Here is a 42,200-nt window from a genome sequence, read left to right on the forward strand (position 1 = left end):
AGGTGAAGAACACGGCCGTGTCGTCGTTCAGGCCGAGGCGCCGCATGGCGTCCATGACCCGGCCGATCTCCATGTCGATCAGCGCGACGTAGCCCCAGTAGACCGCGATGAGCTTGCGCGTCACCTCCAGCGGCATGGTGTCGAACGTCCAGTGCGCGCTGTAGTTGGCCTGCACCGGCGGCTTGCCGGCGAAGGTCTCGGCGATCGACTTGGGCAGCTCGACCAGCTCGGGGTCGAACATGTCGAAGTACTCGTCCGGCACGATGTAGGGCAGGTGCGGGCCGAAGAAGTTGAGCTGCAGGAAGAACGGCTTCGGCTCGGCGGCGTACCGCTCCAGCATCTCGATCGTCCGGGTGGCGAGGTAGTGCTCGAACGTCGCCTCGACCGGCTGGCGCAGCCGCGCGGCGAGCAGGTTGCCCGGCCCGCCGTTCGGCAGCGTCCCGCGGATGCGGTCGTGGATCTCGTACGGCGGCAGGTCGTTCGCCTTGAGGTAGTCGAGGTAGTCGGGGTGGTCCACGGGGTTGTGCCACCCCGGCAGGTCCGGCCCGTCGAACCCGAAGTCGGCGGCCCGCCGGTGGTGCCCGACGTGCCACTTGCCGATGAGCCCGCAGTTGTACCCGGCGTCCCGCAGGGCCGTGGAGAAGGCCCACTGGTCGTCGGGGAGGTCCTCGATGTAGCCGACGTTCCTCTCGTGGTTGGCGAGCAGCTTGTGCCGGAACGGCGCCTGCCCGGTGAGCAGGCTCGCCCGCGCCGGCGTGCAGATCGCGGTGGGGGTGTACCAGCGGTCGAACCGCGTCCCGGTCCGGGCCAGCTCGTCCAGCACCGGGGTGGCCGCGAGGCGGTTGCCGTACGCGCCCAGGGTGTCGGCCCGGTGCTGGTCGGTCATCAGGAACAGAACGTTCACTTGGCCGCGCCCGTGAACAGATCGCCGGTGTAGTACGTCTTCGGGTCCACGGCCGAGGTCAGCTTGCCCGCGCCCACGAAGTAGTCGTTCATCCCGCTCAGCCACTTGTCGATGGTCCCGTCCTTGGTGTAGCCGTCCAGGTCGGACAGCGACAGCACCTTGGAGTTGGCGGCGTCGGCCTTGACCTGGTCGGCCGGCAGCTTGAGCATCTCGGCGGTCGCGGCCACGGTCTCGTCGAGGTGCTCGCTGCGGTACTGGATGGCGTCGCGCAGCACGCCGATGACCTTCTCGGTCTTGTCCTTCTCCTTGGCGACGACGTCGTTGCCGGCGACGAACGCGGTCGGGAACGACACGGTGTCGGAGAAGTCCTCGTTCTTGGCCAGCTCGACCAGGTCGGGGACGGTCTTCTTGATCGTGGCGATGGCCGGATACCAGAAGCCTGCCGCGTCGACCTGCTTGGAGGTGAACGCCGACACGATGGTGGAGGCGTCCATCGGGACGATCTTCACGTCGTCCTTGGTCAGCCCGGCCTTCTTCAGCGCGAGCGTGAGGATCATGTCGCCGGAGGTGCCCTCGGGCACGCCGATCGTCTTGCCCTTCAGCTGGTCGAGGGACGTGATGCCGGCCTGGGCGATGACGCGGTCGGCGTTGCCGAGCGTGTTCAGCGCGACGACCTTGGCCTTGCCGGAGGCGGGCAGCCACATGGCGCCGGGGCCGATGTAGCCGAAGTCGAGGTCGCCGGTGCCCAGCGCCTGGATCTGCAGCGGGCCGTTGGTGAACACGCTGACCTTGGCGTCGAGGCCGTGCTTCTTCCACAGGCCCTGCTTGTCGGCCACGGCGAGCAGGCTCGCGCCGTTGAAGTCGGCGATGTAGCCGAAGTTCACGTGGGTCGTGCCGCCGCCCGAGCCACCCGGCCCGGCGGAGTCGTCCGACCCGCAGGCCGCCGCCGACAGTGCCACGACGACCGCCGCGGCGGCCAGGAGTGTCTTCTTCATTTCGCGGGCTCCTTGATCTGCCGCTGGTGGTACACCGCGTGCCAGACGCGATTGCGCAGGGCCCCGAACTCGGGGCTCAGCCTCATGTCCTCGTCGCGCGGGTAGGGGAGGTCGACGTCGATGATCTCGGCGATGCGGCCCGGCCTGGCGGCCATGACGACCACCCGGTTGGCGAGGAACACCGCCTCGTCGACGTCGTGGGTGATGAACATGACCGTCCGGCGGTCCTTGCTCCAGGTGTCCAGGAGCTGCTCCTGCAGCCGCACCCGGGTCAGCGCGTCGAGGGCGCCGAAGGGCTCGTCCATGAGCAGGATCGACGGGTTCACCGCGTACGCGCGGGCGATCGCGCAGCGCTGCTTCATGCCGCCCGACAGCGTCTTGGGCAGCGCGTCGGCGAACTGCTCGAGGCCGACCAGGCGGATGAAGTGCTCGGCCCGCTCCCGCCGCTCCTCCTTGGGGACCTTCGCGGTACGCATGCCGAACTCGACGTTCTCGCGGACGGTCAGCCACGGGAACAGCGCGTACTGCTGGAAGATGACGCCGCGCTCGGGGCCGGGGCCGGTGACCGGCTTGCCGTCCACCAGCGCGGTGCCGCCGGTGGGCTGCTCCAGCCCGGCGAGGATGTTGAGCAGCGTGCTCTTGCCGCAGCCGGAGGGGCCGACCACGGTCACGAACTCGTTGTCGGCGATGTCGAGCGAGACGCCGCCGAGCGCGACGAACGGGTCCTTCCCGACCGGGAAGACCTTCTGGACGTCGCGTACGGAGATCTTGGGGGTGATCTCGGGAGTGCTCATCGGTTCTCCTGCCAGGCCGTCAGCTTGTTGCCGGCGATCATGAGCAGCCGGTCCATGATCAGGCCGAGGACCCCGATCGCGATGATGCCGACGAAGATCGTCGGCAGGTCGTAGTAGAGCTGCGCGCTCTGCATCCGGTGGCCGAGCCCGGCCTGCGCGGCCAGGAGTTCGGCGGCCACCAGCGTGCCCCACGCCGAGCCGAGCCCGACCCGCATGCCCACGAGGATGAACGGCGTCGAGGCCGGCACCACGACGCGGCCGAAGATGGTCCCGTCGCCCGCGCCGAGCACCCGCGCGGCGTTGATGAGCGTCCTGTCCACGTTCACCACGCCCTGGTAGGTGGAGATGACGCAGGACAGGAACGCCGCCAGGAAGATGACGAAGATCTTCGGGCTCTCCCCGATGCCCATCAGGACGAGCACCAGGGGCAGCATCGCCAGCGGCGGGATCGTGCGGAAGAACTGGATCCACGGCTCGAACAGGCCGCGGGCCACCGTGTACCACCCCATGACGAAGCCGACGATCACCGCCGCGATCGAGCCGAGGGCGAACCCGGCCAGCACGCGCCCGAGTGAGGCGCCGACGTCGGTGGCCAGCGTGCCGTCCTGGATCATCTTCCAGGCGGCCGAGACGACCTCGGCCGGAGTGGGGAACTGGAGTCCGGCCAGGGACAGCCCCCACCAGATCGCGATTCCGGCCACGATCGAGATGATGTTGAGGACCAGGAAGGTCCTGTTCTTGCGCGGCCGGGCGGGGGCGTTGTCGGCCCTCGTGGCGCCCGCACTGGTCACGGCCACTATCGGCCTCCGTCCGTCGTGACGTTCGCTTCGTATCCGGCGAGCAGGGGGGACTCGTGGAACAGGGCCGCGATGGCCCCGCGCGCGCCGCCGTCGTCCGAGAGCAGGGCGGGGCGGATCACCGGCGCCGCGTCGGTACGCCACGACAGCTCGTAGGTGACCGTGTCCGCGACCTGGCGCAGCAGGGCCGGAGCGATCTCGATGATCTCGCCGCCGAGCACGATCTCGTCCGGGTTGAGTGTCATGGCCGCCGTGCCGAGCACCTGGCCGACCGCCGTGCCCGCCTCGCGGAGCACCTGGTCCACGATCGGGTGGGCGATCTCCACCGCGGCCTTCAGATCCTCCAGCGTGTCCGCGGGCACGCCGAGCTCGCGGCACCTTCCGAGGATCGCCGGGACCGACGCCACGGTCTCGACGCAGCCGCGCTTGCCGCAACGGCACCGCGCGCCGCCGGGGACGGCGGTCACGTGCCCCAGCTCGCCCGCGTACCCCTTCGAGCCCCGCACGAGCTGGCCGCCCACCACCAGCCCACCGCCGACCCCGACGGACAGGCGCAGGTAGATGAGGTTTCGTACAGTGTCCGACTGGGCGTGCAGCGCCTCGGCCAGCCCGGCGAAGCGCACGTTGTTGTCCACGATCACGGCGGCGTGGAAACGCTCGGCGAACACCTCCGCGACGCCGTCGGCCCGCGAGCGGTCGCCCCACCCCGGCACGCCGATCCCGATCGCCTGGAGCGCGCCGTAGTGGACGCCGGTCTCCGCGCTCAGCCGGTCGATCAGCGCGAGCCCGGCGTCGAGACGCTCGGGCCACTGCGCCGACTCCTCGTAGCGAGCCGTCCCGGACGCGATGATGTCGTGCGCGGCGTCGGCCACCAGGACGTTCACCCGGCGGTGGCCGAAGTCGACGCCCATGTACTGCCCGGAGGCGGGGTCGAGCGCGAGCCGCTCGGCCGGCCGGCCGCTGCCCACGCGCTCCACCGCGTCGGTGTCGACGACGCGGATGGCGCCGCGGCCGAGGAGATCGCTGGTGATCTCGGAGACCGTGGTGCGTGACAGGCCGACCCGGGCCGCGATCTCGTTACGGCTCTGCGCGCCGTTCTGGCGGAGCACGCGCAGCACCCGCTCCTCATGGGAGCGGCGCACGAGGGCATGCACGCCGTTGGGGGTCGTTGACACGCTGGAAACCTAAGGTTCGTCTGTTTTTTACGTCAACCATCCGACAAAAAGAATCCGGAAATCTGTTCAGGATCTTGACGAAAACCTATGACCAGCGCGGACACCTCCCCGACAACCTCCATGGCATCCTGCCGCATCCGCCGGGGGCCGCTGGGACGCCTGGGACACCGGATTCTGACGGCGTCTCGACGGAAAAATTTGCCCTGTCTACGGTGCTCGCCGTGAGACAACTGGTGATCGGAGCCTTACTCCTCGCGTCCTCCGTGGTCCCGGCGACGCTGCCCGCCCAAGCATCGACAGCGCAGGCATCAGCAGCGCAGGCGGCGAGCGGACCCACCTACACCAACCCCGTGAGCGCCGGGGCGGTGCAGACCTTCCCCGACCCCACGATGATCCGCGGCAAAGACGGCCGCTGGTACGCCTACGGCACCACGAACCCGATCGACGGGAAGAACGAGCACATCCTGCCGATGCTCACGTCCCCCGACATGGTGCACTGGACGTACGCGGGGGACGTCTACACGGGAGACAACCACCCGTCGTGGTGGCCGAACGGCACGCGTCCCTGGGCGCCGGACATCCGGTACGTGAACGGGACCTACCACCTGACGTACGCGCTCTCCACCGGCGGCGTGGCGCTCGCGACCAGCCCGCACCCGACCGGGCCCTGGACCGATCACGGGCTGATCGTCCCGGCGGGCGGCAGCGGCTGCCCGACCGGCAACATCGACCAGGCCATGTACACCGACGTGAACGGTGACAACTACCTCTACTGGGGCAGCTACGACACGATCTGCGGCGCGAAGATGAACGCCGAGGCGACCGAGGTCACCGGCCCGGTCACGCAGATCGCCCGCGGGCGCCGCATGGAGGGTGGCTTCGTCGTCCGGCGCGACGACAAGTACTACCTGTTCTACTCCGACGCCGGATGCTGCGACGGCGCGTTCAGCGGCTACACCGTCAAGGTCGGCCGCTCCGACAGCCCGCTCGGGCCGTTCACCACCCCGACCGGCGTCGACCTGATGGACCTGACCAGCAAGGACGGCATCGTCCTCGCGGCCAACGGCAACGGCTGGGTCGGCCCCGGCCACAACGCCATCCAGACCGACCTCAGCGGGCAGGACTGGCTGGTCTACCACGCGATCCCCTCGTCGGCCCCCGAGTTCGGGCAGGCTACGACGACCTGGGGCACGACGATCACCAACCTGAGCCGGCGGCCCCTCATGATCGACCGGCTCGACTGGATCGACGGCTGGCCGGTCGTACGGGCCGGGGCCGGGCCGTCCACCGGCGAGCAGCCGGCGCCGGTCACCACGTGGACCGTGGGCGGCACGTTCAACGAGGGCAAGGACGGGTGGACCGGGCCGTGGAAGCTCGCCTCCGACCCCGACTCGCTCGGCTACCTCACCGGCAAGGGCTCGACCAGCGAGCTCGGCGACGGCACGGTCGAGGGCGACGTGCGGGTCGAGGCCGACCTGCGGCTGGGCGAGGGCGGCACCGCCGCCGGGCTCTTCGTGACCCGCGAGAACGGCGCGAGGAACATCACCGCGTGGCTCGACCGGGAGCAGGGCGCGCTCGTGGTGACGACCAAGGTGAACGGGAAGACGACGACGGTTTCCAGCCCGCTGCCGGCCTCGTTCGACTACGGCTCCTGGCACAACGTGGCCGCCGAGCGGCGCGGGAACGCGCTGGTCGTGTCGGTGTCGGCCGACCGGCTCGGGGACCCGGTGGCGACGGTCGCCACGACGCTGCCCGACGGCGCGCCCACCTCGGGCGCCATCGGCGTGACGACCCGGGGAGCGGCCGACGCCGACAACGTGGGGGCCGCTCCGCTGTACCGGCCGTGACCGAGCGGGTGCCCGACCCCGTCCTGGGCAAGCAGCTTCCCGCGTACTCCGACGAGTTCGACGGCACCGGCTCGCCCACCGGCTGGACGAAGGTCCGCAACCCGTCGGCCACCCTGTCGAACGGCTCCCTGGTCTGGCCGACGCAGAACGCCGAGCTCTACCTGGGCAACAACACCGCGTCGATCCTGCTCCGCGACGCGCCGCAGGGTGACTTCGCCGTGGAGACGAAGCTCACCTTCAACGGCACGAAGGGCAACCAGCAGGCAGGTCTGCTGCTGTACGAGAACGACGACCGGTGGCTGAAGCTGACCCACTCGATCCTGCCGCTGAACAACGGTGGCGGCGCGGTGCTGCACCAGACCGAGTTCGGCAAGGAGGGCCCGCGCCCGGGCACCACCCCGCCCACCGCGATCGCCAACGCGCCGATGTTCGGCGGCCCGGCCGCGCAGACCACCTGGCTGCGGCTGCTCTACCACTACGACGAGGAGAACGGCGAGCACGACGTCCGGATGGCGTCGAGCACCGACGGCACCCACTGGATCTGGGGCGGCACCTGGTCGCTCCCGCGCACCGGGCCGGTGCGGATCGGCCTGATCTCGATGAACACGGCGGGCGCCACGGCGACGTTCGACTACCTGCGGACGTACGAGGTGACCAGCCGATAACCGGCGACCGGCCGCCCCTTCACCCGAGGGGCGGCGATCCATGCGCGGGGAATGATCCGCTGCGGTTTCCGCCGGGGCCGGGGCGCGGGCCCGCGCGCGGGGTAGAGGCACTTCGATGCCGATCATCCACACCCTCACGGGAGCCCCTGACTCCCTTCCGCGACGGCCCGCGACGGCGGCGGTGACGCTCGCCGTCGCGCTGGCCCTGGCCGTGGCGCGCCCGTGACCGCGGGCGCGGCGGCGGCCGGTGACGGCAACGGGAACCACTCCGCCGTACGCGTGGGTAACGGCTCGTCCAACCGCAACCTGGTGGCGATGGGCAGCACGCGCCTGCGCGGCGACCTCCACCAGTTCTCGGTGGGTGTGGGCGGGGTCAGCAGCGTGCAGGGCGGCCTGTGCAGGCCGCACGGCCGGCTCTGCGCGCTGTCGCAGGACATCCGCACCACCAGAGCCAGGGCCACCCGGCGGTGACCCGTTGATGCGCGGCGGTCTCGCCCTGGCGGCGGCCACGGTCGCGACGGCGGCGCTCGCCGCGTTGCCGCCTGCCGCCACGCACGCGGCGGGCACCCGTACGGCCGGGAACGGCGACCGCAACGGCAACAGCACCACCGTCCGCCTGGGCAACGGAATACGCAACGTCAGCCAACTGACGGTGGGCAGCGCCCGAAACGGAACCGGCATCCAGCAGAGGACGGTCGGCGTCGGCGGCCTGGCGAACGCGCAGAGCGGCGTCTGCCGCCGGTGGTCCCGCCTCTGCGAGCTGACGCAGCGGATGCACGCGTCAGACCGGCAGAGCGACATGGTCAGCCTCCCGGAGGCGCGGACCCGGCGAGGCACCGAGCCGGCCGGGCGCCGGGCCTCTACGGCCAGCCCGCGCCGGGCACCGTGACCTGGGTCGAGAGCACCTGCCCGGTGCCGGGTGGCACCATCTCGGGCATGCGCCACTCGGCCGCCACGATGAACAGCGTCTTCCCGTCCCGGCCGCCGAGCGTGCAGGCGAAGCATCCCCGGTCGGCCTCGACGGTCTGAAGAACCTCACCGCCCTCCCGGATCCGGACACAGTGCTTGTTGCCGACGTCGGCGTACCAGACGGCGCCCTCGGCGTCGATGCAGATGCCGTCGGGGTGGTCCGCGCCGGTGCCGGCCCAAACCCGGCGATTGGACAGGCCGCCGTCCGCCTCGATGTCGAAGGCGATGAGCCTGTTGCCGTAGGAGTCGGCGACGATCAGCGTCGTGTTGTCCTGCGTCACGGCCATGCCGTTGGGAAAGGCGATGTCGTCCGCCACCTGACGTGCCGCGCCGTCGGGGCCGACGTGCACGACGTATCCGGGGGCGAACGGCTCACCGGTGAGCATGTCGAAGCCGATGCGGTTGACGTAGACGTTGCCGCGGCCGTCGATGACGATGTCGTTCCAGCCGCGCCCGAGACCGGTGAGGTCGGCCAGGGTCGCAAGCGAGCCGTCGGGTTCCAGTCGCACCAGCAGCCCCCGCGCGGAGTCGACGATCACCAGCCGTCCGTCGGCCTGCCAAGCCGTGCAGAGCGGGAGCGAGTCCACCCGCGCCACCACATCGTGCTTGCCGTCCAGGTCGAGCGCGATCACCTCGTGCGCCGTCCAGTCGGAGAAGTACAGGCGGCCGTCGTGCCAGCGTGGCGACTCGACCAGCCCCAGACCGGTGAGCCATGTGCGCACTTCCGACATCGAAGACTCCCTTCGCCACGTCGAATGGACAGTACGCCGCCGCTACGACAGTTTCCGGGTGCTTCCCGGCCGCTACCGCGAGGGATCGGAGCACAACGGAGATCGTTCCGCTGGGAGGTCCTAATCCTCGTTCAGCGGCCGTGACCGGCGCGCCTGCCCGGGGTAGATGCCCGGAAGGTCCGTGCGAGCGGATCTCGTTGACGGACGACGGGGAAGGCGCAGGGGAACATGGCTCGTCACAGGGCTCACAACAGGGGGCGGCACGCGCTCACCGGCCCAGCGGTGCGACTGCTGGCGCTGACCGCGCTGACGCTCACGGGCGCGGGCGTCGCGCTCTCCCCCGTGAGCGCGGACGCGGCGACGGGCCGGGGCCAGGGATGGAGATGGGGATCGGGCGGTGGCGACGGAAACGGCGCCAACTCCAGGTACGTCATCAACAACGGGCAGAACAACCTGAACTCCCTGCTCGTCGGCAGTCAGCGGAACATGACGGGCGCTCAGCAGGTCATCACGGGAGTGGACGCGTCGGTGAACACCCAGGCCGCCAACTGCCGGCGCCGCCCCGGCTGCCGGGGCTCCCAGAACCTCTGGGGCCGTAACCAGAGCTCCCCCAGGACGAGCGGCACCGTGATCAACGGACGCGGACGCTGACGCGCCGCGAAACAGCGGAGAACTTGGCGGGACACGCACGCCGGGGAACACCGGCAGGACCGACGCGGAAGCTACGGTGTGATCGAATCTCGGCGGGCGGACGGGCGGTGGCGGATGCTTCATTCATGCGGCGCATCTCGGCGTGTCCCGCTGTTCGCCGTCGTCCTCGTCGCGGCCGCCGCCGCGCAGGTCCTCCTCACCGCTCCCGCGAACGCGCGGGCCGGGCGGGGGGACGGGGACGGCCCGGTCTCCGTCGGCAACGGCGCCCGCAACCGCACCATCCTCTATCTGGACAGCCCCACGCGGAATCGGGGCCACCAGCACACCGCGGCCAGCACCGCGGGCGGAGCGACCAGCGTGGCGGACGGTTTCTGCCGCCGGTCCAGGCACTGCGACATCAGGCAGAACATCACGGTCGCCGTCGCCGCCGCGCCCCTCTGAGAGAGGTCACCGGCCCCTGCTCATTTGCTCAGCGCGCGTACGGCCTCTTCCGGGCTGTCGTAGAAGGAGAGCAACTGGTCGAGGCCCATGATCTGGAAGACGCGGGCGATGTCGGGGTCCAGCCCCGCGAGGAGCAGGGCGGCGCCCGCGTCCTGGGCGCGCTGGTGGGCCGCGACCAGCGTGGCGATGCCGGTGGAGTCGCAGAAGGTCAGGCCGGACAGGTCGATCACCAGGTCGGCGTCCGGGCCGAACTCGACCCCCTCCAGGGCCGCCCGCAGGCGTGGAGTGGTGTGATGATCCAGTTCACCGGCCACGACCAGCAGGCGCGGCCCGGAGGTGTGCGGCTGGAGGCTGACGGTCAGTCCGTTGTCATGCTGCACCGAGACTCCCGGATGACGGTGTACGAGTGGCGGGCGGGACGGACAGGGCGAGGATCGCGGTGTCGTCTGACACCCCCTTGCCCAGGGCCGTGATCAGGTCGTGCACGGTGGTCAGGAGGGCGTCGGCGCTCGTGGGCCCGGCGGCGGCGAGATACGCGGTCAGCCCGTCCTCGTCGAGCATCGAGCCGGACGGCGTCCGCGCCTCGGTGAGGCCGTCGGTGTAGAGCAACAACGCGTCACCGGCGTTCAGGCGGGCGCTCACCTGGGCGAAGTGGGGATCGCGCAGGATGCCGATCAACTGCCCGCCGGCCGGGTGGATGGGCTCGACGGCGCCGTTCGCCCGCACCGCCAGCGCCGGGGGATGACCCCCCGGTGGCGAGCGTGACGCCGAAACCGTCACCGTCGGGCTGCAGGACGCCGAAGACCGCCGTGCAGTACGGCGCCGGGGCCTCGCCGCCCGCGTGCTCCTGTTGCAGGACCGCGTCGAGGTTGGCCAGCACCGCGTGCGGGTCGGCGTCGTAGACGGCCGCGGCGCGCAGGGTGTAGCGGATGACGTACGTGCCGCCGTACCGTACGGCCGCGGCGCACAGGCTCTCGACGAGCCCGCGGCGCGGTGGCAGCCCGTGCGCGGCGATGACGCGGACCGTGTCGTCGCGACGATCGTCACGGTGGCGAAGGGAGCGTGGAAGATCCGCGCGGCCAGGGCGGCCACCCGGTCGAACGCGGCGCCGGAGGCGGTCTCCAGTGCGGCGTAGCGGCGCACGGCCGCGAGGCGGCGCGCCTCCCCGGCGGAGGCGAGCGGCATCGGTCTGCCGGGCGCTACGTCGACGGTGCTGACCTCGGGCTCCTTCCGTCTCACCGGGCCCGGGGCCTGCGACTCGCCTGGCCGGTGAATGGTTTGCCCTATCCTACGAAACCGTCGAACTGTTGCTTCCCTGACCTGCCGGACTCGCCGGCCCGGTACGGCCGGTGTGCAGCACCTCGCGCTCCCACTGCCGGCGTGGCTGTGTGTGCAGGCGCCAGTAGTGCTCGGCGATGTCGTCCGGGTCGAAGTCCGTCCCGGGGGCGACCGGGCCGGCCACCGTGACGCTCGCCACGTGTACCCCGGAGGGACCGTACCGCTGATCCAGCAGCGTCACCAGGGTGCGGACCCCGGCCTTGCCCAGGGACAGGCTCACGTACTGCGGCTTGGGCTCGGGCATGCCCCCGGTGACGAGGAAGGAGCCGCTGCCGCGAGCCGCCATGGCGGGGGCGACGTGTGCGGCGGCGGTCAGCGCGCCGACCACGTTGACCGCCCAGGCATCCAGATGGCCGCGCAGCGGTAGATCTCCCGGCCCGTCGGCCTGGATGATCGCCGCGTTGTACACCACCACATCCGGCAGGCCGTGCCGGTCGGTGGCCTCGTCGAGCGCGCTCCGCAGCGCGTGCTCGTCGGTGCTGTCGGCCGCCAGGGCGAGCACGGGGACGTCGCCGAGCGCGACGGCCTCGGCGCCGGCGCGCAACGTCGAGTCACTCCGCGCGATCAGCGTGATCGCGAACCCCTCCCGGGCGAACCGGCGGGCCACCGCCTGGCCGATCCCCGGCCCCGCCCCGATGATCACTGCTCCAGGCACCGCGTCCCCCTTCTCATGTGTCGATGACAATGGGCGACGGTAGGGGGTCACATCCATGTGATGGTCAAGCGGAGGGAGTCGCATGCGCATCGGCGAACTGGCCCGGGAGACCGGAGTGAACCGCCGGCTGCTGCGCTACTACGAGGAGCAGGGCCTGCTCACGCCATCGCGACTGGCCAACGGTTATCGGGAGTACGCCGAGACGGACGTCGTGGCGGTGCGCCACATCCGCATGCTGCTCGCCGCCGGGCTGCCGACGGCGGTCATCGCCCGGCTGCTGCACTGCATCCACGACGAGGGCGACGTGGCGACGCCGTCCGGCTGCCCGACGCTCGTCGACAGCCTGCGGCGCGAGCGTGCTCGCATCACCAAGACGATCGACGAGCTGCGGAACTCCCAGCAGGCGCTGGACGCCATGCTGCACATGGCGCTGCAGCAGGCCGCGAACGCGGCGCAGGGCGAGGCCCGGCGCCGGTCACCGCACTATTCGCCGGGCGGCGGCCAGGCGTCGCCCCAGACGACGTCGCGCGCCTCGCGGTAGGTCTCGCCCTGCCGCTTGGAGACCGCGCGGTCGGCCAGCCCGTCCTCGGCCGTGCACAGGCGCAGCGTCACCAGCCCCTTGCGCTTGAGGGGATGTCGCAGGATGCGGCTCTCGGCCCGCGGCCACGGCCGGGCCGACGCCGCGACGTAGGAGTACTTCTCGTCCTCGAAGCTCAGCGTGCCGTCCTTGACCCGCCGATGCAGGGCGGTGCGGTTGAGGCGCACCGCGAAGTGACACCAGTCCTGGTCCGGGCGGATCGGGCACTCGCCGTCGTGCGGGCAGGGCGCGACCACGTGCAGGCCCGACTCCGCCAGCAGCCGCCGGGCCGCCGCGATCCGGGCGTACCCGGCGGGTGTGCCGGGCTCGACGATCACCAGCATGGCCGCGTCTCCGGCCCCTCCCCGTGCCAGCGACCGGACCACGTCGTCCTGGACGGCGGGCGACAGCTCGCCGAGCACGTAGGACATCGTGACCAGGTCGGCCGCGGGCGCGGGCACGCTCCGGTCGACGACCGCCTGCTGCCAGCGCGCCTCGCGTACGGCCGCCGCGGGGGCGCGGCCCGCAAGCCGCCGCCCGAAGGCGATGGCGGAGGGCGACTGCTCCAGGACGGTGACCGTGCGCAGCGTCGGCCAGACCGCGCTCGCGGCCCACAGCGCGCTGCCCGTGCCGCCGCCCACGTCCACCTGGGTCTCCGGCGCGAAACCGGGGGCCAGCAGGGCGACCTGGCGCAGCGCCGCGCGCACGGCGCTGTAGGTCGCCGGCATGCGATATCCGGCGTACGCCGCGACCGCGACCTCCGAGTTCAGCGCGGGCACGCTCCGGTCGAAGCCCTCCCGGTACTGCCGGATGAGCGTCTGCACGCTCCGCGTCAGCTCGGCCACCGGGAAGCGTCCGAGCGACGCTTCCAGCGCGTCGTCGAGGTCGTCAGGCAGGGTGGACACGGCGTTCATGATGCCCGGCCCCGCTCAGGCTGTCGAAGCGCCCAGCCGTACGGTCACCGTGCAGGAGGCGCCCTCGTGACCGGCCAGGCCACCGAACGTGAGCGTGAGCCGGGCGCCGGTCTCCGCGTGCTCCAGGAGCGGGTGGCCGCGCGTGACCCCGGCCACCGGGCGGTCCCACGTCACCGTCAGCCCGTCGAGGGCGCGCCGGGGGTCGGCCACCGTCACCGTGGCCGTGCCGTCGCCGAGGTCGCGTACGAGGACCGCGCACGGATCGGAGGCCGTCAGGCCGCCCGCGCGTCCCCCGACCCGTCCGCCCGTCCAGAAGTTGACCGCGGTGACGCCCAGCGACGGGACCTCGATCCCCTGCCGCGCGGAGGTGTTGGCGAGCACCCGGGCCCAGCCGGGGTCGGCGGCGCGGGCGGCGGTCTCGGCCGGGCCCGCCCCCGGCATGAGGTGGTAGACGTAACCGGCCGCGTCCGGGTCCACGCCGTGGTCGAGCCACAGTGTCGCGTAGGCCCGGGTGACCCCCGCGGCCGTGCGGTCCTCGCGCAGCGTGCGCAGCCGCTGCCGGGCGGGCACGACGTAGCCGCCGTGGCCGTCCAGATGAGCCCATCCGGTGTCCACGGTGAGCCGGGCGCCGGTCCTGCGGTTGTCCACGACGGTCTCGACCGGCACGCCGTCGCGGCAGGTGATGCCGGCGCCGAGGCAGACCACGGCGTCGTCGAGGAAGAACCACGACGTGAACGCCTCCAGCGTGCTCTCCAGGCCGTACAGGTGCTGGCCCACCGCGGCGTACACGCCGTCGGTCGCGCCGCCCACCCACTCGGCCGATGTGCGGGTGTCGCCCCACTCGCCGCCCGCGCCGTCCGGCAGCCGCCGCGTGGAGACCGTCGTGCCCGGCAGCCGGTAGGGGTCCACGGTGGGCCAGAAGGCGTCGGAGTACTGGTCCCCCTGGCCGGTGGTCCACCAATAGAGCATCCCTGAACCGGTGTGCCAGCCGCGCAGGTTCTCGCCGTTGCCGTACTCGTAGTGCGCGACGCGGGAGGAGGCCATGCTGACCGCCGCACACCACCCGGGCCTGCGGTGCACGGCGCGGGCGCTCATGGGGAACAGGCGGTGCCCGGTGGGCTCGGCGGCGGCCGGGACGCTCGCGTCGCCCAGCACGGCCGACAGGCGCGCGTGGAACGCCAGGTCGCCTGCCTCGGCCGCACCCTCGGCCACATGGAGCATCCGCTTCGCGGTGTCGCGCACGGCCCAGCCCTTGACCATGGCCCGCCAGCGGGCCGCTCGGCGTCGGGAGCGGTCTCGGCCAGCAGCAGGACCGCCGCGGCGATCTCCCTGCCCCTCCTGTGGTCGCCGTACGGCCGCCTGTCGATGCCCCGTCCGCGTACGAGGTCCATGCACGCGCCGTCGTGGACGAAGGGCGCGAACGACCGGTCCACGGCGTCGAGGACGGTGCGCGCCGCGGGGTCGGTGATCTCCCACGGCGTGCCGCGCAGCACCGCGAACAGCGTCGCGAGGCCGGTCAGCAGCACCGCGCCGTACCCGCCCTGGTAGGGGACGGAACCATGCTGGATGAACGAGCCGTCGCGGTAGAAGCCGTCGCCCTCGGTGACGTAGGGGAACACCGGGGAGAGCGCGGAGGCCGCGAGCGCGGCACGGGCGGGGTCGGCGCCGGCGATCGCCCGCAGCAGCGTCACCGTGCATAGATCGACCCGGTTCGCCCCGGTGCTGTTGCCCGCGTAGTCGTCCAGGCGGCTTTCCGGGACGAAGGTGTCCACCGCCGCGCACAGCGCCGCGACCTGGGTGTCCGTCAGGTGCGGAGCCGCCAGCACGGCCGCGTCGAGCAGCGCCCTGGGCGTCCCGATCTGCCAGTCCCACCAGTTGCCGGTCTGCTCGGCGTCCGCGGCGTAGACGTGCCGCACGTAGTGCTCGATGCCCTCGGCGACAGCACTGCCGAGGCCCGGCTCGGCGGTCAGGCCGGTGCCCGGCAGCGCGTACGCCTGGGCCATCGCCCGCAGCCGGGCCGGCGTGGCGTCGAGGGAGGGGAAGGGCAGGTCGGGCCAGAGCGACCGGCGCGTGGGCGTCATCGCATCGCGGTGCCCGGCGGCCTCCGCGCCCAGCCGCGCCAGCCGGGCCCGGTACGGCTCCCGCTCCGGGTCGAACGTCCCCGGGTAGCCGAGCGTGACCTCCCGCCATCGGCGGCGCAGCAGGGGGAAGGCTCCGGCGCCGGTTCTCTCGCCGGGAGCACAGGCCGCGGTCAGCACGGCGAGCCCGCCGAGCTGGAGAAATAATCGCCGGGAAGGTCCCTTCACGCGTAGATTATCCGCGCGATCCCTCCCTTTCATCGATCTTCCACGCACATCTATGGGAGCGCTCCCAAATGTCGTACCTTACTTCTGCCCTTGTCGCCGGGAAAAGGAGCGCGTCGTGCGACGACTGTTACCCGTGGTGTCGTCCTGTCTGGCCCTGCTGCTGCCGCTGACGGCGACGTCGGCCGCCTCCGCGTCCGAGTCCGCGTCGCACGGGCCGGGGACCTGCGCGAAGGGCGGAATGCTGTTCTGCGAGGACTTCCAGTCGCTTCCGGTCGGCGGCGCGGCGAGCCTCGACTGGGGTGTCGACACCAAGCACGGCACGCTCACGGTGGAGCGCGGCGACCGCGGCCAGAAGGTGCTGCACGTCCACACCGAGGGCAACGGCCGGGCGTTCCTCAAGGTGGACGACTTCGCCCCGCCCGGCAACGGCTTCTACGGCCGCCTGCGGCTGCGCGTCAAGGCGTTCCCCACCGCGCCCGACTGGGCCCACTACACGCTGGTCGAGGCCACCGGCGCGGGTCCGGAGATCGTCCGGCCGCTCGGCGGCCAGTACGTCCCCACACTGGGCAAGGACCTGTGGGGCGTCGGCGCGGACGGCGGCCCGACCGGCGACTGGACCAACTGGCGCGAGTCGGCCCCGTCGCAGGCGGACGTGTGGCAGTGCGTCGAGTGGCGGATGGACCCCGCCGACAACACGATCTCGCTCTGGTTCGACGGCGTGGCCAAGCCCGACCTCACCGTGTCCACCCGTGGCCACGGGGGCAACGACGTCGACTTCGTCTTCCCCCGCTTCGACACCGTGAAGATCGGCTGGCAGCTCTACCAGCCGAACCCCTCCCCCGCGGCGTACGACCTCTGGGTGGACGACATCGCCCTGAGCACCCGGCGCGTCGGCTGCGCCTGACGTCTCACGCGCCCCTCACGCGGCCTCCGCGCGGCTGTCCCGCGCGCCGGTCAGCAGGCGCAGCGAGCCGGCCGCCAGACCAGTGACGAGCACCACGTGGACGACCAGGTGGACGGCCATGAAGTAGGCGGCGAAGACCGGCCCCCGCTGCCGGCGGACGAACCCGACCAGCTCGGGATCGGCGAGGACGAACCCCGCCAGGAACACGGCGGGAACGGCGAGCAGAAGGGGATGGAACAGCCCGAACGCAGGCTCAGCAGCACCAGCCCCAGCCCGGCCAGGGCGAGCCCGCAGGACAGGATGCCCGCCGGGCTGTTGGCGTGCTCCGGCTTGGCCGCGCCGCGCCGGGTGGTGGTCAGCGCGAGCGGGATCAGCGGCAGGGCCCGCCGCCACTGCTCGCTCAGGATCGGCAGCAGGCGGCTGCCGTCGTCGTGACGGCCCACGACCGTGTCGGTCAGCACGATCCGGCTGCGTACGGCGAGCCTGCTGCTGTATTCGACGTCCTCGCAGTCGCGCAGCCGCTCGTCGAGCCTGCCCACGGCGAGCAGCACGTCGCGGCGGACGGCGGCGAGGGCGAACACCACGCTGTTGACCTCCCCCAGGTGGCGGCGGCGCCAGTGCACCGCGTGGAGGATGCGATACCACTCGACCGGCCCGTCGTCGATGAGCGGCACGGTGTCGTAGACCCCGTGGACGCAGCCGACCTCGGGATCGTGCTCCAGGATCTCCATCGCGTTCGCGACCGCGTCGGACCGCAGCGCCACGTCGGAGTCGAGGAAGAAGATCACATCGCCCGTGGTGGCGTCGATCCCGGCGTTCCTGGCCGCGGACACGCCCCGGTTCTCCGGCAGCCGCACGACCCGGCAGCCCAGCTCCTCGGCGATCTGCGCCGAGCCGTCGGTGCTCGCGTCGTCCACCACGACGATCTCGCCGGGCACGCGGGTCTGCGCCAGCACCGACTCCAGGCACAGCCGCAGCGTCCTGGCCGCGTTGTAGCACGGCACGACCAGCGAGATCATCGCGTCGCCCCCGAGAGCACCCCCGCGTAGACGGCCAGCGTCTCCTCGGCGGCGCGGCTCCAGCTCAGCGTCTCCCGCACCAGCCGCTCGCCCCGCTCGGCCAGGGCGCGGCGCAGCCCTGGATCGGTCATGACCTCGATCACCCCGTCGGCGATGTCGCGGGGATCGGCCGCCCGCACGAACCGTACGGCGGGCCGCGCGGGGTCGCCGAGGAAGATCCGGGAGAAGCCGTCACCCAGGACGACCGGCCGGGCCAGGGCCATCGCCTCGGTCGCCACCAGCCCGAACGGCTCGAAGAGCGAGGGGAAGACGCAGGCGTCGGCCATCGCGTAGTACTCCAGCAGCGCCTGCCCGTCCACGAAACCGCCGGAGGTCAGCACCCGGCCGTCGAGCCCCGTCTCGCTGACGATCCGCGCGACGCCCGCCTCGTCGCCCTCCCCCACGAGGACCAGACGCAGCCCCGGCACGGCGGGCGCGATGTCGCGCATGGCGTCGAGCAGCGGGTAGATCCCCTTCTGGCGTTCGAGGCGGCCGACGAACAGCAGCACCGGGTCCTCCTCGGCGATGCCGAGCCGGGCGCGCAGGTCCGCCGCGCCGAGGCGCAGCTTCTCGCGGTCGAACGCGGGGTCGGCGACCACCCGCTCGTACGTGCCGCCGAGGCGGACGACGTCGATCGGCGAGCGGTCCCAGCCCGCCTCAAGCAGTTGCTCGCGCACCTCCGGAGTGGCGACCACGACCCGCCGGGAGATCCGCGCCAGCCACCGCTCCAGCGCGGCGAACAGGTTGAGCGGGTCGGCGATGCTGCGCTGCGGGGCGACGCCGTACTCGGTGGTGTGGACGTGGAACACCACCGGGAGCCGCAGCACGTAGTGGCACAGCAGGCCGCACAGGAAGTTCGTCGAGTCGTGCACGGCGACGAGGTCGGGCCGCCGGCCGGGGCGCAGCCGCCGCAGGAGCAGGAAGTAACGCCAGTTGCTCACCACGACGGTCAGCGCGAGCAGGAGGAACTCCACGCCGCGCGTGCGGTTGAGCCGCCTGCGGCGGGCGACGGCGCCGAGGACGCGTCCGCGCGGCCGGTAGACGGTCACGTTCTTCGAACGCTCCCACACGGGCAGGCGGCCGTCGTTCAGGGTGAGGACCGCCATCTCGTGGTCGCGTGCCAGATGCGGCGCGATCAGCTCGGCATACCGGCCGAGCCCCGCCGTGATGTTGGGCGGGAACTGGTTGATGACGTGGGCGATCCTCACCCGCGCACCTCCAATGCGGGCCGGTAGAGCCGGGCGGAGACGGCCGTCACGACGGCCACGAGGACGAGGTTGCTCAGGGCGAAGGCCACCAGCCCGCCGGCGAGCCCCTGCCAGGCGATGAGCGCCGCCTGGCAGGCGAGCGCGAGCGGCGTACCGGCCAGCAGGCAGCCGATGAGCACCTTCGCCCCCCGCACCCCGTCCATGGTCAGGGCGACCTGCTGGAGGTTGAAGACCGTGTGCACGCCGATCCCGAGCGCCGACAGCGCCATCAGGCCGAGCGAGTACGGATACTCGCCCCCCATGAGCAGGAAGAACACCGTGCTCGCCGCGAACGCGAACACGGCGGTCGCCGCGAACACCACCGGGGCGAGCCGGGCGATCCGCCGCATCACGGCGGGCTTGTCCGACGTCGCCAGCGTGGGCAGCAGCACCAGGCCGACGCCGTCGGTGAACACCACGCCGAGCAGCCGTTTGGGGAAGCCGTTGTACACGGAGTAGACGCCGACGTCGGCCCGGGGCGCCCAGTGGTTGAGGAAGATGACGTCCACCCCGAACACCACCGCCGTGAGCGCGGCGATGGCGGTGACGTACGCGCCGTGCCGGTACAGCGAGCGGGCCAGCGCCCACGACCAGGACCGGGGCGCGACCTCGAACCCGGCGAAGGAGAGCAGGGCGAAGGCCAGGTTGGTGCCGATCAGCGCGACCAGGTAGGGCTCCGCGTCGCGCACGCCGAAGACCAGCAGGCAGCACGCGGCGGCGCCCATGTAGACGACGGCCACGGCGAGCTTCAGCCGGGCGACGAGGCGGAACCTCTTCAGCCCGCGCAGGAAGCTCTCGGTGAGCTGGTTGAGCGTCATCGCCAGCGCCAGCGCGAGCGCGAAGGCGAGCGTGCGGGTGTCCACGCCGAGCGCGGCGGTCAGCAGCGGAGCGGCCGTAAGGCCCGCGGCGAACCCCGCCCCGCCCAGCACGAGCGTGGCCAGCAGCGCCGTCGTCACCAGGGCGGGCCGCGCCCCCGGCTCGGCCCGCGGCAACTCCTGGAACATGACGTAGTTGAGGCTCGTCAGCATGCCGACGGTGACGATCAGCGCGATCGACAGGACGACGGTGAAGTGGCCGAACGCGGCGGCGCCGGTGCCCCTGGCGATGACGAGCGTGGTCGCGGCGGCCGTGCCGCTGGCCACCGTGCTCACCAGTGTGGGCCCGGCGGCCCAGCGGTGGGCGGCCAGGAGCCCGGCCGCCCGATCCGTCAGCGCGCCCACCGCAGGTGTGCCCGCCGGGCGTACTCGAGGTCGTCGGCCGTGTTGACGCCGCGCGCCTCGTCGGGGTCGGTCACCGGCACCACCGTCACCGGCCAGTTCCGCTCGCGCGACAGACAGGGCAGGAACGGCAGGAAGTTCACCTCTCCGGTGCGGGCGCCCAGAGCCGCCTCGTCCAGGTAGCGCGTCCACTCCTCGCGGAGCCCTTCTGTGCTCAGGCAGAAGACGCCCACGTCGCTGAGCCCGCCGGGGCGGCACTCGTCGCCCTCCCGCGACTGGCGCACCCGCACCAGCGTCCCGTCGCCGTCCAGTTCGTACTCGACGTACGGGTCGGGCATCGGCACCAGCGGGAGCGTGAGCCCCTTCCCGTGCGCCCGGACGACGCGATCGACCGTCACCGGGGACAGGCCCGCCTGGTCGCCCCAGACCACGAGGATCGTGCCGTAGGCCTCCCAGTGCGGCGCGGCGCCGAAGATCGCGCCGCCCATGCCGGTGGGCTCGTCCTGCACGCTCACCGAGACCTCGCCGCCCGCGATCTGTTCCGCCGCCAGCGCGCGGAACGGCCCCTCACCCTCCGGGGACATCACGACGTGGACGTGCTCGACGTACGGCCGCAGCCGCTGGTGGAGCACGTGCCACACGGTGACGCCGTCGGCGATCTCCACCATGATCTTGGGGATGCCCAGGCCCAGGCGGGTTCCCCGCCCGGCCGCCGGGATCACCGCGCACAACCGTTCAGCAGGCACCGCCCACCTCCGCGAACAGGAGAGACACGATCTGTTCCAGGTCGCGTACGGCGACCGCCCCGGGAGCGGGCTCGGCCACGTGGACGTGCAGGGTCGCCAAGCCCGCGCCGACCGCCGACGCCACCCCGTGCGCGGAGTCCTCAAGCACCACCGCCGCGCCGGGGTCGAGCCCCCAGTGCTCGCAGGCGTACGCGTAGAAGGCCGGGTCGGGTTTGCTCGCCGGGACGTCGTCGCTGGTGAGCACGCCCCGGAAGTACGCGCCCAGGGAGCAGGCCGCCAGCACCCGTGCGACCGACGCCCGGCTGCCGCTGGTGACGAGGTAGGCGTCGCGGCCCCCGGCGACCAGGCGGCCGAGCAGCCGCCGCGCGCCGGGGAACACGGCCACCGCGCCGGCCCGCTCGCGATACAGCCGCTGCTTCAGCCGGGCCAGCCGGTCCGCCTCATCGGTGTCGCCCAGCAGGCGCAGCGCCACCTCGCGGGTGCTCGCGCCCGCGTGGTCGGCGTACCGGAAGGACGCGAGCCGATCGGGCGCGACCTCGGCGAGGGCCTGCCGGAAGGCCGCCTCGTGGGCCGGGCAGGAGTCCACGAGCGTGCCGTCGAGGTCGAAGAGCCAGACGCGGCGGGCACACGCCTCCGCCAGGAGCGCCGTCATCGGGCCCGCGCCAAGGCCGCCTCGTTCCTGATCGCGAGCAGGGCCTCGGCCGTACGCTCCGGATGGTGCAGGCCCGGGCTGCCCGGATGTCGCAGGTCGGCGGTGACCCAGCGGGCCCCCGCCCACTCTCCCCGGTCGAGCACGCCGTACGGCACCGCCGGGGCGTCCGGCGCGGACGTGCGATGACTCAGCACGTGGGTCACCAGCCGCCGCCCGTTGCGGGGGTCGCCGAGGTAGGCCAGCGTGCGGTCCACCAAGTCGGGCGCGCTCAGCCCCCGGATGTCGTGGTCGCCCCGGATGTTGACGACGAACACCTTGGCCGCCGCCCGGCTCCGCGCGATCGCGTCCGCCACGCCGGGCGTGAGATAGCTGGGCAGGAGCGAGGAGTGCGGGGTGCCGGGGCCGTAGACGACGAGGTCGGCATCGCGGATCGCCTCAAGCGCCCGCGGGTTCGGCGTCACCTCGGCGCGCTCGCGGCCGAGGACCTCCCTGGTCCACGCGGGCGGCAGCGCCTCCAGTTCGGCCCGCCGCGCGCCGAGCGGCTCGCGCAGCAGGAACAGGTCGGTGATCGCTCCGGGGCCCTGCGGCGCGACGATGTCGGCCTCGTCGGCCAGCAGGCTGCCGTCCCGCCTGAGCGCGGTCAGGAAGGCGTTCTCCCCGTTGGTCACGTTGAGCAGCCGTACGGGCGAGCCGAACGTGCGGGCGCAGGCGTCGACGGCGGCGTTGAAGTCCCGGCCGAGCCGCAGGTAGGCCCCGGCGAACACGAGGTTGCCGAGCGCGCAGTCGGCGAGGTCGAGCCCGTGCGGGTACGCGGCGAGCCGCCGGGCGAACACGCGCAGGTCCGCCGTGACGGCCTCGCGGGCCGCCTCCGGCAGCGCGGCGAACGGGCCGCGCCGCGTGGCGATCGACTCGATGACGGCGGCGAGCCCGGCGGGCGTCGTCCCGCCCGGCAGGCGGTGTTCGAGCACGGTCGCCAGCGCGGCCCGCGCCGGATCGGCGGGGTCGAGGTGGAGCAGAAGGTTCTTGCGGAAGTCCGACGGCCCGAGCATCCCGGGCAGATAGCGCCGCAGCGCGCCGGTGGACAGGCCGTTGTCGTAGCCGTTGACGACCAGCGACAGGGTGACGCCCGGGGTGCCCAGCATGCCCCTCGCGATGCCGGCCGCCCCGCGCCCGCCGCTGAACATCGTCACCGCGACGTTCATCGGACCCCCTCGCGAGAGATCTCCTCACGAGCGGCCGGCCGGCGCAGGACGCCCCGGCGCAGCAGCCAGTGGCGGTAGCCGAGATAGGCGACGAACAGGGCCCGGTCGCGGGCGCCGCGCCAGTATCGCCAGCCACGGCTGCCGCCCCCGCGCTCCCGGTGCTCGATCGGGACCTCCACCCACTCGTGGCCCATCTCGGCGACCCGCGCGGTGATCTCGGTCGAGCAGTTCATCCCGGCAGACTCCAGCGGCAGCGACCGGAAGAGCGGGCCGTGCACCACCTTGAAGATCGAGTTGAAGTCGCGGTAGCGCGTGCGGTGGAGCAGGTTGCTGACCGCGCCGCTGGCCGCCGACCCCCACCGGTACGCCACGCCGTCGGCCTTCCTGATCCGGGCGCCGGAGAACGCCAGGGCCTCCCCGGCCTGGACGCGCGGCAGGACGCGGTCGAGGTTGGCGATCGGGAACTGGCCGTCGGAGTCGAGCAGCACCACCCAGTCGAGCCGGGTGTGGGCGATCGCGGCGGCGATGGCCGCGCCCGCGCCGCGGTTGCGTTCGAACGTGACGACGACGAGCCGCGGGCACCGGGCCCGCAGGCCGGCCAGGATCTCGCCGGTCGCGTCACCGCTCCCGTCGTCGCAGACGACGATCTCCCAGTCGCCCACGGCCGGGGTGTTCTCCAGGTAGTCCTGCCATTCGCCCACCACCGCCGCGATGGTGTCCGCCTCGTTGTACGCGGGCGCGGCCACGGAGATGTTCACGGGCATTTTCACGGCGACGCTCATGGGTGACCCGCGCCCAGCAGGCGGCCGATCCAGCGGTCGAGGGGAAGCAGGTTGACCCCGACGATGATCGGGACGTGTACGAGCGCGAACACGATCGTCGCGCCGAAGGAGATCGGCCCCCCGGTGAACAGGTTGATGTGCGGCGCGTCGATGACCTCGGGGATGCCGACCGGGTTGACGACGAACCACATGAGGTCGAGGAAGCCCGAGAACACGATGAGGACCCCGCTCACCATGATCTTCAGGCAGCGGCCCGGGGTGCCCCCGCCGATGCGGTAGGCGGCCGCGACCGTGAGCACGATGCCCGGATAGAGCAGCAGATAGAGGTGCGTGTAGAAGCTGTCGCCCTGGGCCCGCGCGCCGTCGCCGTAGTAGAACCAGCTGATCCGCGGGATGAGATAGCCGGTGAAGAAGACGAACGGGACGTAGAGCAGCCAGTTCAGCCGCGGCGACACCCAGGGGAAGACCGCGATCGCCACGCACAGGCAGGCGAACGCGACGAGCTTGGCCACCAGTTCCCAGGGCGAGCCGATCTCCCTGGCGTGCGGCGTGGCCAGCCACACGAAGACGAAGCCGAGCGCCCCGACGGCCAGGGCCATCCACCACAGGTGGGGCGCCCAGGGGCGGGAGCCGGCGCGGACGACGTCCGCCGGAACATTTCCGTCGAGACGCGGCCGAGACGGAGGACTTTTGCCGAATGCCGTCATGAAGACGCGGCACCTTCCTTCCAACGTGCCCTTCGGGCAGGCGTGCCGGATGGCGCTGCGGAGAATGCAGCCGGAAGCGCGGGAGCGCTCCCACGCATTATGTCACTCCCATTCGGAAATTCGTCCGCAATATCAAATATTGGGCATCAGATACCGCCATTTGCGGCATATGCGCTGGTCACGGGCACTGCAGGGCGAGGAAATTGTACTGGCGGGTAGTTGAATTCCGCGCTATCGCCGCCGATTCATCGCATTACGGACAATGTCAATCGCGTTTGCGGGCCTCTGTCAATTTTGGACCGGTCCTATTCCGCCGGACACGATCACATGACAGGCTCAGCGCTTGTAGCCGTAGAGAAAGGCCCGCACCCCCGCGGTGACCATCGCTCTGAGCGCGTCCTCGTCGTGCAGGGCGGCTCGGTCGGTCAGATTGTCGGCAGAGATGAGCAGCATCAGGTGCCCTGCGGCGCGTACGGGGTCATCGATCACGAGGTCGCCGCGCTCGGCGATGCGGCGTAGCCGTTCGGCGAGTTCACGCCGGGTTCGGCCGGGGCCGGTCTTCCGCCAGAGCGCGAGCGCGGCCGGCGGGATGTGCTCCATCTCGGCGTTGATCTGGCGGATGAGCGCGAAGTGCGGAGCCAGGTCGGAGGTCAGCACCGCGAGCCAGGCCAGCCCGAAGTCGACCAGGTCCGCTTCGAGGTCGGCGACCTTGCTCAGGTGGCGGTCGATGATATCGACCATGGTGTCGGCGACGCGCTGCGTGCTCTCCTGCATCACCGTCTGGAACAGCTCGGCCTTGTCGGAGAAGTGGTTGTAGATGGTGCGGTTGGATACGCCCGCCTCGGCGGCGATCGCGTCCAGGCCGGCACGCGTGTAGCCGTCACGGGCGAACAGCGTCAGCGCCCCGGCCACGATCGCCCGGCGCTTGTCGGGCAGGCCGGCCGACTTCCTTCTCTCCGTCACGCTCGCTGAGGCTACTCGATTACACCGGTGCTTGCATTCGATACACCGATCGATGTAATTTCTACGCCGATCGGTGTAACACAACCCTCTGATGGAGGAGACGTCAATGACCAAGATCGGAATAGTCGTCGGCAGCACGCGCCCACGCCGCCGCGGCCGTGCCGTCGCCGAGTGGGTCGCCTCGGTGGCCGCTCAGGAGAGTCCGCCGGCCGACTTCGAGATCGTCGATCTGGCCGACTTCGCGCTGCCCCTGCTGGATGAGACACACCCGGCGGCATCCGGTCTGTACGAAAACGCGCACACCACCCGCTGGGCCGAGGCGATCGCCCGCTACGACGGGTTCGTGTTCGTCACGCCCGAGTACAACCACTCGATCCCCGGCGCGCTGAAGAACGCCCTGGACTTCATTTACGCGGAGTGGAACAACAAGGCGGCCGGCATCGTCGGCTACGGCTTGCACGGCGCGACGAGGGCCGCCGAACACCTCCGGCTGATCCTGGCCGAGCTGAAGGTCGCCACCGTGCGCACGCAGGTGGCGCTGTCCCTGCATCACGACTTCACCTTTTCCGCCCCCACCGAGGCGGGCGACCTCACTCCCGGCCCGCACCAGCACAAGACCCTCACTGCCCTGCTGGACGACGTCGTCGTCTGGTCGCGGGCGCTCCAGCCGGTCCGCGAAGGAGCCCTGACATGACCGCCGCACCCAGCCCTCTGTCTGAAACCGCGCTCGACGAGCTGGCGGACGCGATCGCCACCGGCGCGACGGTCGCCGGGCTCGGGGAGTCCACGAGGTTCGCCCACGAGACCTTCGGCGTACGCGACGAGCTCTTCCGCCGGTTGGTCCGCAGGCATGGCTTCCGGGCACTGGCTCTGCAGGATGACGCCTCAGTCGGCGCGATGCTCGACGCATACGTCACCGGCGGCGCGGGCACGGCCGCATCCGCTCTGGAGAGTGCCTGGCGTCCCTGGCGCACCGCCGAGATGGCCGCGGCGCTCGACTGGATCCGCGCATTCAACCAGGACCACCCGGACGACCCCATCCGGATCCTCGGGGTCAAGCCCGCGCAGGCACGGCCCGCCGACTACGACGCCGTGCTCGAACACGTCCGCCGCGCGGCCCCGCACCGGCTGGCCGAGCTCGCCTCGCACCTGGAGCCGATCCGTACCGCGCACGAGATCGACGAACACGTGCAGCGCGCGCGTGGCCTGCACCCGGGCCGTCCGTTCGCCGAGCACGCCCGCGATGCGCTCGCGATCGTCGGGCACCTGCCCGGCGACGCCGTCCTGCCCCGGATGCGCCTCATCGTGGACTTCCACGAACGCAGCGTCGCCGGACGGGACGACTACGCGGGCGACGCCCAGACGTGGGCCGAGACGATCACCGACCACCAGCGCAGGACCAGTCACCGCGTGGCCTACTGGGACGGAATCGCGCACACCTCGGCGTCGCCGACGACCCTGGGCCTGGCGCCCCAGCGCGGCCCCCAGCCCACGGTCGGCGGGGTGCTACGCCGTCACTACGGCGAGGGGTACGTGTCCGTGGCGATCGGCTTCCACCACGGCGATCTCGGCGTCGCCACCGTCCCGGAGCCGGCCCCGGACTGGCTGGACTCCCGGCTCGGCGCGGCGGACCGGCCCGTCCACTGGCTGGACTTGCGTGCCGGCGAGCCGCGCCGCCGATGGGACGGACCCGCCAAGGTCCGCGTCATCAGCGGCGTCTACGACCCCTCCCGTGACGCCGCCGAGCACCTTGCCATCGCCTCCCTGCCCGAGGCGTTCGACGTGCTCGTCCACCTGCGGCAAGTGTCCCCGGTACGGCGGCTGCCCGCGTGACGCCGCACAGGCGACATGCCCATCGTGTACGCCGCATCCTGGCCCGAGCGATCTCGTGACCGCGTGAATGTTTCATGGAATCTTGTCGCCGTCGCGCTCACGAGTTAATTTGTTTGGCTAATTGACGAACTAAATCGATTTCCCGGAAGGATCGCAGCAATGAGCCAACCCCCCGGCGGCCCCCTGACCAGCCGCCGCGGATTCCTCGGGATCGTCGGCGCGGGCGCGCTCGCCGCCGCAGGCCTCACCGGCTGCGCGGCCAAGAAGGAAGTGTCCAAGGGCACCGCCGTCGCCGCCGACAAGCTCAAGGGCCTCGTACCCACCCGCGTGCCGTTCCAGGTGGCCGGCCTGTCGCCCGACCTGCCGGGCAGCGAATTCGTCGAACCCGGCTTCCTGACCAGGCCGGGCACGATCGTCCAGGCCGTCACCGCCAAGCCGATCACCAGCGGCACGGAGGTGAAGGTGATGACCCCGCTGTGGGGCACCGTCCCTCCCGGCCTCGGCGAGAACTCCTACTACGACGCCGTCAACGAGCGACTCGGCGGGGTCGTCCGGTTCAACATCTCCGACGGCAACACCTACGTGGACAAGCTGAACACGATCCTCGCCAGTGGCGACGTGCCCGACATGATCCAGATTCCGGGCTGGAACCTGATCACCATCGCCCACTTCACGGAGGCTGCCAACAAGCTCTTCGCCGACCTGTCCCCCTATCTCGCGGGCGACAAGGCCAGGGAGTTCCCGCTGCTGGCCAACTACGACACCGCCGCCTGGGAGTACGGCGTGTTCGGCGGCGTGCTCCAGGGCATCCCGTGGCAGAACGCGCCCTATCCGTTCGCCACGATCGTCCGCCAGGACATCCTCGACGAGCTCGGCCTGTCCCGTCCCAAGAGCGCCGACGACCTGCTCACGCTCGGCAAGGAGCTGACCGACCCGAAGAAGAAGCGCTGGGCCTTCGGCGGCATGGACCAGGAGGTCCAGCGGGCGTTCGGCGCCCCGCGCGAGTGGCGCAAGCAGCCCGACGGCACGCTGATCTACAAGTACGAGACGCCGGAGTGGCAGCAGTCCATCGAGCTCCTGACGAAGCTGTTCGACGCGGGATACGTCCACCCGGACGTCGTGGCCAACCAGTTCGCCGACCACAAGGAGCCCTTCGGCAGCGGGCAGATGGTCATGTACAAGGACGGGCTCGGCGCGATCCACGAAATCCTCGGCCGCTACCTGCCCGGCAACCCGAAGATCAACGTGCGGGCCGTGGATCCGTACCCGGCCCACCCTGGCGGCAAGGTCATCGTCTGGCGCAACGAGCCGGCCGGCATGTTCTGCTTCATCAAGAAGGGTCTCGGCGACGCCCGCACCCGCGAGCTGCTCGGCATCGCCAACTGGTGCTCCGCGCCGTACGGCACGCAGGAGTACGACCTGGTGAACAACGGCGTCGAGGGCAAGCACTTCACGGTCAAGGACGGGCAGGTCCAGCAGACCGCGCTCGGCCGCAAGGAGGTCGCCCCGACCTACATGTTCCTGTCCGGACGGCCCGGCGCGATCACCGAGAACCAGTATCCCGGCTACGTCGAGGCGTACCACGGCTGGGAGAAGACGGCCTCGCAATACCTGGAGAACGACCCGTTCGTCGGCATCCGGGTCGAGGTGCCGTCCAAGATGGCCGCTCTGGTCAAGCCGACCGAGGACAAGATGAACGAGATCTTCCGCGGCAAGCGGCCGATCTCGGAGTGGGCCACGATCGTCAAGGACTGGCAGGAGCAGGGCGGCAACGAGGCCCGCGAGTTCTACATGAAGGTCGCCAGGGAGAACGGGCGGCTGTGAGCGCCGACGCGGACACGAGGAGCGTGACGGAGGTCCGGCCCGGGGCGACCCAGGCCGGACCGGCCGTCGGCCCGCGGCGGGACACCTTCGCCGCGCGGCTGCGCCGGGACTGGCCACTGCTGGTCATGGCCGCGCCGATGCTGGTGCTGGTCACCGCCTTCTGGTGGATCCCGGCGCTGGGAAACGTCATCGCCTTCCAGGACTACAACCCGTTCACCGGCGGCATCCTGGGCAGCCCGATCATCGGTTTCACCAACTTCGCCGAGCTGTTCGGCGACCCGCAGTTCATCCGGGCGGTGGTGAACACGCTGGGCATCACCGCGTTCCAGCTCGTCTTCTACTTCCCGGTGCCGATCGCGCTCGCGCTGCTGCTCAACAGCGTGGTCTCCGGGCGGCTGCGGGCCTTCATCCAGGGCGTCGTCTATCTGCCCCACTTCTTCTCGTGGGTGCTGGTGGTCGCGATCTTCCAGCAGATGTTCGGCGGCGCCGGCCTCATCGCGCAGATCCTGCGCGACCACGGGCACTCGGGCATCGACTGGATGACGAACTCCGACACGTTCATCCTGCTGGTCACCGCCGAAACGGTCTGGAAGGACGCCGGCTGGGGCACGATCGTGTTCCTCGCCGCGCTCAGCACGATCGACCCCAACCTGTACGAGGCCGCCGCCGTCGACGGGGCCCGCCGGTGGCGCCGGATGTGGCACATCACGCTGCCCGGGCTGCGGCCGGTCATCGTGCTGCTGCTGATCCTGCGGCTCGGCGACGCGCTCAACGTCGGTTTCGAGCAGTTCATGTTGCAGCGCAGCGCGGTCGGCAGCAAGGTGTCGGAGGTCTTCGACACCTTCGTCTACTGGTCCGGCCTGCGCACCGGCGACTTCGGGTACGGCGCGGCGGCCGGCCTGTTCAAGGGCCTGGTCGGGCTCGCGCTCATCCTGGCGGCCAACCGGGTGGCGCACGCCCTGGGCGAGCGGGGGGTGTATTCGCGATCATGAGCAAGACGAAGGTGTCCGGGCTCGCGCCCTGGGAGGAGCCGGGCTCGGTCGCGGGCCGGATCGGCAAGGGCGGCGTGCTCGCGCTCATCGTGCTCGCCGTGCTGCTGCCGCTCTACACGATCGTGCTCACCAGCCTGTCGTCGGCCGAGACGGTGAACCGGGTCGGTGGCCTGGTGCTGGTGCCTGACGGCATCACGTTCGACGCGTACCGCCAGATCTTCTCCGACAGCGTGGTCAGCCGCGCCGTGCTGGTCAGCACCGGCGTCACCGTCGTAGGCACCGCGGTCAGCCTCGGCGTGAGCGTCCTCGGGGCGTACGCGCTGTCGCGGCCGGGGACGCTGTTCCACCGGCCGATCCTGTTCTGCGTGCTGCTGATGTTCGTGTTCTTCCCCGGCCTGATCCCGACCTACCTGATGGTGGCCTCGCTCGGGCTGAAGGACACGTACTGGTCGCTGATCCTGCCGTCGGCCGTGTCGGCGTTCAACGTCGTCGTGCTGCGCGCGTTCTTCATGAACATCCCGCGCGAGCTGCTCGACAGCGCCCGCATCGACGGCGCCGGGGAGTTCCGCATCCTGTGGCGGATCGTGCTCCCGCTGTCGAAGGCGGTCACGGCGGTCATCGGCCTGTTCTACGCGGTCGGCTACTGGAACGCCTGGTTCAACGCCATGCTGTTCATCGACGACACCCGCAAGTGGCCGCTCGCGCTGATCCTGCGGTCGTACGTCGTGGACTCCAACCCGCTGCCGACCGCCACCGTGGGCGTGAACGGCTTCGGCCACGTCGCGCCGCCGACCCTGGCGATCAAGATGGCCATCGTCGCCATCGCCGTGCTGCCCGCCCTGGTCATCTATCCGTTCGTGCAACGTCACTTCACCAAGGGCGTCATCATCGGCGCCATCAAGGGCTGAGGCCCTTTCCCCAGACCGACGCCCCGCCGCACCTCCCACCGGCGGGGCGTCGCCAAAAGGAAGGCACGTGCATGCGGCTCTGGTACGGCGGGGACTACAACCCGGAGCAGTGGCCCGAGGAGGTCTGGGCCGAGGACGTCGCGCTCATGCGCCGGGCCGGAGTCAACCTCGTCACCGTCGGCGTCTTCTCCTGGTCGCGGCTGGAGCCGTCCGAGGGCCGCTACACCTTCGGCTGGCTCGACCGGGTGCTCGACCTGCTCGCCGACGGCGGGATCCGGGTGGACCTGGCCGTCCCGACCGCCTCTCCCCCGCCATGGTTCTCCCTGGCGCACCCCGACGCCCTGACCGTCACCCGGGACGGCGTACGGCTCACGCACGGCAGCCGCGACACCTACTGCGTGAGCGCCCCGGCGTACCGTGAGGCGTCGCTGCGGATCACCCGCGCCCTCGGCGAGCGCTACCGCGACCATCCCGCCCTGGCCATCTGGCACGTGCACAACGAGTACGGCACGCCCTGCCACTGCGACCACGCCGCCGCGGCGTTCCGGGCCTGGCTGCGGGAGCGGTACGGCGGCCTCGACGCGCTCAACGAGGCCTGGACGACCGCGTTCTGGGGCCAGCACTACTCGGACTGGGCGCAGATCACCCCGCCCCGGGCGACGCAGTACCTTCCCAATCCGGCGCAGGCGCTCGACTTCCGCCGGTTCGTCTCGGACGAGATGCTCGCCCACTTCACCGAGCAGCGCGACCTGCTGCGCGAACTGACCCCCGGGGTGCCCGTCACCACCAACTACGTGCTGGCCGGCTGGGCCAGTGTCGACCACTGGAAGTGGTCGCGCGAGGTGGACCTGGTCGCCGTCGACGACTATCCCTCGGGGCGGGGCATGGCGGCGGCCGAGCAGACCGCCTTCGCCGCCGACCTGGCCCGGTCGTGGGCGGGCGGGCGGCCCTGGCTGCTGATGGAGCAGGCCACGGGCTATGTTCTGGGCCCACGCGCGTCGCCCAAGGAGCCCGGCGAGATCGCCAGGCACAGCCTGCAACACGTCGCCAGGGGCTCGAAGGGCGCGATGTTCTTCCAGTGGCGGGCCTCCCGCGGCGGCGCCGAGCAGTGGCATCCGGGCATGCTCCCGCACACCGGCCCGGACTCCCGCGTCTTCCGTGAGGTCTGCGCCCTGGGCGAGGCGCTGGAGCGGATCCCGGCGCCACCCGACGAGCCGCCCGTCGTCGAGGCGGAGGTCGCGATCCTGTGGGACGAGGAGGCGTGGTGGGCCGTCCAGGGGCCCGGCCTGCCGTCCACGGAGATCGACTACCTCGCGGCCGTCGAGCAGGCCCACCGGGTGTTGTGGCGGCAGGGCGTCGCCGCCTGCTTCGCCCATCCGTCGCACGATCTGCCGGCGTACCGGGCCGTCCTCGTGCCGAGCCTCTATTCGATCTCCGACGAGGCCGCCCGGAACCTCGCGGCGTACGTGGAGGGCGGCGGCACGCTCGTCGTGTCGTTCTTCAGCGGGATCGCCGACGAGCACACCCGGATCAGGCTGGGCGGCTACCCGGGCGCCTTGCGCGAGATCCTCGGCATCAGCGTGGAGGAGTTCCGTCCGCTCGCCGACCCGATCGAGTTGCCGGAATTCGGCCGCGCGACGGTGTGGAGCGAGGTCGTCCACCTGGACGGGGCCGAGGTGGTCGCCCGCTACCCCGGCGGCGGGCCCGCCGTCACGCGCCACCGCCACGGCGGCGGCACGGCGTGGTACGTCTCGACGCGGCTCGACGACCCCGGCTACGCCCGCGTCCTCGCCCGCGCCGGCCTGGCCGGGAGCGGCATCCCCGGCGTCGAGGTCGTACGGCAGCGGGACCGGGTCTTCGCCGTCAACCACACGGAGGACGAGCAGCCCGTGCCGCTCCACGGCACCGACCTGATCACCGGCAGGCCGGTCGACGGCAAGCTCGGTCCCGGGGGCTACGTGGTCGTGCCCCTATAGATGTCGTACGGGGATCCGGGGCGCCTCGGCCTCGGCGGCCGGGCGGCGGTGGCGGGGGATCTCGGTGGTCTGCTGCGCACTCTCCGGCTGTCCGGGCTGCGGCTTCTCCGGCGCCTGTTCCCGCGCGGGCGGCCCTCCGCCTGGTGGATCTCGTTCTCCAGGTCGTCCACCGTCGGCGCCTCCAGCATGCGCGGCACGATCGCGGCCCCGGCCCGGGGGACGGCCCAGAAGCTTCCGGTGCGCTCGCCGTACCAGACCATCCAGCCGGGCGTCCTGTCCGCCAGTGCCCGCGCCGCGTCCCTGCCCGCGGTGATCTCGTCCGCCATGCCGATCCTCCCGTTCGACGTACTTCCGAGAACCGGCCCTCTACCCGGCCGCGGACGGGTCAAGCGCCGATCCCTGGCGTTCCTGTGACCTTCCGGATGGACCGGTCAGGTTTGCGCCATGGACACGGCATGGTCGGTAATGCGTTCATCAAGAAGGAATGGGGAGAGTAAGCATTTTTCGAGAAAGGCGGGATATGCCTCGTTTATCTGGCTAGCTGGTATGTTGGAAGAGTTCCAGTCTCCACCTCGGCGAGACCGGGCGGGCCGCACCGGTCACCGCGTCCGGGCACCCTCCTCCGGCGATCACCCGCGGGCCGCCGGCCCCTACGGGACAGGGGTTTCCGATGATCCCGGGAGGTTCGGGACACATCACCAAAGATCGCTACAAAGCCCGCCTTCTTTACCTATTTGCCACATTCTGGCGTACAGGTGGGATTGCCAGACGGACTCGCATACCATCGACCGTCGCGCATTACCGGGACCTGACACTCCGCCGGGTAGCGTCGTTCAAGACAGTACGCCCGAAAAATATGGATGAAGGCGCGTATATGACAACGCAGCAGCTCGAGATTACTGTGAGCGATCATCAGCCGGCCGTCGTGGTCGCGCTGCGAGGTGAACTCGACATCGCCAGCGGGGACACGCTCCGGAGGGCGATCAGGAATCTTGTCCGCCAGGGTCGCGTCAAGATCGTGGTGGATGCGTCCGGTCTGCGGTTCTGCGACTCCTGCGGCCTGGAAGCGCTGCTGGACGCCCGGGACGACATCGAGAAGGCCGCCGGTTCGATGCGGCTCACCGGAGTTCACGGCATCTTGAAGATCGTCCTCGAGGCGACCCGGCTGCGCGACACGTTCGTCATCGACGGCACGCCCGTCGAGGCAGTCGCCGCTATGGTGGTGACAGCCTCACAGCACGTGTCCATGGTCTGAGTGTTCGTGGTCTGACCGTTTGACCTCCGGCCCCCGCCCTCTCCTCGAGGGCGGGGGCCTCTGACGGCCCGCCGCGGTCGTTTGTGCATGTCAGGTCCGGGTACGCGCGGACGAGGGGAACGGCCCCACGTCGTTCTGGGGAGGAACACGGACATGGATCAGTCCCGCGCGCCCGTGCTGGAGGCGCTCACCGCCTATCGCCGACGGGGAGACATCAGCTTCACGCCTCCTGGCCACAAGCAGGGGCGGGGGGTGGATCCGCGGGTTCTGGAGGTCCTGGGCGAGGACCTTTTCAGGGACGACGTGATGATCATGAACGGCCTGGACGACCGGTTGCAGAGCAAAGGCGTCCTCGAAGAGGCGCAGCAGCTCATGGCGGAGGCGGTCAACGCCGAGCAGGCGTTCTTCTCCACCTGTGGCAGCTCCCTGTCGGTCAAGAGCGCGATGCTCTCCGTGGCCGGGCCAGGGGAGAAACTGCTGGTCGCACGCAACGCCCACAAGTCGGTCATCTCGGCACTGATCCTGAGCGGGGTCGAGCCCGTCTGGGTGCACGGGGACTGGGACGGCGATCTGCACATGTCGTATCCGCCCACGCCCGAGGCGGTGGAGGAGGCGTTCAAGGCGGCCCCCGACGCCAAGGGCGTCATCGTCGCCAGCCCGGTGGACTACGGCACCTGCGGCAACCTGGAGGGCATCAACGAGGTGTGCCGCAGGTATGACCAGACGTTCATCGTGGACGAGGCCTGGGGCGCCCACCTGCCGTTCCACGAGGACCTGCCCACGTGGGGCATGAACGCCGGGGCCGACCTGTGCGTGACGAGCGTCCACAAGATGGGCAACGGGCTGGAGCAGAGCTCGGTGTTCCATCTGCAGGGCAACCGGGTGGACCCGGCGGTGCTCAAGGCCCGCGAGGACCTGCTCGGCACGACCAGCCCCTCGACCCTGATCTACGCGGCGCTCGACGGCTGGCGCAGGCAGATGGTGGAGCACGGCAAGGACCTGCTCGACCGTGCCCTGGAGCTCGCGGAGTCGGTCCGCACGGAGATCGGCAAGATGCACGGCCTGTGGGTGCTGAGCAAGGAGAACACCCGCGCCTTCGACATGGACCCGCTGAAGATCGTCATCGACGTGTCGGGGCTCGGCGTCGACGGCTACCACGCGGCCGACTGGATACGCGAGCGCTGCCACGTCAACCTCTCGCTGAGCGACCACCGCCGGGTCAGCGCCGAGATCACCGTCGCCGACAGCGAGGAGACGGTCGGCAGGCTGCTCGACGCGCTGCGCGCCCTGTCGTCGGCCCGCGACCTGCCGCCCGCGGCCACGATCGACGTGCCCGAGCCGGGAGAGCTGGAGCTGGACGTCGCGATGCTGCCCAGGGACGCGTTCTTCGGGCGGGTCGAGATCGTGCCCACCGGCCAGGCGGTCGGCCGGATCGTGGCCGAGATGGTCACGCCGTACCCGCCGGGCGCGCCCGCCCTGTGCCCGGGCGAGCGCATCACCGAGCCGGTGCTGAGCTACCTGACCACCGGGCTCGAAGGCGGCATGAACATCCCGGACGTCAGCGACCCCAGCCTGAAGACGCTGCGCGTGGTCGCGGAGTGACGGGAGCGTGACGGGAAGGCCCAAATCAGGACCAGCACGGTCAGGCCCAGCAGGAGACGGCCGTCTGCGCCATGAGCAGCTCGGCCACGTCACCCAGCCGGCCGCGCCGCGCGTACGCCGCCCGCTGACGCGCCGCCCCCGATCCGCTGTGCCGTACGCGGTCGAGCTGGAGGGTCAGCGGCTCCCAGTCGCCGTTCTCCTCCAGCACCGGCCGCACGTGGTCGAGCAGGCGGTCCACCAGGCGCCACGCGGGAGTCCGCGCGCCGCTCCCGCTCAGCAGGTCGAGCGCCTCGCCGTCCACGCCGTCGCGGGCGGCCCGCCAGTAGGCCGCCCGCAACAGGGTGTCCTCCACGTCGGGGGCGGGCACGCCGGCCCGCACGTCGCGCAGTGCCGTCTCGGCCAGCCCCCGCACCAGTCCGGCCAGCAGCACGGTCTCCCCGGCCGTCGGGCACACGTCCGCCGCGCGGATCTCCAGCGTCGGCACGTGGTCGGACGGGCGGACCAGCCAGTAGATCATCTTCCGGTCGAGGATCGTCCCCCCGGCCAGCATGCCGGCGACGAGGCTCTCGTAGTGCTCGGCGGAGCGGAAGAACGGCGGCGGCTCCGCGCTCGGCCACCTGCCCATCATCAGCGCCCGCCAGCTCGCGTAGCCGGTGTCCCGGCCGTCCGCGATCGGCGAGTTCGCCGCGAGAGCCTGCAGGACCGGGAGCCAGGGCCGCAGGTGGTTGCTGACCCGCACCGCCTCCTCACGGTCCGCGATGCCGACGTGGATGTGGCAGCCGCAGACGCCCTGACCGTCCATGACCGCCCCGAACTCGCGGAGCATGGCCTGGTAGCGAGGGCACGACGACAGGGGCGGCACTCCCGGGTTGCCGTCCAGCGCGGTGCCGCACGCGATGAGCGCGAGCCCGGCGCTCGCGGCGGCGTCGGCGGCGGCGCGGCGCATCTCCAGCAGGTCGCCGTGCAGATCGCGCAGGCTGGTGTGCACGGCGCTGTTGCTCTCCAGTTGGAACTGCGTCAGTTCGAACACCAGCCGGTCCGCCCCCGGTCCGGCCGCCCGCTCGCGGATCTCCCGCGCCGCCGGGACGACCCGTCCGGTTCGCGGGTCGGCGAGCAGGAACTCCTCCTCGACTCCGAGCGTGAGCGTCGCCGGACTCACGGTTGCCTGCGCGACGAGGGAGGGTCCGTGCACGGTGTCGAACTGGACCTCCCTTGTCACGTCTGGCATATGCGGTCTTTTCAGGAGGGGTCCAGTCGGTCAGTCCCCCATTCCCCCCGACCATCGGGCGAAAAACCCCATATGGCGTTTCTTGACCGTCCAGCTTGACCATCGCATCCGGGGGCTTTTCCCAGGCCGTACGCTCCGGTCGGGGGGCGTCGCTGCTCTAGACTGGCGAACCTGGCCCTCGGCCAGGCCCTGTCCCCTGTTCCCCCCACCGCCCGACCGTCCCCGCAGCGTCCGCCGAGGTGTGCTCCGTGACCGCCACCGTCGTACTGACTCCCGTGTCCGCCCCCGTCGCCGACCACGTGCTGGTCGTCGCGCTCGACGGCGCCCTGGACTACACGAACGCCGAGCGGCTGCGCCGGGACGTCGAGGCGGCCCTCGGCGAGGAGCACCGCGAGCTCGTCCTCGACCTGAGCGGCGTGAACTTCTGCGACTCCACCGGCATCCGGATCCTGCTGTCCGTACGGAAGCTGATGCAGGAACGCGACGGCGCGGTCACGCTGGCGGCCCTGAACGCCCGGCTGGCGAGGATCTTCAGGATCACCGGACTGATCAGCGCCTTCACGGTCGCACCGGACCTGGCGGGGGCCCTCGACGCGGTCGGCGCGCGGTCGACCCCCAGGTGAAGGCAGGGAACGGGTAACGAGACGGTAGCCTCGGAGACATCGGGCGGCAGACCCAGACAGTGGCGAGGAGGACAGGTGGTGGATCACCGCCGGCAGTGGCCGATAACGGATGATCTCGCGGCGCTCCGCGAGAACATCCAGCGGTACGCCGTGCAGGCGGGCCTCACCGGCCCCCGGCTGGACGACCTCGTCATCGCCGCCAACGAGGCCGCCATCAACGTGCTCGAACACGGAGGAGGAGCCGGCACGCTGGCGATCTCCTGCGACGGCGGCGTGCTCGCCGTCGACGTCGCCGACCACGTCGGCGTACTGCGGCCCGGCGCCGTGCCGAGCGAGCGGCCCAGCGGCCGCGGCGACCGCGGCTTCGGCCTGTGGCTCATGGGCGAGTTGTGCGACTCGGTGACCATCGACCAGGTCCCCGGCCAGTCGACGATCCGGCTGTGCATGCACGTCGGCGACGGCGCCGTGGACGACGGGGGCCCCGCCGCCGGCAGCGGCGCCGCCTCGCTGGGGCGCAGCGCCCACCCGGTCTGACCGGGCACCTCCCCCTATCTCTTGACCTCTGCCGCCAAGCGGCGGCCCGTCGCGGACCCAGGCGCGCCCGGGTTCCCCGGGGTTGGCCCCGGGTTGGCCCTGGTTATCGTCCCGATCCCGTAAACCGGGCCGTCACGGCTCTCCGGCCGCCTTAACCTGGGTCCGCGACCACCTCCTCATGGCTCCCGGACGGTTACCTGAGGAATGCCCATGACGCGGCGGCAACCGCGATCAGGGCGCAGAGGCGGATGGTCCGGGGTGTGCTGTCGACCACGTCCCGGACCGCTCTGGCCACCTCGCCGATCCACGAGCCGAACTCCGGGTCGTGAATCCGCCCTTCGTGACGGCGTCCCCCGCTCCCGCGGGGCCTGATAGCAGTCATCGGGGCCCCCTCCCCATATGCGCTGTCCGAGATCGCTGTCTCGGATCCGTCGGTCGGCCCGATCAGGAATCCGTTCCCGGCCGGGCGAAGCGCGCCATGGGCGAATCCCCGCCGCCGTCGCGCCGCCGACCCGGTAGGAGGGATTCCGGACCTTTCCCTGATGTTCACAGGTGACCCACCGTGCACGCAACGAATACGAGCGGCATTCGGGGTTCCGTACGAAGAGTGACGATCAGATCACAGCTTGCGATAGCTTTTGATCCTGATTTGTCCTTCAGAGCGAAGTTGTCTGTCCGTTTTGTCCGCAGCGCTTTCCGGAATTTTGGGTCAGCGCGCGACACGCCGTCATTTGTCTCAGAGGACGGCATCGGGCGGCATATCCGGGCCGCCCGCGCCCACGTCTCCACGACGTCCGGGACCGCGTACGGATGGGGGATGCCGAGACGATGTTACCGAACGTGACACCCTCGTCACGCATCAACGGCGGGCGGCGGGTTCAGGCGCCGAGGTCGCGCACGGTGTTCTCGAGGCACCGCGTGAGCGCCTCCACCCGCTCCTCCGTGACCGGCTCGTCGCCCTGGGCCTCGGGCAGGTCCGCGCGGCGCACCACCACGAGCCTGCGGTGCCTCTCGTCGATCTCGTCGAGCGGCAGCACGAGGCATTCGCCCCGGACGAAGACCAGCGCGACGTCCGGGTCGGCCGACTCCAGCAGCCGCCGTACGCAGTCGGGGTCGAGCAGCGCCATCGTTCCTCCCTCGCCGGTGCCCTCTACGGCCGCATGCCCACGCCCGTCGTGACCTCCTTGATCCGCTCCCGGCCCGAGTCGGGCGCGAGCGGCGGGGTCTCCATGCCCGCCCCGCGCCGCATGCCCTCGATCACCGCGCGCAGGGCGTCCACCGCGCTGTGCCGGGGCCGCCAGCCCAGTTCCTCGCGGGCACGGGTGGTGTCCATGATCGGGATCTGCAGGACCAGCTCCACCATGCCCGGCGAGGCGGGGATCAGCCGCAGGTGCCAGCCGGCCGACACCGCCGTACGCACCACCGCGGCCGGGACCGGCACCCGTCGCGCGCCGAGCAGGTCCGCCAGCACGGCCGGGTCGATCACGGGGTCGGCGGCGATGTTGAACGCGCCCCGCACGTCGCGGGTGAGCGCCAGCCGGAACGCCTCTCCGGCGTCCTGCGAGTGGAGCGCCTGGAACCGCAGCCGCGGCATGTCCGGCACGAACGGGATCAGCTCCGGCCGCACCAGCCGCTGCGGCAGGAACGGCCCGGCGAACAGCCGCCGCTGCTCGGTCGCGGCCTCCTCCTTGAAGATGAACCCCGGGCGCATCCGCACCACGCGGATGTCCGGGTGGTCGCGCTCGAAGATGTCGAGCACGCGCTCGATGTAGGCCTTCTCCCGCCCGTACGCGGCGTTCGGCCAGCCGTGGGTGGGCCACGACTCGTCGACGGGCGGATCCTTGGGCCCCGGCGAGTACGCCCCCACGGACGACGAGTGGACGAGGACCGAGACCCCGGCCCGGACGACGGCGTCGAAGACGCGCATGCCGCCGAGGACATTGGAGTTCCAGGTGGTGACCGGGTCGTGCGTGGGCTGGAACAGCCAGGCCAGGTGCACGACCGCGTCGGCGCCGGCGAAGATCGGATCGAGGTCGTCCCTGAAGATGTCTGCCGTACGCCATTCGGTCTTCGCCGGTTGCCAGCCCGGCATCCGCCTGGCCACCCCGACGATCGAGGTCACGCTCGGCTCGGACTCGAGGGCGGCGAGCACGCTCGTGCCGACGTTTCCGCTCGCACCAACCACGACAACTCGCATGAAATACTCCGTTTCCTGGCATCAGCCGCTACAAACCGCGATAGCGCCCATCCCCGACAAAGGGGTGATCATGCGCTCCGCGATCGCCCGGCTGGAGCGGGCCCGAAGATGGGGTTCCAGATTTCTCCTGGGACAATGCGGGGGAATCAGTGGTGGCGCGGGAATACCGCTACCTAGGAGGATTAAGTTCTCAATCTGGTCAGAGAGGCGGAGCAGCAGAGATGGCTCAGATCGTCGGTGGCGGACGCCCCGTCAATGACGCCGAGCGAAGGGTCATCGCGCACCTGCGGGACAACGCCCCTGACGACTGGCTGCTGCTGCACAACATCGAGGTTCCGCGCGGGGCCGACCTGTTCGAGGTGGACGTGGTCGTGCTCACCGGCCACTCCCTTGTCGTGGTCGACGTGAAGGGAGCCCGCGGCCGGTTCGAGGTGTCGGGCACCCGGTGGTTCCCCCAGCACCGGGAGGCGTTCGGCTCGCCGGTGGCCAAGCTGCGCGGCACCGCGCGGGCGCTGAAGGGCCTGCTGATCGAGGAGCACCGCGAGCTGGAGCGGTTGTACGTCGACAACGTGGTGGTGCTCACCGCGCCCGGAGCCGTCCTCGTCGACCCCAGCGGCCGCGACGCCCGGCACGTCACCACGATCGCCGGGCTCATCCCCATGCTCAGCGACGTGTCCCGGGTGCGGCACGGGTGCAGCCGCGACGCCGGGCCCTATCGCACCGCGATCATCGAGGCGCTGAACGGCACCGTACGCCGCTCGACCGCGCCGCCGCGCTTCGGCAACTGGGAGGTGGAGGAGCAGCTCGGCGGCGACAGCCGGGTCACCGAGTATCGCGCCGTCAACGCGACCGCCCCGACCAGCGGCACCGTGCTGCTGCGGGTCTACCGCGCCGACCCGATGGCCGAGCAGCGGCGGCGGGTGGCCGAGCAGCGCCGGATCGCCAACGCCTACCAGTCGCTCGCCAAGATCCCGCCGCATCCCTGCGTCGTACGCTCGCGGGACTTCTTCGCCATCGACGACGAGAGCCGGTTCGTGCTCGTGCTCGACGACGTCCACGGGCAGGCCCTGCACCTGCACCTGACCGGGCGCAGGCTGGGCATCGACGCCAAGCTCGGCGTGATGGAGGACATGCTGGACGGCCTCGCCCACGTCCACGCCAACAACGTCATCCACCGGGCGCTGACCCCCGCCTGCGTGCTCGTCACCGACGACGGCAACGCGCTGCTGACCGGCTTCGACTACGCCAAGCCCGGACCGCGCAAGCACACCGTGGCCAACGAGCTGCCCAACATCCTCGACGTCCACTACGTCGCCCCCGAATGCCGGGCGCGCCCCGACCGGATGACCCCCGCCGCCGACGTGTACTCGGCCGGGGTGATCGCCTTCCAGCTCCTCACCGGCGAGCTGCCCGCGCCCGGCGTGGACGCCGAGCCGGATGCCGGCGGCGTCGCCCCCGAGGTCATGGACCTCGTACGGCGGATGCGCGACCCCACACCGGCCAAGCGGCCCGACGCGGCCACGGCCCTCGCGGAGCTGCGGGTGGCCCGCGACGCCCAGCCCCGGCGGCGCGCGCCGTTCGGCGGCAGGATCAGGAGCGCCCTGCGCCGCCTGTCCCGCCACTCGGACCACTGACACACGGGACCTTCGTCACTGTTACGACCGGCAAAGGCAGGCTAACGTCCAGGTCATGATTCGGGTGTTTCTGGTGGACGACCACGAGGTCGTACGGCGTGGTGTGGCGGCGTTGCTGGACGCCGAAGACGACATCGAGGTCGTCGGCGAGGCGGGGACGGCGGAGTCGGCCGTGGCCCGCATCCCCGCGCTGAAGCCGGATGTGGCGGTGCTCGACGTGCGCCTGCCCGACGGCAGCGGAGTGGACGTCTGCCGTGAGGTGCGCTCGAAGGTGCCGGGGCTGGCCTGCCTGATGCTGACCTCCTACGCCGACGACGAGGCGCTGTTCAACGCGGTCATGGCCGGGGCGGCCGGATA

46 protein-coding genes (1 of these 46 cut by a window edge) are annotated in these 42,200 nt (G+C 71.3%); 22 read left to right on the top strand and 24 right to left on the bottom strand.

The window, feature by feature from the left end:
* The 5 genes in view from B1L11_RS15355 to B1L11_RS15375 are tightly spaced (each overlapping or abutting the next) and all read right to left on the bottom strand, a layout consistent with a single transcriptional unit that may run on beyond the window.
* On the bottom strand, positions 1–904 hold the 5' portion of the coding sequence (locus B1L11_RS15355) for a sulfatase-like hydrolase/transferase (RefSeq protein ID WP_256862566.1). Its footprint begins 566 nt before the window's first position; the window shows 904 of its 1,470 coding nt (coding positions 1–904); its start codon is at positions 902–904; its stop codon lies off the left edge, out of view.
* Entirely contained in the window at positions 901–1,899 is a 999-nt protein-coding gene (locus B1L11_RS15360) for an aliphatic sulfonate ABC transporter substrate-binding protein (protein WP_079315109.1), read from the bottom strand. The genes B1L11_RS15355 and B1L11_RS15360 overlap by 4 nt, the downstream gene beginning before the upstream one ends.
* Positions 1,896–2,693: an ABC transporter ATP-binding protein gene (locus tag B1L11_RS15365; RefSeq protein ID WP_079315110.1), complete on the bottom strand. Its 798-nt coding sequence runs from the start codon at positions 2,691–2,693 to the stop codon at positions 1,896–1,898. The genes B1L11_RS15360 and B1L11_RS15365 overlap by 4 nt, the downstream gene beginning before the upstream one ends.
* Positions 2,690–3,490, bottom strand: coding sequence for an ABC transporter permease (locus B1L11_RS15370; RefSeq protein WP_204051759.1), 801 nt, complete (start codon positions 3,488–3,490; stop codon positions 2,690–2,692). Before B1L11_RS15370 ends, B1L11_RS15365 begins: the two co-directional genes overlap by 4 nt.
* Positions 3,490–4,665 carry an ROK family transcriptional regulator gene (locus B1L11_RS15375; RefSeq protein WP_079315111.1) on the bottom strand — a complete coding sequence of 392 codons (1,176 nt, stop codon included), beginning with the start codon at positions 4,663–4,665 and terminating at the stop codon, positions 3,490–3,492. The genes B1L11_RS15370 and B1L11_RS15375 overlap by 1 nt, the downstream gene beginning before the upstream one ends.
* Before the next feature lie 221 nt (positions 4,666–4,886).
* Between B1L11_RS15375 and B1L11_RS15380 the strand changes: the two genes are divergently transcribed.
* The 4 genes from B1L11_RS15380 (at position 4,887) to B1L11_RS15390 (ending at position 8,066) form a co-directional block, all read left to right on the top strand.
* Positions 4,887–6,512, top strand: coding sequence for a family 43 glycosylhydrolase (locus tag B1L11_RS15380; protein WP_218671141.1), 1,626 nt, complete (start codon positions 4,887–4,889; stop codon positions 6,510–6,512).
* Positions 6,509–7,177, top strand: a complete 669-nt coding sequence (locus B1L11_RS48320) for a DUF1349 domain-containing protein (RefSeq protein WP_218671142.1) — start codon at positions 6,509–6,511, stop codon at positions 7,175–7,177. The genes B1L11_RS15380 and B1L11_RS48320 overlap by 4 nt, the downstream gene beginning before the upstream one ends.
* Positions 7,178–7,399: 222 nt before the next feature.
* On the top strand, positions 7,400–7,648 hold the full coding sequence (locus B1L11_RS15385; protein ID WP_079315112.1) for a hypothetical protein: 249 nt from the start codon (positions 7,400–7,402) through the stop codon (positions 7,646–7,648).
* Positions 7,649–7,655: 7 nt separating this feature from the next.
* A complete protein-coding gene (locus B1L11_RS15390; protein WP_079315113.1) occupies positions 7,656–8,066 on the top strand; it encodes a hypothetical protein in 411 nt (136 codons plus the stop codon).
* On the opposite strand, the gene B1L11_RS15395 is transcribed toward B1L11_RS15390, so the two are convergent.
* Positions 8,038–8,877, bottom strand: coding sequence for an SMP-30/gluconolactonase/LRE family protein (locus B1L11_RS15395; protein ID WP_079315114.1), 840 nt, complete (start codon positions 8,875–8,877; stop codon positions 8,038–8,040). The two genes, B1L11_RS15390 and B1L11_RS15395, sit on opposite strands and share 29 nt — an antisense overlap.
* A gap of 282 nt (positions 8,878–9,159) precedes the next feature.
* Between B1L11_RS15395 and B1L11_RS15400 the strand changes: the two genes are divergently transcribed.
* Both B1L11_RS15400 and B1L11_RS15405 read left to right on the top strand, forming a co-directional pair.
* A complete protein-coding gene (locus B1L11_RS15400; protein WP_079315115.1) occupies positions 9,160–9,528 on the top strand; it encodes a hypothetical protein in 369 nt (122 codons plus the stop codon).
* Between the two features lie 114 nt (positions 9,529–9,642).
* Positions 9,643–9,969: a hypothetical protein gene (locus B1L11_RS15405; protein WP_143737293.1), complete on the top strand. Its 327-nt coding sequence runs from the start codon at positions 9,643–9,645 to the stop codon at positions 9,967–9,969.
* Positions 9,970–9,989: 20 nt separating this feature from the next.
* On the opposite strand, the gene B1L11_RS15410 is transcribed toward B1L11_RS15405, so the two are convergent.
* On the bottom strand, positions 9,990–10,349 hold the full coding sequence (locus B1L11_RS15410; RefSeq protein ID WP_256862567.1) for an STAS domain-containing protein: 360 nt from the start codon (positions 10,347–10,349) through the stop codon (positions 9,990–9,992).
* Positions 10,339–10,749 carry a PP2C family protein-serine/threonine phosphatase gene (locus B1L11_RS48325; RefSeq protein ID WP_218671143.1) on the bottom strand — a complete coding sequence of 137 codons (411 nt, stop codon included), beginning with the start codon at positions 10,747–10,749 and terminating at the stop codon, positions 10,339–10,341. Before B1L11_RS48325 ends, B1L11_RS15410 begins: the two co-directional genes overlap by 11 nt.
* Positions 10,750–10,810: 61 nt before the next feature.
* On the opposite strand from B1L11_RS48325, the gene B1L11_RS48330 reads away from it, so the two are divergent.
* Positions 10,811–11,104, top strand: coding sequence for a hypothetical protein (locus B1L11_RS48330; RefSeq protein WP_218671144.1), 294 nt, complete (start codon positions 10,811–10,813; stop codon positions 11,102–11,104).
* 153 nt (positions 11,105–11,257) lie between these two features.
* Here B1L11_RS48330 and B1L11_RS15420 read toward each other — a convergent pair whose 3' ends face one another.
* Entirely contained in the window at positions 11,258–11,962 is a 705-nt protein-coding gene (locus tag B1L11_RS15420) for an SDR family NAD(P)-dependent oxidoreductase (RefSeq protein ID WP_218671145.1), read from the bottom strand.
* An 82-nt stretch (positions 11,963–12,044) separates the two neighbouring features.
* Between B1L11_RS15420 and B1L11_RS15425 the strand changes: the two genes are divergently transcribed.
* Positions 12,045–12,503, top strand: a complete 459-nt coding sequence (locus B1L11_RS15425; RefSeq protein WP_143737294.1) for a MerR family transcriptional regulator — start codon at positions 12,045–12,047, stop codon at positions 12,501–12,503.
* On the opposite strand, the gene B1L11_RS15430 is transcribed toward B1L11_RS15425, so the two are convergent.
* The 3 genes from B1L11_RS15430 to B1L11_RS50870 are packed head-to-tail and all read right to left on the bottom strand — an operon-like array spanning position 12,446 to position 15,759.
* Positions 12,446–13,453 (bottom strand): small ribosomal subunit Rsm22 family protein, encoded by a 1,008-nt coding sequence (locus B1L11_RS15430; protein WP_079315118.1) that lies wholly within the window; start codon positions 13,451–13,453, stop codon positions 12,446–12,448. The two genes, B1L11_RS15425 and B1L11_RS15430, sit on opposite strands and share 58 nt — an antisense overlap.
* A gap of 15 nt (positions 13,454–13,468) precedes the next feature.
* Complete coding sequence (locus tag B1L11_RS50865) at positions 13,469–14,608, bottom strand: polysaccharide lyase family 8 super-sandwich domain-containing protein (protein ID WP_256862569.1); 1,140 nt, start codon at positions 14,606–14,608, stop codon at positions 13,469–13,471.
* The gene (locus tag B1L11_RS50870) at positions 14,545–15,759 is read right to left on the bottom strand and encodes a hypothetical protein (protein ID WP_256862570.1); all 1,215 of its coding nucleotides are present in this window, start codon (positions 15,757–15,759) and stop codon (positions 14,545–14,547) included. The genes B1L11_RS50865 and B1L11_RS50870 overlap by 64 nt, the downstream gene beginning before the upstream one ends.
* A 115-nt stretch (positions 15,760–15,874) precedes the next feature.
* Between B1L11_RS50870 and B1L11_RS15440 the strand changes: the two genes are divergently transcribed.
* Complete coding sequence (locus B1L11_RS15440; protein ID WP_079315119.1) at positions 15,875–16,663, top strand: hypothetical protein; 789 nt, start codon at positions 15,875–15,877, stop codon at positions 16,661–16,663.
* 50 nt (positions 16,664–16,713) lie between these two features.
* Here B1L11_RS15440 and B1L11_RS15445 read toward each other — a convergent pair whose 3' ends face one another.
* From B1L11_RS15445 to B1L11_RS15485, 9 genes are all read right to left on the bottom strand, one after another.
* A complete protein-coding gene (locus B1L11_RS15445; protein ID WP_218671146.1) occupies positions 16,714–17,682 on the bottom strand; it encodes a glycosyltransferase family 2 protein in 969 nt (322 codons plus the stop codon).
* Positions 17,679–18,929: a glycosyltransferase family 4 protein gene (locus B1L11_RS15450; protein WP_079315120.1), complete on the bottom strand. Its 1,251-nt coding sequence runs from the start codon at positions 18,927–18,929 to the stop codon at positions 17,679–17,681. Before B1L11_RS15450 ends, B1L11_RS15445 begins: the two co-directional genes overlap by 4 nt.
* Positions 18,926–20,188, bottom strand: coding sequence for a lipopolysaccharide biosynthesis protein (locus B1L11_RS15455; RefSeq protein ID WP_079315121.1), 1,263 nt, complete (start codon positions 20,186–20,188; stop codon positions 18,926–18,928). Before B1L11_RS15455 ends, B1L11_RS15450 begins: the two co-directional genes overlap by 4 nt.
* On the bottom strand, positions 20,176–20,931 hold the full coding sequence (locus B1L11_RS15460; RefSeq protein WP_256862571.1) for an NTP transferase domain-containing protein: 756 nt from the start codon (positions 20,929–20,931) through the stop codon (positions 20,176–20,178). The genes B1L11_RS15455 and B1L11_RS15460 overlap by 13 nt, the downstream gene beginning before the upstream one ends.
* A complete protein-coding gene (locus tag B1L11_RS15465) occupies positions 20,921–21,583 on the bottom strand; it encodes an HAD family phosphatase (protein WP_079315123.1) in 663 nt (220 codons plus the stop codon). Before B1L11_RS15465 ends, B1L11_RS15460 begins: the two co-directional genes overlap by 11 nt.
* Positions 21,580–22,785 carry a 2-phospho-L-lactate transferase CofD family protein gene (locus B1L11_RS15470; RefSeq protein WP_079315124.1) on the bottom strand — a complete coding sequence of 402 codons (1,206 nt, stop codon included), beginning with the start codon at positions 22,783–22,785 and terminating at the stop codon, positions 21,580–21,582. Before B1L11_RS15470 ends, B1L11_RS15465 begins: the two co-directional genes overlap by 4 nt.
* Positions 22,782–23,549, bottom strand: coding sequence for a glycosyltransferase family 2 protein (locus B1L11_RS15475; protein ID WP_079315125.1), 768 nt, complete (start codon positions 23,547–23,549; stop codon positions 22,782–22,784). Before B1L11_RS15475 ends, B1L11_RS15470 begins: the two co-directional genes overlap by 4 nt.
* Positions 23,550–23,563: 14 nt before the next feature.
* On the bottom strand, positions 23,564–24,166 hold the full coding sequence (locus B1L11_RS15480) for a hypothetical protein (protein ID WP_079315126.1): 603 nt from the start codon (positions 24,164–24,166) through the stop codon (positions 23,564–23,566).
* A 444-nt stretch (positions 24,167–24,610) separates the two neighbouring features.
* On the bottom strand, positions 24,611–25,237 hold the full coding sequence (locus B1L11_RS15485; RefSeq protein WP_218671147.1) for a TetR/AcrR family transcriptional regulator: 627 nt from the start codon (positions 25,235–25,237) through the stop codon (positions 24,611–24,613).
* A 106-nt stretch (positions 25,238–25,343) separates the two neighbouring features.
* On the opposite strand from B1L11_RS15485, the gene B1L11_RS15490 reads away from it, so the two are divergent.
* The 9 genes from B1L11_RS15490 (at position 25,344) to B1L11_RS54000 (ending at position 35,627) form a co-directional block, all read left to right on the top strand.
* The gene (locus B1L11_RS15490; protein WP_079315127.1) at positions 25,344–25,931 is read left to right on the top strand and encodes an NADPH-dependent FMN reductase; all 588 of its coding nucleotides are present in this window, start codon (positions 25,344–25,346) and stop codon (positions 25,929–25,931) included.
* Complete coding sequence (locus tag B1L11_RS15495) at positions 25,928–27,070, top strand: erythromycin esterase family protein (protein WP_079315128.1); 1,143 nt, start codon at positions 25,928–25,930, stop codon at positions 27,068–27,070. The genes B1L11_RS15490 and B1L11_RS15495 overlap by 4 nt, the downstream gene beginning before the upstream one ends.
* Positions 27,071–27,229: 159 nt before the next feature.
* Positions 27,230–28,894, top strand: a complete 1,665-nt coding sequence (locus B1L11_RS15500) for an extracellular solute-binding protein (RefSeq protein WP_079315129.1) — start codon at positions 27,230–27,232, stop codon at positions 28,892–28,894.
* Entirely contained in the window at positions 28,891–29,886 is a 996-nt protein-coding gene (locus tag B1L11_RS15505; RefSeq protein WP_372974678.1) for an ABC transporter permease, read from the top strand. The genes B1L11_RS15500 and B1L11_RS15505 overlap by 4 nt, the downstream gene beginning before the upstream one ends.
* Positions 29,883–30,794: a carbohydrate ABC transporter permease gene (locus tag B1L11_RS15510; protein ID WP_079315130.1), complete on the top strand. Its 912-nt coding sequence runs from the start codon at positions 29,883–29,885 to the stop codon at positions 30,792–30,794. The genes B1L11_RS15505 and B1L11_RS15510 overlap by 4 nt, the downstream gene beginning before the upstream one ends.
* Before the next feature lie 71 nt (positions 30,795–30,865).
* Positions 30,866–32,770, top strand: a complete 1,905-nt coding sequence (locus tag B1L11_RS15515; RefSeq protein WP_079315131.1) for a beta-galactosidase — start codon at positions 30,866–30,868, stop codon at positions 32,768–32,770.
* Positions 32,771–33,184 (top strand): hypothetical protein, encoded by a 414-nt coding sequence (locus B1L11_RS15520; RefSeq protein WP_079315132.1) that lies wholly within the window; start codon positions 32,771–32,773, stop codon positions 33,182–33,184.
* A 442-nt stretch (positions 33,185–33,626) separates the two neighbouring features.
* The gene (locus tag B1L11_RS15525; protein WP_204051784.1) at positions 33,627–34,025 is read left to right on the top strand and encodes an STAS domain-containing protein; all 399 of its coding nucleotides are present in this window, start codon (positions 33,627–33,629) and stop codon (positions 34,023–34,025) included.
* A gap of 153 nt (positions 34,026–34,178) precedes the next feature.
* Positions 34,179–35,627, top strand: coding sequence for an aminotransferase class I/II-fold pyridoxal phosphate-dependent enzyme (locus B1L11_RS54000; RefSeq protein ID WP_079315134.1), 1,449 nt, complete (start codon positions 34,179–34,181; stop codon positions 35,625–35,627).
* 40 nt (positions 35,628–35,667) lie between these two features.
* Here the strand turns inward: B1L11_RS54000 and B1L11_RS15535 are convergent, their stop codons facing one another.
* Positions 35,668–36,846: a glutamate--cysteine ligase gene (locus B1L11_RS15535; protein ID WP_256862572.1), complete on the bottom strand. Its 1,179-nt coding sequence runs from the start codon at positions 36,844–36,846 to the stop codon at positions 35,668–35,670.
* 257 nt (positions 36,847–37,103) lie between these two features.
* On the opposite strand from B1L11_RS15535, the gene B1L11_RS15540 reads away from it, so the two are divergent.
* Entirely contained in the window at positions 37,104–37,478 is a 375-nt protein-coding gene (locus B1L11_RS15540; protein WP_079315136.1) for an STAS domain-containing protein, read from the top strand.
* A 75-nt stretch (positions 37,479–37,553) separates the two neighbouring features.
* Positions 37,554–38,012 (top strand): ATP-binding protein, encoded by a 459-nt coding sequence (locus B1L11_RS15545; protein ID WP_079315137.1) that lies wholly within the window; start codon positions 37,554–37,556, stop codon positions 38,010–38,012.
* Between the two features lie 878 nt (positions 38,013–38,890).
* On the opposite strand, the gene B1L11_RS15555 is transcribed toward B1L11_RS15545, so the two are convergent.
* Positions 38,891–39,139, bottom strand: a complete 249-nt coding sequence (locus tag B1L11_RS15555; protein WP_079315139.1) for a hypothetical protein — start codon at positions 39,137–39,139, stop codon at positions 38,891–38,893.
* 23 nt (positions 39,140–39,162) lie between these two features.
* On the bottom strand, positions 39,163–40,209 hold the full coding sequence (locus B1L11_RS15560; RefSeq protein WP_079315140.1) for an NAD-dependent epimerase/dehydratase family protein: 1,047 nt from the start codon (positions 40,207–40,209) through the stop codon (positions 39,163–39,165).
* Positions 40,210–40,430: 221 nt separating this feature from the next.
* On the opposite strand from B1L11_RS15560, the gene B1L11_RS15565 reads away from it, so the two are divergent.
* Entirely contained in the window at positions 40,431–41,843 is a 1,413-nt protein-coding gene (locus tag B1L11_RS15565; RefSeq protein ID WP_079315141.1) for an NERD domain-containing protein kinase family protein, read from the top strand.
* 55 nt (positions 41,844–41,898) lie between these two features.
* Positions 41,899–42,200: response regulator transcription factor (locus B1L11_RS15570; RefSeq protein WP_143737295.1), on the top strand; the 302-nt coding region annotated here is incomplete at its 3' end.

The sequence above is a fragment of the Microbispora sp. GKU 823 genome (assembly GCF_002027145.1).
Lineage (GTDB): Bacteria > Actinomycetota > Actinomycetes > Streptosporangiales > Streptosporangiaceae > Microbispora > Microbispora siamensis.

Excerpts from the sequence above, each read along its gene's own strand:
- B1L11_RS15360 (WP_079315109.1), bottom strand. The coding sequence starts at position 1,899 with ATGAAGAAGACACTCCTGGCCGCCGCGGCGGTCGTCGTGGCACTGTCG.
- B1L11_RS15365 (WP_079315110.1), bottom strand. The coding sequence starts at position 2,693 with ATGAGCACTCCCGAGATCACCCCCAAGATCTCCGTACGCGACGTCCAG.
- B1L11_RS15390 (WP_079315113.1), top strand. The coding sequence starts at position 7,656 with ATGCGCGGCGGTCTCGCCCTGGCGGCGGCCACGGTCGCGACGGCGGCG.
- B1L11_RS15395 (WP_079315114.1), bottom strand. The coding sequence starts at position 8,877 with ATGTCGGAAGTGCGCACATGGCTCACCGGTCTGGGGCTGGTCGAGTCG.
- B1L11_RS15405 (WP_143737293.1), top strand. The coding sequence starts at position 9,643 with ATGCTTCATTCATGCGGCGCATCTCGGCGTGTCCCGCTGTTCGCCGTC.
- B1L11_RS15425 (WP_143737294.1), top strand. The coding sequence starts at position 12,045 with ATGCGCATCGGCGAACTGGCCCGGGAGACCGGAGTGAACCGCCGGCTG.
- B1L11_RS15430 (WP_079315118.1), bottom strand. The coding sequence starts at position 13,453 with ATGAACGCCGTGTCCACCCTGCCTGACGACCTCGACGACGCGCTGGAA.
- B1L11_RS15445 (WP_218671146.1), bottom strand. The coding sequence starts at position 17,682 with ATGATCTCGCTGGTCGTGCCGTGCTACAACGCGGCCAGGACGCTGCGG.
- B1L11_RS15465 (WP_079315123.1), bottom strand. The coding sequence starts at position 21,583 with ATGACGGCGCTCCTGGCGGAGGCGTGTGCCCGCCGCGTCTGGCTCTTC.
- B1L11_RS15470 (WP_079315124.1), bottom strand. The coding sequence starts at position 22,785 with ATGAACGTCGCGGTGACGATGTTCAGCGGCGGGCGCGGGGCGGCCGGC.
- B1L11_RS15475 (WP_079315125.1), bottom strand. The coding sequence starts at position 23,549 with ATGCCCGTGAACATCTCCGTGGCCGCGCCCGCGTACAACGAGGCGGAC.
- B1L11_RS15480 (WP_079315126.1), bottom strand. The coding sequence starts at position 24,166 with ATGGCCCTGGCCGTCGGGGCGCTCGGCTTCGTCTTCGTGTGGCTGGCC.
- B1L11_RS15490 (WP_079315127.1), top strand. The coding sequence starts at position 25,344 with ATGACCAAGATCGGAATAGTCGTCGGCAGCACGCGCCCACGCCGCCGC.
- B1L11_RS15495 (WP_079315128.1), top strand. The coding sequence starts at position 25,928 with ATGACCGCCGCACCCAGCCCTCTGTCTGAAACCGCGCTCGACGAGCTG.
- B1L11_RS15500 (WP_079315129.1), top strand. The coding sequence starts at position 27,230 with ATGAGCCAACCCCCCGGCGGCCCCCTGACCAGCCGCCGCGGATTCCTC.
- B1L11_RS15510 (WP_079315130.1), top strand. The coding sequence starts at position 29,883 with ATGAGCAAGACGAAGGTGTCCGGGCTCGCGCCCTGGGAGGAGCCGGGC.
- B1L11_RS15515 (WP_079315131.1), top strand. The coding sequence starts at position 30,866 with ATGCGGCTCTGGTACGGCGGGGACTACAACCCGGAGCAGTGGCCCGAG.
- B1L11_RS15520 (WP_079315132.1), top strand. The coding sequence starts at position 32,771 with ATGTCGTACGGGGATCCGGGGCGCCTCGGCCTCGGCGGCCGGGCGGCG.
- B1L11_RS15525 (WP_204051784.1), top strand. The coding sequence starts at position 33,627 with ATGGATGAAGGCGCGTATATGACAACGCAGCAGCTCGAGATTACTGTG.
- B1L11_RS54000 (WP_079315134.1), top strand. The coding sequence starts at position 34,179 with ATGGATCAGTCCCGCGCGCCCGTGCTGGAGGCGCTCACCGCCTATCGC.
- B1L11_RS15555 (WP_079315139.1), bottom strand. The coding sequence starts at position 39,139 with ATGGCGCTGCTCGACCCCGACTGCGTACGGCGGCTGCTGGAGTCGGCC.
- B1L11_RS15560 (WP_079315140.1), bottom strand. The coding sequence starts at position 40,209 with ATGCGAGTTGTCGTGGTTGGTGCGAGCGGAAACGTCGGCACGAGCGTG.
- B1L11_RS15565 (WP_079315141.1), top strand. The coding sequence starts at position 40,431 with ATGGCTCAGATCGTCGGTGGCGGACGCCCCGTCAATGACGCCGAGCGA.